Annotated in this window: 52 protein-coding genes and 1 pseudogene (2 of these 53 only partly in view); 26 read left to right on the top strand and 27 right to left on the bottom strand. The window is 62.1% G+C overall.

Going from position 1 to position 56,855, the window contains the following annotated elements; genetic code table 11:
• On the top strand, positions 1-328 hold the end of the coding sequence (gene lipA / locus Q1A91_RS09080; RefSeq protein WP_299875884.1) for a lipoyl synthase. Its footprint begins 623 nt before the window's first position; the window shows 328 of its 951 coding nt (coding positions 624-951); the start codon falls outside the window, past its left edge; its stop codon occupies positions 326-328.
• 149 nt (positions 329-477) lie between these two features.
• Here the strand turns inward: lipA and Q1A91_RS09075 are convergent, their stop codons facing one another.
• From Q1A91_RS09075 to hpt, 4 genes are all read right to left on the bottom strand, one after another.
• Positions 478-1,287, bottom strand: a complete 810-nt coding sequence (locus Q1A91_RS09075; protein WP_299875882.1) for a cytochrome c — start codon at positions 1,285-1,287, stop codon at positions 478-480.
• 66 nt (positions 1,288-1,353) lie between these two features.
• Positions 1,354-1,830 (bottom strand): cytochrome c, encoded by a 477-nt coding sequence (locus Q1A91_RS09070; RefSeq protein ID WP_299875880.1) that lies wholly within the window; start codon positions 1,828-1,830, stop codon positions 1,354-1,356.
• A gap of 106 nt (positions 1,831-1,936) precedes the next feature.
• On the bottom strand, positions 1,937-2,113 hold the full coding sequence (locus tag Q1A91_RS09065; RefSeq protein ID WP_299875878.1) for a hypothetical protein: 177 nt from the start codon (positions 2,111-2,113) through the stop codon (positions 1,937-1,939).
• 7 nt (positions 2,114-2,120) lie between these two features.
• Positions 2,121-2,657, bottom strand: coding sequence for a hypoxanthine phosphoribosyltransferase (hpt, locus tag Q1A91_RS09060; RefSeq protein ID WP_299875876.1), 537 nt, complete (start codon positions 2,655-2,657; stop codon positions 2,121-2,123).
• Between the two features lie 67 nt (positions 2,658-2,724).
• Between hpt and Q1A91_RS09055 the strand changes: the two genes are divergently transcribed.
• Together Q1A91_RS09055 and Q1A91_RS09050 are read left to right on the top strand one after the other, a co-directional pair.
• Positions 2,725-3,174 carry a type II toxin-antitoxin system RatA family toxin gene (locus Q1A91_RS09055; RefSeq protein WP_299875874.1) on the top strand — a complete coding sequence of 150 codons (450 nt, stop codon included), beginning with the start codon at positions 2,725-2,727 and terminating at the stop codon, positions 3,172-3,174.
• On the top strand, positions 3,167-4,450 hold the full coding sequence (locus Q1A91_RS09050; protein WP_299875872.1) for an MmgE/PrpD family protein: 1,284 nt from the start codon (positions 3,167-3,169) through the stop codon (positions 4,448-4,450). Before Q1A91_RS09055 ends, Q1A91_RS09050 begins: the two co-directional genes overlap by 8 nt.
• Here Q1A91_RS09050 and Q1A91_RS09045 read toward each other — a convergent pair.
• The 3 genes and pseudogenes from Q1A91_RS09045 to ispF all read right to left on the bottom strand — a co-directional run.
• On the bottom strand, positions 4,447-4,920 hold the full coding sequence (locus Q1A91_RS09045; RefSeq protein ID WP_299875870.1) for a CinA family protein: 474 nt from the start codon (positions 4,918-4,920) through the stop codon (positions 4,447-4,449). The two genes, Q1A91_RS09050 and Q1A91_RS09045, sit on opposite strands and share 4 nt — an antisense overlap.
• Complete coding sequence (locus Q1A91_RS09040; protein WP_299875868.1) at positions 4,917-5,411, bottom strand: phosphatidylglycerophosphatase A; 495 nt, start codon at positions 5,409-5,411, stop codon at positions 4,917-4,919. The genes Q1A91_RS09045 and Q1A91_RS09040 overlap by 4 nt, the downstream gene beginning before the upstream one ends.
• A pseudogene (ispF, locus tag Q1A91_RS09035) lies at positions 5,408-5,893 on the bottom strand (2-C-methyl-D-erythritol 2,4-cyclodiphosphate synthase); the annotation flags it as partial. The gene Q1A91_RS09040 and the pseudogene ispF, both read right to left, overlap by 4 nt.
• Positions 5,894-6,088: 195 nt before the next feature.
• Here ispF and dusB point away from each other — a divergent pair.
• The 5 genes from dusB (at position 6,089) to Q1A91_RS09010 (ending at position 13,275) form a co-directional block, all read left to right on the top strand.
• Positions 6,089-7,075, top strand: a complete 987-nt coding sequence (dusB, locus tag Q1A91_RS09030; RefSeq protein WP_299875866.1) for a tRNA dihydrouridine synthase DusB — start codon at positions 6,089-6,091, stop codon at positions 7,073-7,075.
• Entirely contained in the window at positions 7,072-8,145 is a 1,074-nt protein-coding gene (locus Q1A91_RS09025; protein ID WP_299875864.1) for an ATP-binding protein, read from the top strand. The genes dusB and Q1A91_RS09025 overlap by 4 nt, the downstream gene beginning before the upstream one ends.
• 3 nt (positions 8,146-8,148) lie before the next feature.
• On the top strand, positions 8,149-9,519 hold the full coding sequence (locus Q1A91_RS09020) for a response regulator (protein WP_299875862.1): 1,371 nt from the start codon (positions 8,149-8,151) through the stop codon (positions 9,517-9,519).
• 101 nt (positions 9,520-9,620) lie between these two features.
• Positions 9,621-11,870: a PAS domain-containing sensor histidine kinase gene (locus Q1A91_RS09015; RefSeq protein ID WP_299875860.1), complete on the top strand. Its 2,250-nt coding sequence runs from the start codon at positions 9,621-9,623 to the stop codon at positions 11,868-11,870.
• Positions 11,863-13,275 carry a sigma-54 dependent transcriptional regulator gene (locus Q1A91_RS09010; protein ID WP_299875858.1) on the top strand — a complete coding sequence of 471 codons (1,413 nt, stop codon included), beginning with the start codon at positions 11,863-11,865 and terminating at the stop codon, positions 13,273-13,275. The genes Q1A91_RS09015 and Q1A91_RS09010 overlap by 8 nt, the downstream gene beginning before the upstream one ends.
• Positions 13,276-13,620: 345 nt before the next feature.
• On the opposite strand, the gene Q1A91_RS09005 is transcribed toward Q1A91_RS09010, so the two are convergent.
• Together Q1A91_RS09005 and Q1A91_RS09000 are read right to left on the bottom strand one after the other, a co-directional pair.
• Entirely contained in the window at positions 13,621-14,139 is a 519-nt protein-coding gene (locus tag Q1A91_RS09005) for a hypothetical protein (RefSeq protein ID WP_299875856.1), read from the bottom strand.
• Positions 14,140-14,207: 68 nt separating this feature from the next.
• Positions 14,208-15,200 carry a nuclear transport factor 2 family protein gene (locus Q1A91_RS09000; RefSeq protein ID WP_299875854.1) on the bottom strand — a complete coding sequence of 331 codons (993 nt, stop codon included), beginning with the start codon at positions 15,198-15,200 and terminating at the stop codon, positions 14,208-14,210.
• Positions 15,201-15,400: 200 nt separating this feature from the next.
• Between Q1A91_RS09000 and trkA the strand changes: the two genes are divergently transcribed.
• The 5 genes from trkA to Q1A91_RS08975 all read left to right on the top strand — a co-directional run bounded on the left by trkA (position 15,401) and on the right by Q1A91_RS08975 (position 20,527).
• Positions 15,401-16,777 (top strand): Trk system potassium transporter TrkA, encoded by a 1,377-nt coding sequence (trkA, locus tag Q1A91_RS08995; protein ID WP_299875852.1) that lies wholly within the window; start codon positions 15,401-15,403, stop codon positions 16,775-16,777.
• A 48-nt stretch (positions 16,778-16,825) separates the two neighbouring features.
• On the top strand, positions 16,826-18,331 hold the full coding sequence (locus Q1A91_RS08990) for a TrkH family potassium uptake protein (RefSeq protein ID WP_299876178.1): 1,506 nt from the start codon (positions 16,826-16,828) through the stop codon (positions 18,329-18,331).
• Between the two features lie 153 nt (positions 18,332-18,484).
• Complete coding sequence (gene hfq, locus Q1A91_RS08985) at positions 18,485-18,724, top strand: RNA chaperone Hfq (RefSeq protein ID WP_007119530.1); 240 nt, start codon at positions 18,485-18,487, stop codon at positions 18,722-18,724.
• Complete coding sequence (hflX, locus tag Q1A91_RS08980) at positions 18,721-20,019, top strand: GTPase HflX (RefSeq protein WP_299875850.1); 1,299 nt, start codon at positions 18,721-18,723, stop codon at positions 20,017-20,019. Before hfq ends, hflX begins: the two co-directional genes overlap by 4 nt.
• A 94-nt stretch (positions 20,020-20,113) precedes the next feature.
• Positions 20,114-20,527, top strand: a complete 414-nt coding sequence (locus Q1A91_RS08975) for a DUF2177 family protein (RefSeq protein WP_299875849.1) — start codon at positions 20,114-20,116, stop codon at positions 20,525-20,527.
• Positions 20,528-20,704: 177 nt separating this feature from the next.
• On the opposite strand, the gene Q1A91_RS08970 is transcribed toward Q1A91_RS08975, so the two are convergent.
• On the bottom strand, positions 20,705-21,268 hold the full coding sequence (locus Q1A91_RS08970; protein WP_299875847.1) for a pseudouridine synthase: 564 nt from the start codon (positions 21,266-21,268) through the stop codon (positions 20,705-20,707).
• Positions 21,268-23,733: a penicillin acylase family protein gene (locus tag Q1A91_RS08965; protein WP_299875845.1), complete on the bottom strand. Its 2,466-nt coding sequence runs from the start codon at positions 23,731-23,733 to the stop codon at positions 21,268-21,270. Before Q1A91_RS08965 ends, Q1A91_RS08970 begins: the two co-directional genes overlap by 1 nt.
• Before the next feature lie 107 nt (positions 23,734-23,840).
• Here Q1A91_RS08965 and Q1A91_RS08960 point away from each other — a divergent pair, with 107 nt between their 5' ends.
• Positions 23,841-24,713 carry an NAD(P)-dependent oxidoreductase gene (locus tag Q1A91_RS08960; protein WP_299875844.1) on the top strand — a complete coding sequence of 291 codons (873 nt, stop codon included), beginning with the start codon at positions 23,841-23,843 and terminating at the stop codon, positions 24,711-24,713.
• Between the two features lie 112 nt (positions 24,714-24,825).
• Here the strand turns inward: Q1A91_RS08960 and Q1A91_RS08955 are convergent, their stop codons facing one another.
• The 4 genes from Q1A91_RS08955 to hemB all read right to left on the bottom strand — a co-directional run bounded on the left by Q1A91_RS08955 (position 24,826) and on the right by hemB (position 29,229).
• Complete coding sequence (locus Q1A91_RS08955) at positions 24,826-25,392, bottom strand: YSC84-related protein (RefSeq protein ID WP_299875843.1); 567 nt, start codon at positions 25,390-25,392, stop codon at positions 24,826-24,828.
• Positions 25,393-25,731: 339 nt separating this feature from the next.
• Positions 25,732-26,028, bottom strand: coding sequence for a BLUF domain-containing protein (locus tag Q1A91_RS08950; RefSeq protein ID WP_299875842.1), 297 nt, complete (start codon positions 26,026-26,028; stop codon positions 25,732-25,734).
• Positions 26,029-26,178: 150 nt separating this feature from the next.
• Positions 26,179-28,026 (bottom strand): PAS domain S-box protein, encoded by a 1,848-nt coding sequence (locus Q1A91_RS08945; protein WP_299875841.1) that lies wholly within the window; start codon positions 28,024-28,026, stop codon positions 26,179-26,181.
• Positions 28,027-28,224: 198 nt separating this feature from the next.
• A complete protein-coding gene (hemB, locus tag Q1A91_RS08940) occupies positions 28,225-29,229 on the bottom strand; it encodes a porphobilinogen synthase (protein WP_299875840.1) in 1,005 nt (334 codons plus the stop codon).
• Between the two features lie 118 nt (positions 29,230-29,347).
• Between hemB and Q1A91_RS08935 the strand changes: the two genes are divergently transcribed.
• On the top strand, positions 29,348-29,875 hold the full coding sequence (locus Q1A91_RS08935) for a component of SufBCD complex (RefSeq protein ID WP_299875838.1): 528 nt from the start codon (positions 29,348-29,350) through the stop codon (positions 29,873-29,875).
• Between the two features lie 34 nt (positions 29,876-29,909).
• Entirely contained in the window at positions 29,910-33,413 is a 3,504-nt protein-coding gene (mfd, locus tag Q1A91_RS08930) for a transcription-repair coupling factor (RefSeq protein WP_299875836.1), read from the top strand.
• A gap of 7 nt (positions 33,414-33,420) precedes the next feature.
• Here mfd and Q1A91_RS08925 read toward each other — a convergent pair whose 3' ends face one another.
• The 4 genes from Q1A91_RS08925 to Q1A91_RS08910 form a co-directional block, all read right to left on the bottom strand.
• The gene (locus tag Q1A91_RS08925) at positions 33,421-34,626 is read right to left on the bottom strand and encodes an MFS transporter (RefSeq protein WP_299876176.1); all 1,206 of its coding nucleotides are present in this window, start codon (positions 34,624-34,626) and stop codon (positions 33,421-33,423) included.
• A gap of 122 nt (positions 34,627-34,748) precedes the next feature.
• Positions 34,749-35,174: an adenylyltransferase/cytidyltransferase family protein gene (locus Q1A91_RS08920; protein ID WP_299875834.1), complete on the bottom strand. Its 426-nt coding sequence runs from the start codon at positions 35,172-35,174 to the stop codon at positions 34,749-34,751.
• 312 nt (positions 35,175-35,486) lie between these two features.
• The gene (locus Q1A91_RS08915) at positions 35,487-36,128 is read right to left on the bottom strand and encodes a DsbA family oxidoreductase (protein WP_299875832.1); all 642 of its coding nucleotides are present in this window, start codon (positions 36,126-36,128) and stop codon (positions 35,487-35,489) included.
• A gap of 2 nt (positions 36,129-36,130) precedes the next feature.
• Positions 36,131-37,633 (bottom strand): class I adenylate-forming enzyme family protein, encoded by a 1,503-nt coding sequence (locus Q1A91_RS08910; RefSeq protein ID WP_299875830.1) that lies wholly within the window; start codon positions 37,631-37,633, stop codon positions 36,131-36,133.
• A 65-nt stretch (positions 37,634-37,698) separates the two neighbouring features.
• Here Q1A91_RS08910 and Q1A91_RS08905 point away from each other — a divergent pair, with 65 nt between their 5' ends.
• Positions 37,699-38,322, top strand: coding sequence for a helix-turn-helix domain-containing protein (locus tag Q1A91_RS08905; RefSeq protein WP_299875828.1), 624 nt, complete (start codon positions 37,699-37,701; stop codon positions 38,320-38,322).
• Positions 38,323-38,467: 145 nt separating this feature from the next.
• Here Q1A91_RS08905 and Q1A91_RS08900 read toward each other — a convergent pair whose 3' ends face one another.
• Positions 38,468-40,186, bottom strand: coding sequence for an extracellular solute-binding protein (locus Q1A91_RS08900; protein WP_299875826.1), 1,719 nt, complete (start codon positions 40,184-40,186; stop codon positions 38,468-38,470).
• A gap of 431 nt (positions 40,187-40,617) precedes the next feature.
• Here Q1A91_RS08900 and Q1A91_RS08895 point away from each other — a divergent pair, with 431 nt between their 5' ends.
• Positions 40,618-41,403, top strand: a complete 786-nt coding sequence (locus Q1A91_RS08895; protein ID WP_299875824.1) for a 3-hydroxybutyrate dehydrogenase — start codon at positions 40,618-40,620, stop codon at positions 41,401-41,403.
• A complete protein-coding gene (locus tag Q1A91_RS08890; RefSeq protein WP_299875822.1) occupies positions 41,400-42,452 on the top strand; it encodes a patatin-like phospholipase family protein in 1,053 nt (350 codons plus the stop codon). Before Q1A91_RS08895 ends, Q1A91_RS08890 begins: the two co-directional genes overlap by 4 nt.
• Before the next feature lie 23 nt (positions 42,453-42,475).
• Here Q1A91_RS08890 and Q1A91_RS08885 read toward each other — a convergent pair whose 3' ends face one another.
• The 4 genes from Q1A91_RS08885 to Q1A91_RS08870 form a co-directional block, all read right to left on the bottom strand.
• Positions 42,476-43,222 (bottom strand): DUF502 domain-containing protein, encoded by a 747-nt coding sequence (locus tag Q1A91_RS08885; RefSeq protein ID WP_299875820.1) that lies wholly within the window; start codon positions 43,220-43,222, stop codon positions 42,476-42,478.
• 144 nt (positions 43,223-43,366) lie between these two features.
• Positions 43,367-44,278 (bottom strand): pseudouridine-5'-phosphate glycosidase, encoded by a 912-nt coding sequence (locus Q1A91_RS08880; protein ID WP_299875818.1) that lies wholly within the window; start codon positions 44,276-44,278, stop codon positions 43,367-43,369.
• Positions 44,275-45,159: a PfkB family carbohydrate kinase gene (locus tag Q1A91_RS08875; RefSeq protein ID WP_299875816.1), complete on the bottom strand. Its 885-nt coding sequence runs from the start codon at positions 45,157-45,159 to the stop codon at positions 44,275-44,277. The genes Q1A91_RS08880 and Q1A91_RS08875 overlap by 4 nt, the downstream gene beginning before the upstream one ends.
• A gap of 38 nt (positions 45,160-45,197) precedes the next feature.
• Complete coding sequence (locus Q1A91_RS08870; RefSeq protein WP_299875814.1) at positions 45,198-46,013, bottom strand: DUF4198 domain-containing protein; 816 nt, start codon at positions 46,011-46,013, stop codon at positions 45,198-45,200.
• Here Q1A91_RS08870 and Q1A91_RS08865 point away from each other — a divergent pair.
• The gene (locus Q1A91_RS08865) at positions 46,012-47,196 is read left to right on the top strand and encodes a HupE/UreJ family protein (protein ID WP_299875812.1); all 1,185 of its coding nucleotides are present in this window, start codon (positions 46,012-46,014) and stop codon (positions 47,194-47,196) included. The two genes, Q1A91_RS08870 and Q1A91_RS08865, sit on opposite strands and share 2 nt — an antisense overlap.
• Here the strand turns inward: Q1A91_RS08865 and Q1A91_RS08860 are convergent.
• Positions 47,193-47,813, bottom strand: coding sequence for a thiamine phosphate synthase (locus Q1A91_RS08860; RefSeq protein WP_299875810.1), 621 nt, complete (start codon positions 47,811-47,813; stop codon positions 47,193-47,195). The two genes, Q1A91_RS08865 and Q1A91_RS08860, sit on opposite strands and share 4 nt — an antisense overlap.
• Positions 47,814-47,958: 145 nt before the next feature.
• Here Q1A91_RS08860 and Q1A91_RS08855 point away from each other — a divergent pair, with 145 nt between their 5' ends.
• From Q1A91_RS08855 to Q1A91_RS08840, 4 genes are all read left to right on the top strand, one after another.
• Entirely contained in the window at positions 47,959-48,711 is a 753-nt protein-coding gene (locus tag Q1A91_RS08855; RefSeq protein WP_299875808.1) for an RNA methyltransferase, read from the top strand.
• An 87-nt stretch (positions 48,712-48,798) separates the two neighbouring features.
• Positions 48,799-49,950 (top strand): heme A synthase, encoded by a 1,152-nt coding sequence (ctaA, locus tag Q1A91_RS08850; protein ID WP_299875806.1) that lies wholly within the window; start codon positions 48,799-48,801, stop codon positions 49,948-49,950.
• A 2-nt stretch (positions 49,951-49,952) separates the two neighbouring features.
• The gene (locus Q1A91_RS08845) at positions 49,953-51,434 is read left to right on the top strand and encodes a carboxypeptidase M32 (protein ID WP_299875804.1); all 1,482 of its coding nucleotides are present in this window, start codon (positions 49,953-49,955) and stop codon (positions 51,432-51,434) included.
• A 149-nt stretch (positions 51,435-51,583) separates the two neighbouring features.
• A complete protein-coding gene (locus Q1A91_RS08840) occupies positions 51,584-51,904 on the top strand; it encodes a hypothetical protein (RefSeq protein WP_299875802.1) in 321 nt (106 codons plus the stop codon).
• Positions 51,905-52,122: 218 nt separating this feature from the next.
• On the opposite strand, the gene gyrA is transcribed toward Q1A91_RS08840, so the two are convergent.
• Positions 52,123-54,879 (bottom strand): DNA gyrase subunit A, encoded by a 2,757-nt coding sequence (gyrA, locus tag Q1A91_RS08835; protein ID WP_299875800.1) that lies wholly within the window; start codon positions 54,877-54,879, stop codon positions 52,123-52,125.
• A 190-nt stretch (positions 54,880-55,069) separates the two neighbouring features.
• Here gyrA and Q1A91_RS08830 point away from each other — a divergent pair, with 190 nt between their 5' ends.
• Together Q1A91_RS08830 and Q1A91_RS08825 are read left to right on the top strand one after the other, a co-directional pair.
• Entirely contained in the window at positions 55,070-55,339 is a 270-nt protein-coding gene (locus Q1A91_RS08830; protein ID WP_299875798.1) for an usg protein, read from the top strand.
• 68 nt (positions 55,340-55,407) lie between these two features.
• A complete protein-coding gene (locus Q1A91_RS08825; protein WP_299875796.1) occupies positions 55,408-56,481 on the top strand; it encodes a DUF2855 family protein in 1,074 nt (357 codons plus the stop codon).
• Here the strand turns inward: Q1A91_RS08825 and Q1A91_RS08820 are convergent.
• Positions 56,478-56,855: the final stretch of a radical SAM protein gene (locus tag Q1A91_RS08820; RefSeq protein ID WP_299875794.1), read on the bottom strand. Its footprint extends 570 nt past the window's final position; only the last 378 of its 948 coding nucleotides appear in the window; its start codon lies off the right edge, out of view; the stop codon is at positions 56,478-56,480. The genes Q1A91_RS08825 and Q1A91_RS08820 overlap by 4 nt on opposite strands.

Genomic DNA, 56,855 nt, shown 5'->3' with positions numbered 1-56,855 from the left:
GGTGAAGGAGCTGGATCCCGGCATGTTCACCAAATCCGGCATCATGGTGGGGCTGGGGGAAGACCGGCAATCCGTCATTCAGGTGATGGAAGACATGCGCGCGGCGGACATTGATTTCCTGACCATCGGGCAATACCTGCAACCGACGCCGAAACACCATGCCGTGGACCGTTTCGTGCACCCTGATGAATTTGCGTCCTATGAAAAGGCGGCTTACGGCAAGGGTTTCCTCATGGTTTCCGCCACGCCACTGACGCGGTCGTCCTACCATGCGGGGGATGATTTCGCGCGGCTGCGGGATGCGCGGATGAAGAAGCTGGGGGCGTAGGTGCCCCATCCCTGACAAGCGTTTTTGTTGGATCCGTTGCGCCGGGATATTTTTGGCCAAAAAGAGGGGCCAGCGCGGTGGCTGGGTTGCCAATGGAGCGGGGGTGGAACCGTTGCGGGCATCCGGCTGATAAGGGGTGAGACCCCGCGTTACGGCAGTGCTTTGAGATAGGCTGCAATCGCCTGCCGGTCTTCCACTGGCAGTTTGGACAGGTTTTCGACCACTGCCACCATGGAACCGCCTGCGCTGTCGTACTCCGGCGTGAAGCCGGAGGTGAAATATTCCACCAGATCACCCTCGGACCAGTCCAGATGCGCCGGCGTGATCCCCGGTATCTCGCCCTTGCCTGACGGGTTTGGCGCTCCTGTCAGCCACTGATCGCGCATCAGGCCTCCCAATCCATCGCGCGGTGTGTGGCATTCGCCGCAATGGGCCAGCGCCTCCACCAGATAGCGGCCGCGCATCAGCACCGGATCGGCGCTTTCTGCCATCACATCGCTGCGGTCCATATAGAGCACTTTCCACAGGCCCAACCCGCGCCGGATGTTGAACGGAAATCCCACGTCATGGGGTTGGCTCACCCTGTCGCTGGCGGGCAGGGTCTGCATATACGCAAACAGGTCCGCCACATCGGCGTCCGTCATTCTGACATAAGACCCATAGGGAAACGCCGGATAATAATGGGCCCCCTCGGGGGAGACACCTTCCCGCACGGCGCGGGCGAATTGCGGCAGGTCCCAGCCGCCGATGCCCGCAGTGCTAGGTGAGATGTTGGGCGCATAGAAGGTGCCGAAGTCACTGGCAAACGCCATACCGCCTGCCAGCATCGTCTTGTCTTCTGCCTTGGGCGCGGTGTGGCAGGACGCACAGCCCGCCGCGGCGAAGAGCAGCGCGCCGCGTGCCGCATCCGCCTCATGGCCTGCGGCGATATCCTGAACCAAGGGTGCCGGGCGGGTCATCACCCAGCCCCCGCCGGCCAATGCGATGGCCAGCGCAGCTGCTATCCTCAGCGCGTTTCGCAAGGATCAGTTCTTGGGGCCGCGGTACTTCTCATGACAGGCCTTGCACGCCCCGCCGAGCGCGCCCATGCCTGCGCCAACGGCACCTGCATCCGCCGCATCAATCAGCGCGGTGGCGGCATCGTCCATCTGTTTGAACGTGGCGGCAAAGCCGTCCGGGTCGCTCCAGATCTCTGCTTTCGCGCGGGAGCCGTCAACAGCGCCCTGTTCGGTGCCTGCGATCCACAGGCTCGCCTTGTCCATCCGGGCCAGCGCCTGAAGGTTCTTTGCGGCCGATGAAACCATCTCCGCTGAATAGTCCATCTCTCCCTTGGCGACGGCACCCAGCAGGCCAATGCTGTAACTGACCATCTGCATCTGCGCGTGCCGCGCATTCACCGCGGCGTTGCTGGATTTGCTCTCGTGGCTTGCCGCGAACGAGGCCGTTGACACCGCACCAACGGTCAAAAGGACAGTGAGTGACTTGATATTGGCGAACTTCATGGAAATCTCCTTGCTGATAAGCTGGGCTTGCATCCGTTGGCTCAGGCGAGGGTTACATGTTTCGCGGGGCAGGTCAAAACCCATTGTCGTGATCGGCGGGCCGGGGTCACGGCAGGCGGGGGATGCGCTCCGCTGTTGCCCAGTCCGGCCACAGGCCCAGCCATTCGATGCCGCCGATGGCCAAGGCGATGGCGATGAAGCTGAACACCATGATCACCCGCTTCATCGATGGGGGATTGCGCACCCACAGGGCTGCGCGAAACAGATGGCGCGGGTTCAGCACGCCCGCCTCACGGGAAGCGCACCTTGCCGATGTAGGGCAGGTTGCGGTTGCGCTGCGCGTAATCAATGCCGTAGCCCACAACAAATTCGTCCGGGATCTCGAACCCGGTCCAGTTGGCTTTCATGTCAACTTCCCGGCGGCTGGGTTTGTCCAGGAGCGCAATCGTACGCAACCGCGCGGGGTTGCGGCTTTGCAGCAGGTTCGTGACATGGTGCAGGGTGTGGCCGGTGTCCACGATGTCTTCGACCAGCAGCACATCGCGCCCTTCAATGGCGCCGCGCAAGTCTTTGAGAATACGCACTTCCCGGCTGCTCTCCATGCCGTCGCCATAGGAGGAGGCCTCCAGAAAATCGACCTCGATCGGCAGGTCGAGCTCGCGCACCAGATCGGCGATGAACACAAAACTGCCGCGCAGCAGCCCCACGACCACCAGCTTGTCGGTGTCTTTGAATTCGGTCTGGATTTCCCGGCACAAAGCCTCGATTCGCGCCGCGATCTCCTTGGCGGAGATCATTTCATCAATCACATAGCGACGATCTGTCATGTTCTGGCCCTTGTATTCACGGACCAAAGCCGTGAGATAGGGCGCAGTTGACCAGACCCGGACGCCAATGCCAACCCATTCCGAGACCCGACCGCTGCCTTACACCGCGCAACAGATGTACGATCTGGTGGCTGATGTGGGCAGTTACCCGCAGTTCCTGCCCTGGACCGCCGCCGCGCGCATTCGCCGTGATGAGCCGCAAGGCGATCACCGCCTGATGGAGGCGGATCTGGTGATCAGCTTCAAGGTCTTCCGCGAACGGTTCACCAGTCAGGTCAAACTGTGGGAAGAGACGCGCAGGATCGACACCGAATATCTGGACGGCCCGTTCAAGCACATGAAATCCAACTGGAAATTCGAAGAACGCGACGGCGGCTGCACGGTGCATTTCGACGTCGATTTCGAATTCCGCAACGCAATCCTGCAAGGCATCATCGGCGTTGTGTTCAATGAGGCGATGCAACGGGTGGTGCGCGCCTTTGAAACGCGGGCAGAGGCGCTTTACGGCAATGGCTGACACCGCGCCGACCGTCACCGACCAGCTTTTGAAATTCGCCCGCGCCACCCCTCCGGCAGAGGCGCAGGCGATGATGCGGCTGTCGCTGCTGGATTGGGCCGCCTGCGGCATCGCCGGCGCGCGGGAAGAGGACTTCAGCGATTTTATCCGCGCGGGCCGGGGGCAGGGGGCCTGCACCGTTCTGGGCGGGCACAGCGCAGGCCCCGCGGCGGCAGCGCTGATCAACGGCACGCTTGCCCATGCGCTGGATTTTGACGACACGCATTTTGCCCATATCGGCCATCCGTCGGTTGCGGTGGTGCCTGCGGTGCTGGCACTGGCGCAGGACGTGGGCGCATCGCTGGATGATGTGGTGGAGGCGGCAACGCTTGGGGTTGAGGCTTCGATTCTTGTAGGTCTCTGGCTGGGGCGGGATCACTACCAGATCGGCTATCACCAGACCGCGACAGCGGGTGCATTCGGGGCCACGCTGGCCACCGCGCGTCTGCTGGGTCTGGACAAGGCGCAGATGCGGCATGCGCTTGGGCTCTGTGCCTCCATGGCGTCGGGGGTCAAGGCGCAGTTCGGCACCATGGCGAAACCCCTGAACGCGGGACTTGCTGCCCGCACCGGGGTGGAGGCAACGCTTTGGGCGCAGGCGGGCATGACGGCGGCGGACGATGGCCTTGCTGGCCCGCTGGGGTTTGGCGAGACGCATCACGGGGCCGCAGTCGCGGTAACCCCAGGCAAAGCGCCCTGGCACATCGGGTCGATCAGTCACAAGTTCCACGCCTGTTGCCACGGTCTGCATGCGATGCTGGAGGCGTTGCGCGACGCCGATCTGGATCTGTCGCGGGTGGAGACGATCCGCATCCGCACCCATCCGCGCTGGATGTCCGTGTGCAACATTGAAGCGCCCACAACCGGGCTGGAAGCCAAGTTCAGCTACGCCCAGACCGCCGCCATGGCGCTGTTGGGCCATGACACAGGCGCCATCGCCAGTTTCACCGACGAGATCACCCAAGACCCCGAGGTTGTCGCCCTGCGCGCCAAGATCCGCATCAACGACGACCCGCGCCTGTCGGAAACGCAGGCGGAGGTCTTTGTCAGCATGGAAGGCCGCGAAATGCGCCGCTTTCGCCATGACCTGATGGCCCCCATGACGATGGAAGCGCGGGCAGAGAAGCTGCGGAGCAAGGCACGTGGTTTGCTGGGCGAGGTCCGTGCGGAGGACCTGCACAAGGCAGTGCAAGGCGATAGCCTGAGCGCGTTTGCTGCAATACTGTCAGAGCCTTAGGGCAGGCTCTTCATCCGGTGCATGAGCATGGTTAACGCATGATCACGCGCCGCCACACGCACCGCATCGCGCCCCAATGCGCCAAATTCAACCGTCTCGACCTGCACCTGATCTTTGGATGCCAGCCCGAAACACACCCGCCCTTCGGGTTTGAACTCTGACCCGCCGGGGCCGGCAATCCCGGTGATCGACACGGCCAATTGCGCCTCGGACCGCGCAAGCGCGCCCCGCGCCATCTGCTCTGCGACCTGTTCGGACACCGCGCCATGGGCATCCAGCGTGGATTGCGACACGCCCAGCATCTCGACCTTGGCGGCGTTCGTGTAAGTCACAAACCCCCGGTCCATCATGGCAGAGGATCCCGGCACATCCGTCAGGGCCGCCGCGACCATGCCCCCCGTGCAGCTTTCCGCACAGGTGATCATCAGACCTTTCTCAATCGCCAGTGCCAGCAGATCCGCAACCATCATCCGACCCCGTGGTACAATCCGGCCAACACCAGCACGCCAATCGCCGCAAACACACCCGCAATCACATCATCCAGCATTACGCCCAAGGCGTCGCCGCGCCGGTCCGCCCAGCCCACAGGGCCGGGTTTCCAGATGTCGAACAGCCGGAACAACGCGAAGGCCGCGATCCATCCCGGCCACATCACCAGAATGCTCATCTCCATCGACCAGGCTGCGTAGGATAAGGGCAAAAGCGCAATCCACTGGCCGACAACTTCATCCACCACAATCTCTGACGGATCATGGTCCGTCTGGCCTTTGGTCATCTCTCCCGTGGCCCACCAGCCTTTGACAAAGGCGGCAATCACCGCGATCAGCAGCAGCGGCAGCCCGCCAATCACATGGATCACCCAGGCCATGGGCAGCGCCACCAGTGATCCCCAAGTGCCCGGTGCGGGTTTGAGGTATCCGGTGCCCAGCACCGTGCCGATCATCCTTGCCAGACCGCTCATGTCGCCACCAGCGTGGCCGTCGCGATGCAGGCGATGCCTTCGCCCCGGCCCGTGAACCCCAGCCGTTCGGAGGTGGTGGCTTTCACCGACACACGGCCCACTTCAATCCCCAGCAATGCCGCCATCTGGCTGCGCATGGCGCGGGCATGGGGGCCAATCTTGGGGTGTTCGCAGATCAGCGTGCAATCCACATGGGTCAGGGTGAAGCCCCGCTGGGTGGCAAGACCAACCGCATGGCGCAGGAAAACCTCGCTCGCGGCCCCTTTCCACTGGGGATCAGAGGGGGGGAAATGCTGGCCAATGTCGCCTTCGGCCAAGGCACCATAGATCGCATCGGTGACCGTGTGCATCCCCACATCCGCATCCGAATGGCCCACAAGCGCCTGATCGTGGGGGATTTTCACACCGCACAGGGTCACGTGATCACCGGGACCGAAGGCATGCACGTCAAAACCGTTGCCTGTGCGAATGTCCATTTCTGCCTCCTGCGGTACGCTGTGCTTGGTTATCCGCCGCAGCGGCCGGGATGGCAACCGGATATGACGGGCCGTCACCATCGGCCAAAGCGCCTAATTTTTAAGCAAACAACACCGACAGCCCCCGAATATGACCTCAGTTTTGTTGTGATGGGCCAAGGGAATGGCTAAACCAAGGGGAGATGCTCAAGGATTAAGCACATGCCCGCGGCTGCCCTGCCACTTGACCTTTCCCCGCCTGTTTTTCTGGCCCCCATGGCCGGGATCACCGATTTGCCGACCCGCGCGCTGGTCGCGGGCTTTGGCGCGGGGCTGGTGGTGTCTGAAATGGTGGCTTCGCAGGAACTGCTGACCCAGCGCCCCGGCACGCGCGAAAAAGCGGAACTGGGCTTGGGTATTGAAGGCACCTCCGTCCAGATTGCCGGGCGCGAAGCGGCCCCCATGGCCGAAGCTGCACGGATCATTGCCGGGCAGGGCGCGCGGATCATCGACATTAACATGGGCTGTCCGGCCAAGAAGGTCACGCAAGGGGCCTCCGGTTCCGCGCTGATGAAAACACCCGATCACGCCCTGCGCCTGATCGAAGCGGTGGTAGAAGCTGTCGATGTGCCCGTCACATTGAAAACCCGTCTGGGCTGGGATGATGCGATGATGAACGCCGCTGACATCGCCAAACGCGCGCAGGACGTGGGCATCCGTATGGTCACCATCCATGGCCGTACGCGGTGTCAGTTCTACAAAGGCAGCGCCGATTGGACCGCCATTGGGCCGGTGAAAGCCGCGCTCGACATTCCCGTGATCGCCAATGGTGACATCATGGATGCCGCCACCGCGCAACAGGCGCTGAAACGCTCAAACGCAGACGGCGTGATGATCGGCCGCGCGGCACGGGGCAAGCCGTGGCTGCTGGCCGAAGTGGCCCATCACCTCTACGGCACCCCCGCGCCCCACATCCCCCAAGGCACTGATTTCGCGGATCTTGTCGCGCGCCACTATGAGGCGCTGCTCAGCTTCTATGGCCTGCCGCTGGGGGCCCGCGTGGCGCGCAAACATCTGGGCTGGTACATGGATCACTGCGCGACGCCAGCCCCCCTGCGCAATCAGGTGCTCACCGCCGCCAGTCCGGAGAGCACATTGACCCTCATCCGCAGCGCCATGATCCCGCAGCCGCGGGCGGCGGCGGCATGAATTCCGACCGCAGCATATGGGCCTCCCTGCCGGTGCCGACGCTGTTAATCGACGGCGAAGACCGGATCGTCGACGTCAATCCAGCCGCCGAAGGGTTCTTCAACGCCTCTGCCAAATCCATTCAGGGCCAACCCCTGTGGGATATGCTGGCGGTGGATCACCCGCTGGTGCCCGCGTTTGAGCGTGCCCGCGCCAGCTCCACACCCCTGTTTGTCAACGACGTGGATGTGGGCACCGGCCAACGCGCGCCGCTGCAATGCGCGCTGCAAATCGCGCCGCTCGCAAACACCGCGGATCACATGCTGATGATGATCTCCCCCCGTGAACTGGCCGGGCGCATGACGCAAAGCCATTCGGTGAAATCCGCTGCCAAATCCGCCATCGGCATGGCCGAAATGCTCGCCCATGAGATCAAGAACCCACTTGCCGGTATCACCGGCGCTGCGCAACTGCTGTCGATGAACCTGCCCGCAGAGGAGCTGGAACTGACCGACCTGATCGTCGCCGAAAGCCGCCGCATCGTGAAACTGCTGGGGCAAGTGGAGCAGTTCGGCAACCTGTCTGAACCGCAACGCAAACCCGTCAACCTGCATGATGTCCTCGACCGCGCCCGCCGCTCTGCCTTGCTGGGGTTCGGCGCGCAGATGCGCATCAAGGAAGACTACGACCCCTCGCTGCCGCCCTCATGGGGCGACAAGGACCAACTGCTGCAAGTGGTGCTGAACCTTTTGCGCAATGCGTCAGAGGCTGCGGGAGAGGGGGGTGGCACCATCCGCCTGCACACCTATTACGAACATTCCTTCCGCATGCGCCGCGCCGATGGGTCTGGCCAATCTCTGCCCTTGCAGATCGAGATTATCGACGACGGCCCGGGCCTGCCGGAGAACATCAAGGGCGACATCTTTGATCCCTTCGTCTCTGGCCGTGAAAACGGCACGGGGCTGGGGCTTGCGTTGGTCAGCAAGATCATCTCGGAACATGACGGCTGGATTTCCGTCAACTCGGTCCCCGGCCACACGACATTTCGCATTTCACTGCCCCGCGTTCCCGACACATCCAAGGAGAGTTAAGACATGGACGGCACCATTCTGGTCGCAGACGATGACCGCACGATCCGCACGGTTTTGACACAGGCGCTGACCCGTGCCGGCTGCAAGGTTCATGCCACCTCCAGCCTGACCACGCTGATGCGCTGGGTGGGCGAAGGGCGCGGCGATGTGGTGATCACGGATGTCGCAATGCCCGATGGCAACGGTCTGGAAATGCTGCCGAAAATTCAGGACGACCGCCCCGATCTGCCAGTCATCGTGATCTCTGCCCAGAACACCATCATGACCGCGATCAAGGCGGAAGAAGCGGACGCCTTTGACTACCTGCCCAAGCCTTTCGATCTGCCTGATCTGATGAAACGCACCGCCCGCGCGCTGGACCGCAGCGGGCCGGGGCGCAAGGTGCCTGCCGCCAGCAGCAGCGATCCCGACCGCGATGATCTGCCTTTGGTCGGACGCACCCCGGTGATGCAGCAGCTTTACCGATTGGTGGCGCGGGTGATGAACACCGACCTGCCGGTGCTGATCTGGGGCGAAAGCGGGACCGGCAAATCCCTGATCGGCCGCGCAATCCACGATTTTTCAGACCGGCGCAGCCTGCCGTTTGTCACCGTCACGGGCGGCGATCTGCAAGACATCGAAGGGCCTGCACGCATCCTTGCCCGCGTGCGCGGCGGGACGCTCCTGATTGATGAGATTGCCGACATCCCCGCGGACATTCAGGCCCGTATCGTGCGCATGATGGACGCACCGGGCGAATACACCCCGCGTTTTCTGGCCACCAGCCAGTCCGATCTGGCCGCCGCGATGAAAGAGGACAAACTGCGCCGCGATCTCTATTACCGTCTGTCGGGGGCGACGCTCCATGTGCCCGCCCTGCGCGACCGGGTTGAGGATATCGACCTGCTCGCCGCGCATTTCCTCAGCCGCGGTGATGGCGGCGCGCCGGCACTGCGGCAACTCTCTGCCGGGGCCGCGAAGGTCTTTGCCACCTACCCATGGCCCGGCAACGTGCGCCAGCTTGAACACGCCATGCGCCAACTTGCCCTGACCAGCCGCGCCACGGAGATCACCCAGACCGAAGCCGAACAGGTCCTGGGCGCGCAACCCACCGCAGAGCCGTTGCAGACCGAAGCGAACACCGAACGGCTGGGCCAAAGCGTGGAACGCCACCTGCGGCGCTACTTCGATCAGCATGGGAGTATGTTGCCGCCACCGGGCCTCTATGCCCGGATCCTGCGCGAAATCGAGGCACCGCTCATCCAGATCGCGCTGTCGGCTACGGCAGGCAATCAGGCAAAATGTGCGGATTTACTGGGCATTAACCGAAATACCCTGCGCAAGAAGATCAATGATCTCGATATTAAGGTGACACGGGGTCGAAAGATGATGTAAAAGAGCCACATAACCGTGGCCATTGGGGGACTCTCCCGATCAGGACCACATAATATGGCGGTAGGTGCAGCAATGCACCACATCATCGGTGAGGGCAGCGGGTGGCATCCCGGGCACGCAGGATCACACTGGAACGTCTTGGACGTTTGCGGCGCATCAAGCGTTTGCGCAACTGGGCAACCCTTGGGCTGGTGGTGCTGGGGCCTGTGCTGGCGGCTGTTACCTATCTGGTGCTGGGCCCGCTGGGCCAGCGCGCCGATGCGCCGGGCCTGCGGCTGATCCTTCTCACTGACCTTGTCTATGTGCTTGTGGTCGCGGCTCTGGTCCTCAGCCAGGTGGCGCGCCTGATTGCCGCGCGGCGCGCGAAATCAGCGGGCTCGCGTCTGCACCTGCGCCTGACAGGGGTGTTTGCGGCCATGGCGCTGATCCCGACGGTCACCGTGGCCGTCTTTGCCGGCCTCACCGTGAATGTCGGGCTTGAGGGGTGGTTCTCTGACCGGGTGCGCGGGGTGGTGGGCAATTCCCTTGCCGCCGCGCAGGCCTATGAAAGCGAACAACGCGAGGATCTGACCGCAGATGCCGTAGCGCTGGCACGCAGCATCGACAACGCCCGCCGTCAGGGCGTGCCGCGCGGGGACGCAGAACTGCTGGGCGAGGGGCAGCGGCTGATCCAGCGGGGCCTGCGCGAAGCCTACCTGATTGACGGCACCTCCCAGATCCGTGCGCGCGGGGATCGCTCCTACCTTTTCGACTACGAAGCGCCCTCCGCCACCCAATTGACACAGGCCCGCGATGAGGGGCTGCTGGTCATTCAGGACTGGGACAACAACGAATTCCGCGCGCTGGTCCCGATGGAGACCTTCGCGGATCGGTTCCTCTATGTCAGCCGCGATGTGGACGGGGACATCCTGTCCCTGCTGGATGAAACCAAGGAAACCGTGCGCCTCTACCAACAGCTCGAATCCGAACGGGGGCGGCTGCTGTTCAACTTCGGACTGCTCTATGTCGCCTTTGCAGTGATCCTGATCCTTGCGGCTGTCTGGCTGGGCCTGTGGTTTGCCGAACGCCTTTCTGGACCTGTGGGGCGGCTGACCGGTGCCGCGCAGCAAGTTGGGGCCGGCAATCTGGATGTGCGGGTACGCGAAGAAGACGGCGATGACGAAATCGCCATGCTCAGCCGCTATTTCAACCAGATGACCAAACAATTGCGCGGGCAGCGCGAAACGCTGCTGGACAACACCCGGCAGATTGAGCGCCGCCGCCGCTTGTTCGATTCTGTGCTGTCCTCGGTCACCTCCGGTGTGGTGGGCCTTGATCCCGAAGGCCGGGTGACCTTCGTCAACAAATCCTCCATGCGGCTGCTGGATTGGTCCGAGAACCAGCAATCGCTGGACCTGACCCTTGCGGTCCCGGAATTTGGCCCGCTGTTCAAAGCCTTGCGCGATGGCCCCAGCGAAGTGGCGCAGGGCGAAGTGAAAGTCTCCCGCCAAGGCGCGCAGGAAAACCTGCTGGTGCGGATGGCGACCCGGCGCGCGGATGACGGGCGGCTCGAAGGCTATGTGGTGGCTTTTGATGACGTCACCGATCTGGTCAGCGCGCAGCGGATGGCGGCATGGGGCGACGTGGCCCGCCGCATCGCGCATGAGATCAAGAACCCGCTCACCCCGATCCAGCTGTCTGCCGAACGCATCAAACGCAAATTCGGCCGCACGCTGGAAGGGGAGGACGCCGAAAAGCTCGACCAGATGACCGGCGTCATCATCCGCCAGACCGGCGATTTGCGTCGCATTGTCGATGAGTTTTCCAAATTCGCCCGCATGCCGGAGCCGCAGACCGCGCGCGAAAACCTTGCCGATCTGGTGCGCGACGCGGTGCTGTTGCAACAGACCGGCCAACCCGATGTGCGCATCACCGCCGAACTGCCAGAGACCCCGGCCAGCGTCGATGTGGATGCCACGATGATCTCTCAGGCGCTGACAAACCTGATCAAGAACGCAGGCGAAGCCATTGAAAGCCTGAAGGAAAAGAAACCGCCCGAGAATCTGGACCCGCAGATCATGGTGCGCATGACACTCACCGAGGATGCCGTGCAACTGACCATCGCGGACAATGGCATCGGCCTGCCCGAAGACCGCGCGCGGCTGTTTGAACCCTACGTGACCACCCGCAGCGAAGGGACCGGCCTTGGCCTGCCCATCGTGAAGAAGATTATCGAAGAGCACGGCGGCAGCCTCACGCTCGACAATGCGCCCGTGTTCGACGGGCAAGACCATTACGGCGCCATGGCGGTGATTACCCTGCCGCTGGCCCATTCCCCCCAACCGCTGACCTTGGAGACGACTGATGAGTGACATCCTGATTGTGGACGATGAACGTGATATCCGTGAGCTGATCTCGGACATTCTGGAAGACGAGGGATATGCCACCCGGCTGGCCGGCAATTCCGATGACGCGATGGCCGCCATCAACTCTGAACCGCCCGCGCTGATGATCCTCGACATCTGGCTCAAGGACAGCAAGATGGACGGCATCGACATCCTCAAGGTTGCCAAACGCGACAATCCGGATGTGCCCGTGGTCATCATCTCCGGTCATGGCAACATCGAGATCGCCGTCGCCGCGATCAAACAGGGGGCCTATGATTTCATCGAAAAGCCCTTCAACATCGACCAGTTGCTGGTGGTGATCCGCCGCGCGATGGAAACCTCGCGCCTGCGCCGCGAAAACATCTCGCTCAAGCGCCGCGATGTGACCTCGGCTGAGATGCTGGGAACCTCCGCCGCGTATCGCGCGCTTGTGGGGCAACTCGACAAGGTCACCAAATCCAACGGCCGGGTGATGCTGACCGGCCCTGCGGGATCGGGCAAGGAGGTGGCCGCGCGCTATATCCACGCCAATTCCAACCGCGCCTCCGCGCCCTTCGTCACCGTCAATTGCGCAGGTGTGGAGCCCGACCGCATGGAAGAAGTGCTCTTTGGTCGCGAAACCGCCGAACGCGGGGTGGAGCCGGGGCTGCTGGAACAGGCCCACGGCGGGGTGGTGTACTTTGACGAGGTCGCCGACATGCCGCTGGGCACGCAGTCCAAGATCCTGCGGGTGCTGGTGGACCAGCAATTCACGCGGGTGGGCGGCAATGACAAGGTCCGGGTCGATCTGCGGGTGATCTCGTCGACCAACAAGGACCTCGAACAGGCGATTGAAGCCGAAACCTTCCGGCAGGAACTCTATCATCGTCTCAACGTGGTGCCGATTGCCGTGCCCTCGCTTGAGGACCGCCGCGAGGACATCCCGCTGCTGGCGGAGCATTTCATCAAGGAATGCAACACCTCCCAGGGCCTGCCGCTGCGGGAGCTGTCCGAGGATGCCGTGGCGCTGATGCAAACCATGGTCTGGCCCGGCAACGTGCGGCAGTTGAAAAACCTGGTGGAGCGGGTGCTGATCCTCGGCGACGGCACCGGCCCGATCGAGGCCCGCGAACTGCCCGGCGAGGAAGACAGCGGCGAAGACGAAGGCCGCGTGGTGCTCTCGGGTGCTTTGGCCACCTTGCCCCTGCGCGAGGCCCGTGAAGCGTTTGAGCGGGAGTATTTGCTGACCCAGATCAACCGTTTCGGCGGGAACATCTCCCGCACGGCGAATTTCGTCGGGATGGAACGGAGTGCCTTGCACCGCAAGCTGAAGTCGCTGGGGGTGGTGACGTCCGCCAAGGCCGGCGTGCGTGTGGCGCATGTGGATGAGGAAGCGGAGGTTGCGGGGTAGGGCGCGCATTTATTGCGCACCTTGCAACATCTCGGCCCCCGGTGCGGTGCGCAATAAATGCGCACCCTACGAAACAACAAGGCATTGCGCGGGCGCCTGAACACGCACCGCGCGCCGGGCCATCGGCTGCCCCGGAAAGGCGATCTGACACGCGTTCTCTGCCACTATATGGTGCGGCTAGTGTGTTCTTTCTCGATGACCCAGCCAGCCTAACCAAATCGCCTGCCCAAGCGGGGGGCAGGCGATTGCCCGGCGGCTACGCCTTGTTCCGGGCTGGGTGTTAGCCTGGGAGGGTTGTTTTGAGGCCAAAGAAATGAATGCTGCGCTGTGAATGATTGGCGGCACCTAATCCATCACCTCAGAAATTGCTTCAACTTGGCAGCCCCAGGTTTTGCGTCCCTCTCGACGCCCATTTAGACTTCCGTACGGACGCCTGACATCGCATACCATTGATTCATTTGCCCAAATCCGAACGTTGTCTTCTCTCATTCGACGAAATAGCTTATCAATCTCTTTGAGCGCCTCGTCTCTACTTTGAACGTAGATTGCCCGTTCGAAGTTCCCACTTTGTCGGAATACTGTGATTTCAAAGATTTGGCCGGACTCAAGCTCATCGAGAAGCAGTCTATTCGCGAGTTCCCCAAGTTCGAATACACCAGTCGGCCCAGCGTCTCTAGATAAAGACTTTGGACCAACAAGCATGGACAGTAGCCCAAGCAGCAATCCGGCTCCGATGGCATAAAGCATATCTTCAAAGGTTATCCTCGATCGGAAACCAAAAAAAGCACAAAGGTTGGTAAAACGACGAGGTGCTAATGGTTTCTGCCGAAGTCCATTAAAATGGTGGAAATCACCGGCGATCAACGACCTCGCAATCCCAATGCAGCTACTAATGCAACCGCAGCGAACTTTCACTTTGTCCGCAAACCCACTCACCCCCCCAAAACATCCACCCCCTGCGTCTTCAGCCAATGCAGTGTGTCAAAGAAAATCCAGTTCTCCGACAGCTTCTCACCCTCGCGCCGGTACACATCCACCACCCGCAAATCACCTCGCACGTCCGATCCCTCAACACCCATGAACGCGCCCGCATTGGTCAGGGTCAGGTTGGGCCAGCCAAAGAACGCGCCATACTGCCCTTCGGCCATCCGGCACAGGTGGCCGTTAAAAGTCCGGTCAGAGATGTGGTGACGGAACGGACCCTGATGCTGCTCGATATAGCGATCAATCGTATACGTCGCACCGATCCCTTCGGGGCCCCACCAGGTCATGTCCTCGGTCCAGTCTTCCAGCAATTCCTCACGTGGGGTGCGGGCTTCGGGCGTGGCATTGGCCGCATCAATCGACCCGATCATGTTCTCGATCCGCGCCAGCGTTTTCACGCCCTCCGCCGGGTCTTGCGCATCCAGCAACCGCCCGTCGCCGGTGAACGGCCCCGGCTGCACCAGATGTTGCGCGGTTTGTGTGGGCAGTACAACGATCCCCGCCTGCCGCATCAGATGCAGGATGTCGCAGAAAAACGCCGTCTCCACGATCTGTCCGCCCTCAATGCGGTTGAATTCCGCATAGCGCAGCATCGCGATCTTGCGGGTGGGTGTGATCCCCAGCCAGGGTGCGTCGAACAACCCCTGCAAATGCCCCATCGAACAGGTCCAGACCGAAGACGGACCGCCCACCTCTGACACCCCGGCAAAGAAGATCTCCTCGCGCCGCTTCACATGGGTAAAGCTTGACAGATAGGGGGCCCAGAACGCCTTTGCCGCCGCCTCCGGCCCGGTGACCACGCCAAAGGGGTCAACGCCACGCCACAGCGCCTCCGCCGCCATCCGCCGGGCGAGGGTCTGGGGCACAGTATCAGGCGTGGCCTTCGCCAGCTCGGCATAATGGGCCTGAACAAGGGATTTGGCGTCTTGGAAATCGGTCATCTGGAAGCTCAATGTGGTGGTTTCTGAGACGCAGGCTAGGCATTTGCACACGTGTGCACCAGTGAAAAACACAGATATCCCGGCAAAAATCCAACCTGCCGCTTGGCCCTTGCACAAGCGGGGCGCTTGGCGTCTATTCAGGCCCACGGCAGCCGCAACACCCCCGACCTTCGGGGCGGCGCAAGCAACAGGACAGAATCATGAAAGTGATCATTTGCGGCGCGGGGCAGGTGGGCTGGCAAATCGCCCGGCACCTCAGCGGGGAACGCAACGATGTGACTGTCGTCGACAGCAACGCCGATCTGGTGCGCCGCGCGACGGATTCGCTGGATGTGCAGGGGATCGCGGGCTTTGCCAGCTACCCCGACGTGCTGGACCGGGCAGGGGCGCGGGACGCGGAGATGATCATCGCCGCGACGCATTCCGATGAGGTCAACATGGTCACCTGTCAGGTGGCCCATTCGGTCTTTGGCATCAACCGCAAGATCGCACGCCTGCGCTCGCAATCCTACCTCGATGCGATCTATTCCGACCTCTACCGCCGTGACCACATGCCCATTGACGTGGTGATCTCCCCCGAAAAGGAAGTCGCTGCTGCCGCGCTGCAACGCCTCTCTGCGCCTGCGTCTTTTGATACGGAAACGTTCATGGACGGCAAGGCGCATCTGCTGGGCATCACCATTGACGCCGAATGCCCGGTGGTGAACACGCCGCTGCGCCAGCTGTCTGATCTCTTCTCCACCCTGCGCGCGGTGGTGGTGGGCGTGCGCCGGGACGGCACGCTCTTTGCGCCCGAACCCAAGGACCAGCTTTTTGTGGGGGATGATTGCTATGTCTTCACCCACCGCGATGACATCGCCCGCACGATGGAGATTTTCGGCAAGAAAGCCACCAAACAGGAGCGGGTTGTGCTGGTGGGCGGCGGCAACGTCGGCCTTGCGGTGGCCCAGGCGCTCGAAGGGGACATCCGCCGCATCCGCACCAAGGTGATTGAGAAGAACCGCCACTGCGCCGAACGCGCGGCCGAAGCGCTGGAACGCACGATTGTGCTCAATGGCGACGGTCTGGATGCCACGCTGCTGGCGGAAGCCGGGATTTCGCGGGCCGATGCGATGCTGGCGATCACCGATGACGACAAGACCAACATGCTGGCCTGCGTGCGCGCCAAGGCCGAAGGCTGCCCCTATGTCATCGCGCTGGTCAACGACCCCACGCTGGTGCCGCTGATGACGCCACTGGGGATCGACGCCTATATCAATCCCCGCGCCACCACTGTGTCCTCCATCCTGCGGCACATCCGCCATGGCCGGGTGCGCGCCGTCTATTCCATCGGTGACGCAGAGGCGGAGGTGATCGAGGCCGAAGTCCTCTCCACCTCTCCCATCACCGGCAAGACCATATCCGAGATCGACTTTCCCGAAGGTGTGCTGGTCGGCATGATCCGCAAGGGCGACAAGATCATCCGCCCCCTTGGCAGCACCCGTATCGACGAAGGCGACACCATCGCGGTCTTTGCGCTCTCCAAGGACGTCGAACAGGTTGAGCAGTTGATGCAAGTCTCCATCGACTTTTTCTGAAGCGGAGGAGAGCCTTTGCCCCGCGAGCCCTACATCCGCGCCAGCCTGATGCAATTGCCGCTGTTCCTGCTGATGTTCGGTGTGGTGTCGGCCTCCATGATGGTGCCGGCGCTGCATGCGCTGGTGCGGGATAATGAGACCACGGCGCGGGCGTTCTTCTATGCCGGGCTCTTGGGCATGATCGCCTTTGTGCTGATCGCGGTGGCCCATGCGGGGCGCAAACCGCGGCACGGCGCGCTGGGGCCGCTGATGTCGCTGTTCAGCGCTTTTGTGATCCTGCCCGCGATGCTGGCCGTGCCTTTTCTGGAGGCGCTACCGACCACCCGTTTCGTCAATGTGTATTTCGAGATGGTCAGCGCCCTGACCACCACCGGGGCCACGATGTTCGATGATCCCGCCCGGCTGAATGACACGCTGCACCTGTGGCGCGCGCAGGTGGGCTGGATGGGCGGGTTGCTGATGTGGGTTGCGGCTTCTGCCATTCTGGCACCATTGCACCTTGGCGGGTTTGAGGTCACGGCACAGGCCGAACCGGGCCGCCGCGAAGCCGCGTTCAGCAACCGGGTGGGCAAGATCGACCACCGCGCGCGCCTGATGCGCATCTGCCGGGCGCTGGTGCCGGTCTATGCCGGGCTGACGCTGCTGTTGTGGCTGCTCTTGATGGCGGGGGGCGACCGGCCGCTGGTGGCGATCTGTCATGCGATGTCGGTGATGGCGACCTCGGGCATCTCTCCGGTTGGCGGGGTGCCGGAGGCGGACATCGGGATCACTGGCGAAGGGGTGATGCTGCTCTTCATGCTGTTTGCCCTGTCGCGGCTGACGTTTTCGCAGGACACGATCACCGCCACCCAGGGGGGCCTGCGCAGCGATCCCGAATTCCGCATCGGCATCTTCATCGTTGTGGCCGTGCCGCTGCTCTTGTTCCTGCGCCACTTCATCGGCGCGTTTGACATTGCGGAGGAAGCCAACCTTGTCAGCGGGCTCTACGCGCTTTGGGGGTCGGTGTTCACGGTGATGTCCTTTCTGACCACCACCGGCTTTGTGTCGGAACACTGGGGGGCGGCGCAAAGCTGGTCGGGGCTGGCGACGCCGGGGCTGATCCTGATGGGGCTGGCGCTGATCGGGGGCGGCGTGGCGACCACGGCGGGCGGGGTGAAACTGCTGCGGGTCTTCGCGCTCTATCACAACGGCGCGCGGGAGATGGAGCGGCTGGTGCATCCCAGTTCAGTCAGCGGGGCAGGGACCGCGGGCCGACGGTTGCAAAGCAACGGGGCCTTCATCGCATGGATCTTCTTCATGCTCTTCGCCCTGTCGCTGGCCGGGATCACCCTGTTGCTCACCCTCGCAGGCACTTCGTTCGAGGACGCGCTGGTGCTGTCCATTGCCAGCCTGTCCACCACCGGGCCGCTGGTGGAATACGCCACCGAAACCCCTGTCCGCCTGATCGAGCTGAGCGTGACCGCCAAGGCGATCCTGGCAGGCGCGATGGTGCTGGGGCGGCTCGAAACCCTCGCCATTATCGCGCTTTTGACACCAGACCTGTGGCGCGCCTGAAAGTGTCACATAACTGACATAAATTGCCCCTGCGTCAATTCTGCCACGGCTCAGAAATAGGGGCTGGAAACTCCCCTGATGTAACGACATACTTACACCGGTGGGGGGGCCCGGTACGCGGGTGCCAGCAAGAAAAATAAGTGAGATAAGACTATGGCGTCTGACAGACAGAATCTTCAGGATGCGTTCCTGAACCATGTACGCAAGACCAAGGTACCGGTCACCATTTTCCTGATCAATGGGGTCAAACTGCAAGGTGTCATCACCTGGTTTGACAATTTCTGTGTGTTGCTGCGCCGCGACGGCCAATCTCAGCTTGTCTACAAGCACGCCATCTCGACCATCATGCCCAGCCAGCCGATCAGCCTGTATGAGGGCGAAGACGCTTCTTGAGCAAAGCGCAATTTCAAATCGATGAGTCCGACGGACCCCGCGTGACACGCGCGTGGGTGCTGCATCCTGACATCCGCACAAATGCCGACCGCCGTGATCCGGGGCCAGCGCTGGAAGAAGCTGTGTCTTTGGCCCGTGCACTGCCCGCGTTGGAGGTAGTGGGGTCAGAGATCGTGCAATTGCGCAGCGTGGATGCCGGCAAATTGTTCGGCAAAGGCAAGATCCAGGACCTGCACGACCGGATGGAAGACAACGAGGTTGAACTGGTCCTCGTTGACGGCCCCGTCACGCCCGTTCAGCAACGCAATCTGGAAAAGGCCTGGGGGGTGAAGCTCCTCGACCGTACTGGCCTGATTCTAGAGATTTTTTCCGACCGCGCCGCCACCCGTGAAGGGGTGTTGCAAGTGGAGATGGCCGCTTTGAATTACCAACGCACCCGGCTGGTGCGTGCCTGGACCCACTTGGAGCGGCAGCGGGGCGGTTTGGGTTTCGTCGGCGGCCCCGGTGAGACCCAGATCGAAGCCGACCGCCGTGCGATTGACGATCAACTCGTGCGCCTGCGCCGGCAGTTGGAGAAAGTCACCAAGACCCGCGCGCTGCACCGCGCCGCGCGGGCGAAAGTGCCCTATCCGATTGTCGCCCTCGTGGGCTATACCAACGCCGGAAAGTCCACGCTTTTCAACCGCTTGACCGGGGCGGAGGTGATGGCCAAGGACATGCTTTTTGCCACGCTCGACCCCACCATGCGCAGCCTGACGCTGCCCGATGGGCCGGAGATCATCATGTCCGACACGGTTGGGTTCATCTCGGATTTGCCCACCGAACTCGTCGCTGCCTTCCGCGCCACGCTGGAAGAAGTGCTGGCCGCCGACATCATCCTGCATGTGCGCGATATTTCCCATGCGGAGACGGAAGAGCAATCGGCGGATGTGCAGGAGATCATGACCTCTCTGGGTGTGGCCTCCGACACGCCCACATTCGAGGTCTGGAACAAGATCGACCTGCTGCCGCCCGAGCGCGCAGATGCCATCCGCGCCCGTGCGGAGCGCGACGATCAGGTGCTGGCCATTTCCGCCATCACCGGCGAGGGGCTGGAGACACTGCAATCGGTTGTTGCCGAGGCCTTGCAAGGTGCTGTGCGCGAAGCGGATCTGACGCTGAGCTTTGCTGAGGGACGCAAACGCGCGTGGCTCTTTGATCAGGACATCGTGGTGTCTGAGGATCAGACGGAGGAGGGCTTCACCCTCACCGTGCGCTGGTCCGCCAAACAGGAAGCGCAGTTCCAGCAGTTGTGAGCGGGCAGAATTTTCGAAAATTCTGTGCCGGAAAATTCGAATTTTCCGGATACCGCCACATCTGGTGGTCCAAGCCGCAGCCATGAGTACCCCAATGACCGTCGTTATTCTCTACCTCATCACCTTCGCGATCTTCCTCGGGATCGACTTCCTCGGCCTCGGCACGGTCGTCAAACCTGTCTTTGACCGCACCATTGGCCATCTGATGCTGGAGACCTTCCGCATTCTGCCGGCGTTTTTCTTCTACGCTTTCTTTGTCGCGGTGTTGCTGTGGTTCGTCTCTGTCCCGGCCATGGCTGAGGGCCACAGCCTGTGGTGGGTGCTGGGGAATGCCGCACTGATCGGGGCGGTGGCCTATGGGACCTATGAGTTCACCAATCTGGCGTTGCTCAAGGACTGGACATGGGAAATGGTGATCATCGATCTGATCTGGGGGACCAGCCTGACGGCGGTTTCTGCCGTTGGCGGGGTTTGGGTGACACGGATGGTGATGGGGATGATTGGATGAGTGTGGTGGGGTGCCCCCACCCTACGGCGCTTCACCGGCATGGGAGTGATGGGGGAGAGGGTGCGCAGGGATATTTTTGGCCAAAAAGAGGGGGCAGGACGGTGCCTGGATCGGGGCCGTTGCGCGGAGTGTGACGGGGCAGGCACCGGTAGAGAAGGCGGGGGGAACTTCGCAGGCTCAGGCGCCTGTTTCAGACGCCCACCGCCAGGCGCCGGGGCGCAGGTCGTTGAGGTGCCAATCGCCCACGCCGATGCGGATCAGCCGCAAGGTGGGCAGGCCCACATGGGCGGTCATGCGGCGGACCTGCCGGTTGCGGCCTTCGCGGATGGCGATTTCCAACCAGCCATCGGGCACGGTTTTTCGGAAGCGGACCGGCGGGTCCCGCTCCCAAAGCGTGGCGGGGGGATCGACGCGCGTCACTTCTGCCGGTTTGGTGCGCCCGTCCTTGAGGTCCACCCCCTTGCGCAGGGCCATCAGCGCGCCTTCGGTGATCACCCCTTCGACCTGCACCAGATAGGTCTTGGACCGTTTGTATCTGGGATGGGCAATCCGGGCCTGCAAGGCGCCATTGTCGGTCAGCACCATCAGCCCTTCACTGTCCTTGTCGAGCCTGCCTGCCGGATAGAACCCCGGCTGGTCGATGAAGCCGGACAGGGTGGGGCGTGTTGATCCTTCGGTCCCCTTGTCGGTGAATTGCGACAGCACCCCGAAGGGTTTGTTGAACAGGATCACCCGGTTCATCAGCGCTGCGGCTCCAGCACGGTGACACCCACGGAGGCGGCCCGTGCCAGCCCTTCATCCAGCGACATCGGGATGTATTCACCCCGCCGCCACAACTGCGCCAGATCGTCATAATGGCGCGACAGGAAATGCCCCGATTGCCCGGTGGAAATCACAAAGACCGAACTGTCAGGATCGGCAAAGTCATAGACCCCGCGATAGCCCGCCCCATGCACGTTATTGAAGGGCTCCGGCCCGGTGCCCTTGGTCTTGCCCCGCTGCAAGGTGTTGTCGCCGCCGGAGGTGGATTGGCGGATGTTCACGAAATAGCGCAGCACGGGGATTTCGCCCAGCACCGGGTGGTCATGGGTGGCCTGATGCGCGTCGCCCCAGCGCAGGCTCTCCAGATTGTCGCCCCATGTCTCATTGATCCAGATCAGCGCATCATCCAGCGCCAGCCGCGCCATGTCGGGGCAGGTCTCCACCGGGGCGGATTGGCGCACGTCGCACCAGATGGCCGCCCCATCCACATCACGAAAGGCGCGTTCGATGAACACCGGTTCCACCTGAATGAATTCCTCAGCCAGCGGGCCCAGATCGTCCTGGATCATCCGCGCCTGCAAGCTGCGCAACCAGGCCGCATAGATCAGTGGCTCCGGCAGGTGTTCGTTCATCTCCCCCGACCAGCCGGCCAGCAGCGTGAGCGCGCGCTGGCGCTGGCGTTCGGGCGTGCCGTCGGGGGCGGCCTCCCCCGTGAACCACAGCTCCGCACCGATGAGCGGCAGCAGCGAGCGGGCGGTGAAGCTGACCGTGTCCAGTTGCGCTTCGATGAAGCTGTCGCGGGTGTGCACGGCGCGGGTCTGCATCAGGCGTTGCCAGCGTTGCACCCGCTGCGTGTCGCCCCAGAGGAAGGACACATGGTTGGGAAAAGGCCGGTCGACCATCTTGTTGTTGGTGTTGCCAAGGATCCCGCCCGCAGGGGCCACGAATTCCGGATTGCCCGCATAGGGCAGGCGGCCTTCCCAGCGGTTTTCCTTGACCCAGCCGGGGGTCGGCAGCCGGCCCTGGCTTTGATGGGCCGCGTCCCGGCGGGGCAGCGCGCCGATGGTTTTCATCGCAATCGTTTCGCGGTCCACCAGCGTGAGGTTCTGAGCAGGCGCGATGTAGCGCTCTCCGGCGGCGATGCCTTCGGCCACGGTCTGGGCCCGCATCAAGGCCATTGCGGCCGACATCGTCGTGTCCCGCGCCGACAGCAGCGTCCAGTTGACGGACGCCACATGGCCGGGCGGGGTGACGCTGGCCAGATTGTAGTGGGTACCGGGCAGGACGGGGCCGTTTTCGGTCCACAACAGGTTGAGCGTGACCGGATCGGCGTCCTTGATCGTGATGATGGAGGCGCGGGTGGCGAATTCCTTGAAGCCGCGTACCGTGCGGTATTCGTTCTTGTTTTCCGGGTTCAGCTCTTCGATATATACGTCCTGATCATCCACATAGGCGCTGGTCAGGCCCCAGCCCAAGGCCGCAGAGCGCCCGGTGAGGATCACCGGCACGCCGGGGATGGTGCCGCCGATCACACCGCCGGTGGAAAGCTCCATCCGGGCCAGATACCAGATCGCGGGGGCGGTGAAGCCCAGATGCGGGTCATTGGCCAGCAGCGTGCCGCCAGAGGCGGAGCGGGAGGGGGCGGCGGCCCAGGCGTTGGAGGCTCCGGCCAGTTCCAGTGGTTTGAACGGCGACAGCGGATGCGGGTCCAGCGGGATGTTGGCGGCAAAGCGCGGCGCGCCGGGGACAAGCTGCGCGTATTCGGGCAGGGCCGCGACGCCCGACCCCGGCGCATCGGGCAGCAGGTCGCGCAAGCGGTCCGCGTCTTCCAGCGCCAGTGAGGCGCGGGCGCGTTTGACCTCTGCCGACAGATGGCCGGACAATTGCAGGCCCATCAGCTTGATGATCGCCAGTGAATCCGCCGGGCGCCACGGGGCCACGGGCGCGTTGAACATCATCATCTCCGGTGCGCCGCGGCCCAGTGCTTCGGAATTGATCTGGTCGAGCCGCGCATTGACGCCGGCCGCATAGGCGTCCAGCGCGTCTTGCGTTTCGGGATCAAGGGCGGCAACCGATTCCACCGCCAGCGTATAGATATCAAACCGCCGCAGCAGCTTGTCCACGTTCAGCGTCGGTGTGCCGAAGACCTCACTCAGCCGCCCTTGCGCGGTGCGGCGCAGGGTGATCATCTGCCACAGGCGGTCCTGCGCATGGGCAAAGCCAAGGCCATAGAACACATCGCCATCCGATTGCGCAAAGATATGCGGCACATTGGCGTTGTCGCGCACGATCTCAATCGGGGTCTGGATGCCGGGCACCTGAACCGTGTCGTCGTAGTCAGGCAGGGAGCGGGATGCCAGCCAATAGACCAGCGTGACCGAAGCCACGCCCAGCACAATCAGTGCAGCAGCAAGTCGTACCAGCCAGCGAAAAACGAGCGCCATGGATGCTCCGGATGGGACCGCGCAGATTGACCAACCGGCGCAGGGTGTTAGGTGTAGCCTTCGCAATAGCGCAACTGATTGACATAGAAAAGGCGATGGGAACAGGCATGGCGAAGCTGGCATTTTTGGGACTGGGTGTGATGGGCGGCCCGATGGCGGGGCATCTGCAAAAGGCGGGGCATGATGTGACGGTCTACAACCGCACCACCGCCAAGGCGGAAGCCTGGGTTGAGACCTATGGCGGCGCCATGGGGACAACGCCGCGCGCGGCGGCTGACGGGGCGGAGTTTGTCATGGCCTGCGTGGGCAATGACGACGATCTGCGCTCGGTCTGTCTGGGGGAAGATGGCGCCTTTGCGGGCATGGCACCGGGCTGTGTCTTTGTGGATCACACCACCGTGTCGGCGGCTGTGACGTCCGAGCTTTACGCCGAGGCGGATGCCTTGCAGATCAGTTTCGTGGATGCGCCTGTGTCCGGCGGGCAGGCGGGGGCGGAGAATGGCCAACTCTCGATCATGTGCGGTGGCGAAGTCGGGTCGTTTGACCGGGCGCTCCCGATCATGGAGGTCTATTCCAAGATTTGCCGCCGTCTTGGCGCATCAGGGGCCGGGCAGATGACCAAGATGTGCAACCAGATCGCGATTGCGGGCCTTGTTCAGGGGCTCTCAGAAGCGCTGCATTTCGCGCAGAAGGCCGGGCTTGACGGGGCGGCGGTCACGGAGGTGATCAGCCAGGGGGCCGCAGGGTCATGGCAGATGGTCAACCGCTATGAGACGATGCTGGCCGATGAGTTCGAGCATGGATTTGCCGTGGACTGGATGCGCAAGGATCTGGGCATCTGCCTGTCGACAGGCGATGAGATCGGGGCGAGCCTGCCGGTGACGGCGCTGGTCGATCAGTTCTACAAGGACGTGCAAAAGCTGGGTGGCGGGCGGTGGGATACCTCCAGCCTGATCAAGCGTTTGAATGCTGTTGGGTAGAAGATGCAGGGCGCCTGTCCCCGCGGGGACAGGCGTTAACCATCTGTTACTGACACAAAAACAAGGGACTACGTGTCACTCTTGAAGTAAAATTAACCTAAGGCAGGGCGCTTCAGGGGATGATGCGCGTGTATTTGGTACCTTCCAGCGTCGCGCCGATGCGCAGGCCTGCGCGGCCAAAGACCGCCGCCAGCACTGGCGACAGGACGGTCGTGGTATCCGCGTTGACGCTGTCGCCCTTGTCAGAAATAACATATTCGAGATCCGCACCAGCGGCCCAGCCGGGGGAACGTCGGAATTCGGTCAGCGCATCCTGGGTCATGAAGAACAGCACATGCGCATATTGCTGCGCGCCGATCTGCAAGCCACCAGAGCCTTTGACGACGGAATAGTAATCAACCGAGACGCCATCGATCCGCAAGGCGCCGCGTCCATATGCGCCGCCAAAGCCAAAGCCCGCTTCGGTGACCAACGGCATGACCAGCATGCCCGTTGCTTTCTGCGCAAGGGACTGGGTGTTGGGATACTGGCGGTACATCTCTTCGAGGGTTGTATCAACGCGCGCGTCGATCAATTGGGACCCGCGGCTGCCGATGCCGTTGCCGCATGCCGCCGTTACCCCAACGGTGGCCAGCGCGCCCATGGTAAAGACCCGCCGTGAAAAATTCGGATTGCTCATTGTTTTGCCTGTGATTTATGTGCCGGTTTAAAGTGCTCGTGCCGGTTTGCCCGACTTGAGCGCCACCATAGGCGGTTTTCTGCGCCTTGTCATGCGGTTTGCTGAACTGGGCGAAATGGTGCTTCTGGACCGCACCACGGTGGGATGCTTTTTGCGGTGTCGTCGCGCTTGCATGCCGGGGCCGGGCGGACATTCAGGCAAACATCACTCCTCAGAAACCTCCAATAGATCGGACTTTCCGGCATGGGCGGCGACGGCTTGAAGCAAAGGCACCGGGTTGACCGGGGTGGATGAGGCAAACCACGATTGGTTTTCCTCTGCTCCATCAAAAACCCAGCTCTAATCTGCTATTTGTCCCATTTCCCAATCCGGAAACAGCCGCTCCTCCACCTCGCCCTCCGCAAGGATGAGAAAGTCGGTATGTCGGCGATCTTTTTGAATGCGCGCTACTTTTCGCATCAACGGCCCTTGGGGGCCTTCCAAGTATTGCAGAAACTGATCATCATAGGTGTGCAGAAAGCCGGTCAGCCCCTCTTCCCTATTGTTCCTGATGCTTTTCGCCAGAATATCGACAATGGTTTCCGTCTGAATTTTCTTGCGTGCTTTGCTGCGATACAAAAGAAAATGTGTGTTCATGAACGTTGCCTTTTTCACCGTCAGAAAAGGCTCTAGCGCCCAAAGCTTAACGCAAGAATAACCTCAGCGCAGTGGCGTGACGTACCCGTTGGGAAAGGCGCGGTCAGGTCCGGACAGGCAGGTGAAAACAGGGCGCTTGGGTGCCTTTGCTCAGCAGGCCAGTGCAATCGGCGTGACACCGGTATCGGTCTTGGCCAGCGGCAGGGTGAACCAGAAATCGGTCTGGCCGCCGGGTTCGCTGTCAAACCCGATCTGGCCGCCCAGATGTTCGACTATCTGTTTGGAAATGCTCAACCCCAGCCCGGTGCCCCCGACCGCGCGCGTCATGGCGGATGCTGCCTGAGAGAAGGGTTTGAAGATCTTGTCGTGGAAACTTGGCGGGATGCCGTCGCCCTGATTGCTGATGCAGGTCCGCACCATGCCGTCGACGACCTTCACCTGCACCTCGACCTTGCCACCGGCATAGGAGAACTTGGCGGCATTCGACAGCAGGTTGGTGATCACCTGCGTCAGCCGGGCGGGGTCCACGTCGCAGACCGTGGGCACCAGCGGCAGATCGGTAACGATATCAACGTTGTGGCTTTCGGCGTAGGGGCCGTTTTGCAGGGCGGATTTGGCGACAAGGCTGGCGACATTCTGCGGCTTGATGTCAAAGCGCAGCTTGCCCACGGAGAATTTCTCGAAATCGAGGATGTCATTGACCAGCTGGCTCAACCGTTCGCTGTTTTGCACCGAAATGCCCACCAGCTTTCTGGCGGGATCGGACAGGCTGTCCTGCTGGGTGGCAGACAGCAGCTTGAGCGCACCAAGGATCGAGGTGACGGGCGTGCGCAGCTCATGGCTGACACTGGCGATGAATTCGCTCTTGAGGTCCTGAAGGCGGCGGTGTTCGGTCAGATCGACGATCTGGGAGATGAAGTGCTTGGGGTCTCCGAAGGAATCGCGCACCAGCACCATGCTCAACTGCGCCCAGACGATCTTGCCCGAGGCGTGGATGTAGCGCTTTTCGGTCTGGTAGACGTCCTGTTCCCCTGCCAGCATCGCCTCGAAGGCCTCAAGGTCCTGTCCAAGGTCATCGGGATGAATCACGCTGCGCGGGTCCATGTTGACCAGATCGTCAAATCCCAGGATCGCGCAGAACGCGGCGTTCACTTCGGTCCAGCGGGCATCCAGGCCAAGGATCGCCTTGCCGATGGGGGCATTGTCAAAGGCGGAGCGGAACTGGTCCACACTTTCGCGCAGGGCGTGTTCAGCCTCCTTGCGTTCGGTGATGTCCTGCTGCGCGCCACACAGGCGGATGGCGTTGCCGTCCTTGTCCCGCTCAGCCACGGCGATGTCCGTCTTGATCCAACGCAGGGCGCTGCGGTCACGGGTATACATGCGGTATTCGCAACTGGCCCGGTCAAGGTTGTCTTCGAGACAGCTGACCACAGGGGCAAGGGCCGCCTCCAGGTCTTCGGGGTGCACGCGGCCACGCCATTCGGCCTGCACGTCGAGCGTCTCTCCCGGCGCGATCTCAAGCGCTTCGCGCCAGATGTCAGAGACAATCGCCTCATCCGCCAATACGTCGTATTCAAAGACCGCGATGTTGGCGCCCTGGATGGCGTTGCTGGCGCGGATGAGTTCGGCCTGGGTTGATCTTTCCACCGCGAGTTCAGCCTGCACATCGCGCAGGGCCAGACTGTAACAGGTATCCCCTTCCGGGGAGCGCCAGCTGGAGATGGTGGTGGCCACGGGGATGGTCGCCCCCATCAGGGTGGTTGCCGTCAGCCCGCGCGCCGGCGCTGAGCGCGGTTGCGCGGCCATGCGCGTTTTGATGTCATCAAGATCGGTAAAGGACAGGATCTGGAAGACCGGCAGCCCCAGAAACCCGGACTTTTCATAGCCAAAGAACGCGCAAGCCGAGGGGTTTGCCGTCAGGACATTCCCGTTTGCGTCAAGCGCGATCATGACAACGTCCGTTGTCTCAATCATCTGTTGATAGAAAGCTTCGTTCATTCCGCTCGATCTTTTTCGTCAAACCTACCTGTATACCGGCAGGCCGGACAACAATTACTTGTAGTTGTCCACTAAGATCAGGCACCCCTATGACGATCATGGGGTCAAATTGGACGCGTTTTCAGGAAATTAGCCGAAAACGGGGCAATTTACATTGTTTAACAGTGGGTTAACGCCAGGTTAACGTTTTGGGTAGATCTACTGATTTGCAGTGAGAAGGCGCGCCGCAGCCGGGGCGAAGTAGGTGAGAATCCCATCGCAGCCCGCGCGCTTGAACGCCATCAGGCTTTCCATCATCACCCGCTCTTCATCAATCCAGCCATTCTGGCCTGCGGCCTTGATCATGGAGAATTCGCCCGACACCTGATAGGCGAATGTCGGCGCGCCGAAGGTGTCTTTCACACGGCGGCAGATGTCGAGATAGGGCAGGCCGGGTTTGACCATGACCATATCCGCGCCTTCGGCAAGGTCGCGGGCCACGAGACGGAGCGCTTCGTCCGAATTGGCGGGATCCATCTGGTAGGTTTTCTTGTCGCCCGTCAGGGCGGCAGAGGCCCCCACCGCATCGCGGAACGGGCCATAGAAGGCGGAGGCGTATTTCGCGGCGTAGCTGAGGATCGTCACGTTCTGGTGGCCTGCGGCCTCAAGGGCAGCGCGGATCGCACCAATGCGGCCGTCCATCATGTCAGAGGGGCCGATGATGTCAGCACCGGCATCCGCCTGCGCGAGGGCCATTTTCACCAAAGCCTCCACCGTGCGGTCGTTGACGATGATGCCGTCTTCGACAAAGCCGTCGTGGCCGTTGATGTTGTAGGTATCCAGCGCCACGTCCGACATGATCGCCATGTCCGGAAACGCCGCACGGATGGCGGCAATCGCGCGGTTGGCGTGGTTTTGCGGATCCCACGCGCCTGCGCAATCTTCTGTCCGTTCCTCGGGGCCGGTGTAGGGAAAGATGCACATCGCGCGGATGCCGAGGGCATGTGCCTCTGCGGCGGCGTGCACCACCTTATCGGCAGAACGGCGCATCACACCGGGCATGGAGGGGATGGGTTCTTCGATCTCTTCGCCGGAGCGCACGAAGACGGGCCAGATCAGATCACCCACCTCCAGCGCGTTTTCCCGGACCAGACCGCGCAGGGCAGGCGTGGCGCGGGTGCGGCGCAGGCGTGTGGCGGGGAAGGGGGCGTGGATCGGCTGCATCAAAAATACCTCATCTGCGTGCCTGCTTGGCTTGCCATGAAAAATCTGACGCCTCAAGGGTATGAATTGCCAGAGCACTTGGGTATGACGCCCCCACTACCACCGCTAGAGGCTCCACTTGGACTGGTATCAGACCCTTTTCGAACTTATTGACATGCGATCCTTCTCGAACCTGTGGTTCTGGATTGTGCTGGCTGTACTGTGGTCCACCACCAGCCATTGGGTGCTGGGTGTGCCCTATGACATGGTGCTGCGCGCGCGGCGTCAGGGCGATCAGGCGATGGTCGATCTGGAAGATCTGGTGCGGATCAATGTGAACCGCTTGCTCTATATCGGGCAGATGTCGGGGCTGTGGTTGCTGGGTTTTGGCTGTTTTGGCCTGACGATGCTGGTGCTGCTGGGGTTCGTCTACAAGAACGAGTTTGCGCAGGCGGTGTTCCTGCTGGGCTTTCCGCTGTCGCTGGTGGGGTTGCTGAGCCTGTCGACCGCGCGGCTGATCACGCAGGAAGGCGCGCAGGGAGAGGTGTTGTGCAAGCGATTGACGCGGCACCGGCTCTATACGCAGATCATCGGGATGCTGTCGATCTTCGTCACGGCGATCTGGGGCATGTATCAGAACTTGACCTTGGGCCCATTGGGTGGTTGACGCAGGTTAGCCCCGCGCCAATTGAGTACCCATGATGACCGACAAGATAACCCTTTCCGGTGTGCCCGAAGGCTATGACGCCCGTGCGATCTTGGATGAAGTCGCGCGGCACGGCGCGGTGGTGCATGTGGCGCGCGATGACAAGCGCATGGCGGCGACGCAGGCCGCGTTGCGGTTTTTCGCGCCTGACATGCCGGTGGTGGTGTTTCCGGGTTGGGATTGTCTGCCCTATGACCGGGTGTCGCCCAATGCGGATGTCTGTGCGCAGCGCATGGCGACGCTGGCCGCGCTGGTGCACGGGATGCCGGAGCGGTTTGTCCTGCTGACCACGCTCAATGCCGCCACGCAGCGGGTGCCTGCGCGGTCGCTGTTGCGGGATGCGGCGTTTTCGGCGCGCGTCGGGAGCCGGATTGATGAAGGGGCGCTCAGGGCGTTTCTGGTGCGGATGGGCTTCGTGCAAAGCCCCACGGTGATGGAACCGGGCGATTATGCGATCCGGGGCGGGATCATTGATATTTATCCGCCCGGCGATCTGGGGCCGGTGCGGCTGGATCTGTTTGGCGACACGCTGGATGGGGCGCGGCGGTTTGATCCGGCGACGCAGCGCACAACGGAGAAGCTGGATCTGGTGGAACTGGCCCCTGTCAGCGAGTTGATACTGGACGAGGCCGCGGTGACGCGGTTCCGACAGAATTACCGCATCGAATTTGGCGCGGCGGGAACGGATGATCCGCTTTATGAGGCGATCTCTGCCGGGCGCAAGCATCAGGGGGCAGAGCATTGGCTGGCGTTTTTCCATGAGGAGATGGAGACGCTGTTTGACTATGTGCCGGGGGCCTCGGTCACGTTGGATGATCAGGTGACGCCATCGCGGCTGGCGCGGTGGGAGAGCATCGAGGATCAATACGAGACGCGGCGTCTGGCGATGGCGAACCGCAGCAAGATGGATACGGTCTATAAGCCGGCCCCGCCTGCGGGTCTGTATCTGGATGATGCGGCGTGGGAGACGGCAGTGACGGGGCACCGGGTGGTGCAGTTCACGCCACTGCCGCAGGCGACGGGGCCGGGGGTTCTGGATGCGGGTGCCCGGATCGGGCGGAACTTCGCACCGGAGCGGCAGCAGGAATCGGTGAGCCTTTTCGGGGCCTTGGCGGCGCATGTTCAGGCAAAGCTTGAAAAAGGGCCGGTGGTGATTGCCAGCTACTCCGAAGGGGCGCGGGAGCGGCTGACGGGGTTGATTGAGGACGAGGGGCTGGCGGAGGCCATTCCGATCACCAATGCCACGCGGGTCGGCAAACGCGGTTTGCATCTGGCGGTCTGGGCGTTGGAGCATGGGTTTGAGGGGCCGTTTGGGGGCGGCTCCGCCTCAAGTAGCGAAGCGGTAGGCCAGAAGAGCACCCTGACGGTGATCTCCGAGCAGGATGTGCTGGGCGACAGGCTCATCCGCGCGCCCAAGCGCAAGCGGCGGGCGGAGAACTTCCTGACGGAAACGCAGAGCCTCACCCCCGGTGATCTGGTCGTGCATGTGGACCACGGGATCGGTCGCTATCACGGCATGGAGGTGGTGACGGCAGCGGGTGCGGCGCATGAGTGTCTGGTGCTGGAATATGCCGAGAAAGCAAAGCTGTACCTGCCGGTTGAGAACATTGAACTGCTGAGCAAATACGGCCACGACGAAGGGCTGCTGGACCGTCTGGGTGGCGGTGCGTGGCAGTCGAAGAAAGCCAAGCTCAAGGAACGCATCCGGGAGATGGCGGACAAGCTCATTCGCATCGCGGCGGAGCGTGCCTTGCGCCGCGCGCCGGTGCTGGAGCCGCCGCCGGGGATGTGGGACGCGTTTTCAGCGCGCTTCCCCTATCAGGAAACGGATGATCAGCTGCGCGCGATTGGCGAGGTGATTGATGATCTGACCTCTGGCAATCCGATGGACCGGCTGGTGTGCGGCGACGTGGGCTTTGGCAAGACCGAAGTGGCGATGCGCGCAGCTTTTGTGGCGGCGATGTCCGGTGTGCAGGTGGCGGTGATTGCGCCGACGACGCTGCTGGCGCGGCAGCACTACAAGTCCTTTGCCGAGCGGTTCCGAGGCTTTCCGATCGAGGTGCGGCAGTTGTCGCGCTTTGTCAGTGCCAAGGATGCCAATGCCACACGCGACGGGATGGCGAAGGGGACGGTGGATATTGTCATCGGCACCCATGCGTTGCTGGCAAAAGGCATTAAATTCAACAACCTCGGGCTGTTGGTGATTGATGAAGAGCAGCACTTTGGCGTGACGCACAAGGAACGGCTGAAGGCGCTGCGCACCGACATTCACGTGCTGACGCTGACGGCGACGCCAATCCCCCGGACCTTGCAACTCTCCCTGACGGGGGTGCGCGATCTGAGCATCATCGGGACGCCTCCGGTAGACCGGCTGGCGATCCGCACCTATGTGAGCGAATTTGATACCGTGACCCTGCGCGAGGCGTTGCTGCGGGAGCATTATCGCGGCGGGCAGTCGTTTTACGTGGTGCCGCGGATTTCGGACCTGCCGGAGATTGAAGCCTTCCTGAAGGATCAACTGCCGGAGCTGACCTATGTCGTGGCGAACGGGCAGATGGCGGCGGGGGAACTCGATGACCGGATGAACGCCTTTTATGATGGCAAGTTCGACATTCTGCTGGCGACCACGATTGTGGAATCAGGTCTGGATATTCCCACGGCGAACACGATGGTCATCCACCGGGCGGATATGTTCGGGCTGGCGCAATTGTATCAGATCCGGGGACGGGTGGGGCGCTCCAAGACGCGGGCCTATGCCTATCTGACCACAAAACCGCGCGCCAAGCTGACGGCAACGGCGGAGAAGCGGCTGCGGGTGTTGGGGTCTCTGGATACGTTGGGGGCGGGGTTCACGCTGGCCTCGCAAGACCTCGACATTCGCGGGGCGGGCAACCTGCTGGGCGAGGAACAATCGGGCCAGATGCGCGATGTGGGGTTTGAGCTGTATCAATCCATGCTGGAAGAGGCGATTGCCAAGATCAAGGCGGGGGAGATGGAAGGCCTGTCGATGGCGGATGAGCAATGGGCGCCGCAGATCAATCTGGGCGTGCCGGTGCTGATCCCGGAGGCCTATGTGCCGGATCTGGATGTGCGTTTGGGGCTCTATCGGCGGTTGTCAGGTCTGAGCACCAAGGTGGAGCTTGAGGGCTTCGCGGCGGAGTTGATTGACCGATTTGGCAAACTGCCGCGTGAGGTGAACACGCTGATGCTGGTGGTGCGGATCAAGGCGATGTGCAAGCGCGCGGGCATTGCCAAGCTGGATGGCGGGCCGAAGGGGGCGACGGTGCAGTTCCACAATGACAAGTTCGCCTCTCCCGAAGGGTTGGTGCAGTTCATTCAGGACCAGCGCGGGCTGGCCAAGGTGCGCGACAACAAGATCGTCGTGCGGCGGGACTGGAAGAAGGATGCCGACAAGATCAAAGGGGCGTTTGCGATTGCCCGTGATCTGGCGGAACATGTGATTGCCAAGGAAAAGGCGGCCAAGAAGAAATCCGCCTGAGCGCGCGTTATTCTGCCGCTTCGGGCTGGGGTTCATCATCCCGGCCCATCACCATCATCAGGCCAAAACCGACCGTCGCCATGATCAGGACCGCCACCATCAGCGGCATGATTGTGCCGTTGAAGAACAGACCCACGGGCGAGGCGATGAGCGCCGCAAAGATGGTGGCCATGGAGCCGATGATGGAAGCCGCCATGCCCGCGATATGGCCCATCGGCTCCATCGCGATGGCGTTGAGGTTGCCGAGCGTCAGACCGGCCTGAAAGAACAGGCAGGTCTGCCAAACGATGAACGCGCCAAAGCCGTAGGGCCGCGCCAGATCACCCAGATTGAACACCAGCATGAGCGAGGTGATGAACACCTGCCAGCCCAACATGGAACTGACCATGTGCCGCATCCCGAACTTCACCACCAGACGGGCGTTCACGAGGCTGGAGGTGCCCGCGACCACGGCGACCGCGCCGAACCAGTATGGAAAACTGTCTGCCCGGTCATAGACGTGTTCATAGATCGGCTGCACCAGCATCAGCGTGGTAAAGAGCATTGCCATCGCCATGGTCTGCACCAGGATCGACAGCATCACGGTGCGGTTGGCGAACATCTCGGCCACAGCGGCGAACAACAGCGACCAGCGCAGCGGACGGCGGTCGGAGACGGCCAGCGTTTCGGGCAGGCGCACGGACATCCAGATCACGGTGATGGCGGAGAACAGCATGAAGGCCAGAAAGATGCTGCGCCAGCCGGTCATGTTGATGATCACCATCCCCATCAGTGGCGCAAAGGCCGGCACCAGCGTGAAGATCAGCATCACCAGCGACACGATCCGCGCCATTTCGCGCCCTGCAAACAGGTCGCGCACGATGGCCACGGCGACGATCCGGGGGCCGGAGGCACCCAGCCCCTGCAACACGCGGGCAACCAGCAGCACCTCCAGCGACCAGCTGACATAGGCCAGAGCCGCGGAGGCGATATAGAGGATCGCGCTGAAGAAGATGATCCGCCGCCGCCCGAAGGCATCCGACAAGGGGCCCGCGATAAAGGTGCCAATGCCCATGCCAAGCACAAAGGCTGTCAGGATCAGCGGTGCCTGATTGACCATGTCGGGGGACAGCTCTGCCGCGATATCGGGCAGGGCGGGCAGCATCGCGTCGAGCGAAAAGGCAATGGTGGCGAACATCATCGCGATCAAAGCGACAAACTCACCTCGCCCCATGCGGAAATTCGCTAACTTGTCGCTCACCCCAAACCCCCATTGCGGGTCACCTCGAGGTGACGCGCAAATAGCGTCTGGTTAACCTGTGGTAGAGTTCACAGCAACAGGCAATTTCGAGCAGATCAGTAAATTGCGACCTGAAGTGCCGGTGCGGCCCGTGTCAGCGGCATCGGGGGTTGGTCCGTATCAGACAGATACAGCAGTCTGACAATATCGCGCAAACCATCAAGGCGGCCCCGCCATTCCCGGCCCATCGCCAGCGCGGAGACATTATAGTTCACGATATCAGTATGTTGCTGGTCAAGCGTCTCAAAGGGGATCACCCGCGACACAAAGCGGCAATGCTCCAGCATGGCACGGCGGTCGGCGTAGGGCACGGCACAGGGTTCGGCCTGATCGATGCAATAGGCGTCTGTGGCGCAGCCGACGATCAGCTCTTCGCACATGCCGGACAAATCGCGCAAAAGGCGAACATGCTTTTGCGAGAACAGGTCAAAGCTGCCGTAGGTGAGTAGGACGCGGTGGCGCAGCGCGGAAGTGACGATCATGCGAAACACTCGTCATGTGGCGTCAGATAAAGGGTGCAATCCTGCATCCACAGCGGCGTTGCCTGCGGGCTGCGGCGGTCCTTGACCCGCATGTCACGCCGCGCATCTGCGCAGTGCAAAGCTGAAGGATTGGAAACAGAGGTGGGAGCACCCCCGTGAGGTGTGTGTGTATGTTCTGCCATGTGCCCGCTCAATTGGTTTGGAGTCTTTGCTCCGATTGCCGATGAGCCTAGGCCAGCGATTCGCTCTATGCAAAAGGAATGTCACACAACGGCGACGGAGTATGGCCGAAGTGCCACAGCGCTTGCCGCGTCAGCCGGCCCCTGCCAGTTCCTCGATCACCTGTGTCCAGAGCGCGGGCGATTGTGCCCCCGGCACCGCATGTTTGCCCGCCACGATGAAAGTCGGCACAGAGTTCACCCCCATCTGGCGGCTGTGTGCATCGCGTTTGCGGATGTCTTCGGCATCGACATCCGTGCTCAGCAGCCGGGTGACAACGGCCGCGTCCATCTCGATGCTGTCGGCGATATCGGCCAGCACTTCTGCATCGCCGATATCACGGGCATCGACGAAATAGGCATGAAACAGCGCGGCCACGGCGGCGGTCTGGCGCCCTTCGACCCCCGCCCAGTGGATCAGCCGGTGCGCGTTGAGCGTATTGGGCGTGCGCTGCATGGCTTCAAAATTGATGGTGAGGCCCGCTTTCTCCGCATGTTCGACGACCGGGGCGTAGGCACGCACGGCCCCTTCCTTGCCGCCGAATTTGCCCTCCAGATAGGCGCGCCGGTCCATCCCCTCGCGTGGCATGTCGGGGTTCAGCTGAAACGGATGCCATTCGATCACGAAGGGATGGTCGGGGTGGTTCTGCAAGGCCACATCCAGATGCGCCTTGCCGATATAGCACCAGGGGCAGATCGGGTCGGACATGATATCAAGTTTGATGGGGTCGGGCATGGTCAGGCCTTATAGAGAGGTGCCAGCGCGCGGCGCTGCACCTTGCCGTTGGCCCCGGTTGGCAGGGCAGGCAGATGGACATAAAGGCGCGGTTGTTTGTACCGCGCCAGCTTGGTTTCGGCATAGCGGTGCAGCCCCGCGTCGTCCAGCGGTTGGGCGGCGGTATAGAATGCCGCGATAACGCAGGCGCCGGGTTTCACCTCCACCTCCGCCGCACCGATACCAGTGAGGCCCGGAAAATCCGCCAGGGCGCTTTCCACCTCCAGCGGAGAGACCCGGAAGCCGCCTGCGTTCATCATATCATCGTTGCGGCCCAGATAGGTGATCTGACCGTCGCTGTCCTGCACGGCGATGTCGCCGGTCAGGAACCAGTCGCCCTCAAACCGCGCGGCGGTCTGGTCGGGATCACCCAGATAGCCCAGCATCAGGCCGGGATCGGAGCGGTGCACCGCAATGGTGCCCGGCGTGCCTGCGGGCACCTGCGCGCCGTGCGTCCGCAAGCTCACGCGCCGTCCCGGCTGGATGCACCCCAGTGCGCCGCTCTGCGCAGGCGCGTCTGGTGCGGCGGAGATGAAGGTGGAGCATTCGGACATGCCGTAAGCCTCGAAAATCGCCGTGCCCGTGGCCGCGCGCCAGCCTGCGCGCACCGGGTCGGCCAGCTTTTCGCCCGCGCTCAGCCCATGGCGCAGATGCGGCAGGTCAACCTGCGCGCGCCCTTTCAGCATCTGGCGGTAGACACCGGGGGCGGCTGCAAAGATCGTCGCTTCATGGGCCTTGAGCAGCGCTGGCAGATCCTGCGCTGCGGTGCCGGGGGCGGGGATGAGCGCGGTGGCACCACAGGTCCATGGGTCCATCAACCCGGTGCCCAGCGTATAGGTCCAGTTGAACGCACCTGCGTGCAGCACCCGGTCGTCGGCCCGCAACCCGTACCAGCCGTCAAACATCATCCCCCGTGCCCAGATCGCGCGATGCGCGTGCATCACCGCAGAGGGCGTGCCGGAGGTGCCGGAGGTATAGACGATATACCCTAGCCGCTCGGGATCGCCCATGTGCCAATCCGTGGGCGGCAGGGCGCGGAAGGCGCGCAGAGCCTCCAGCGGCAGGATGCGCGGATCCGCGGGGCAGGGCACATCCGGGTCTTGCAGGATCAGCGCCGGGTTCAGGCCGGGCAACAGCTTGGCCACCTCCGCCTCGGTCAACGCCGCAGCCGTGGGCACCGGCACCAGCCCCGCCGCAAGCGCGCCCAGATAGGCCAGTGGAAAATCAACCGTATTGCCAAGCCGCAGCAGCACCCGGTCACCGGGGGAAAGACCCGCGCTCAGCAACCCCGTTGCGGTGCCACGCACAGCAGCGGTCAGCGCGGCATAACTCCACCGCTCGGCCCGGTCAGGATAGAGCAGGCACAAGGCGGTCTTGTCAGGATCAGGAGCAGCGGCGGTCAGCACGTGGCGGGCCATGTTGAACGGCGCAGGGCAGGCGGGCCAGGAAGAGGTCGGCATGGTCATGCCCCGTCGCTAGCGCAGGGGGCCAGACGTTGCAAGCCGGGGGCGGCGCAGGCTATAGCACCCGCATGACCAAAGATGCTCCCGTTTCGCTGATCGAAATCGCCCGTGCGGATGGCGACGCCGCCACAGCCCCCCCCGTGGATCTGGGCGCGCGCGTCCGCGAATTGCGCAAGGGCCGCCAATGGACACTGGAACAGGCGGCCAAACAGGCAGGGCTGGCGCGCTCCACCCTCAGCAAGATCGAAAACGGGCAGATGTCGCCCACCTATGACGCGCTGAAAAAGCTCGCTGTGGGTCTGGAAATCTCGGTGCCGCAGCTTTTCACGCCGCCTGCCCAGGACAAGGTCAATGGCCGCATGGCCGTGACCAAATCGGGCGAAGGCACCGCCAAGGCCACCACCACCTATGAACACGAATTGCTCGGCGACACGCTGCGCAAGAAACAGATGCTGCCCTACCGCGCCCGCATCCGCGCCCGCCGGATGGAGGAATTCGACGGCTGGGTGCGCCACGACGGCGAAGAATTCCTCTATGTCCTCACCGGCGTGATCGAACTCTACACCGAATTCTACGAACCGGTGGAACTGCGCCGCGGCGACAGCGCATACTACGACGCGACCATGGGGCACAACGTCATCTCCACCTCCGCCGAAGACGCGACCATCCTCTGGGTCACCTCTCTCAGCTGATCGCCCCCCTCTTTTCTCTTCAAATATCCCGGGGTCTGGGGCTGGCCCCAGTTCCGCCCTCTCCACCGGGCCCCTTCCGCAGAAAATGCGCGCCGGACGCAGCCCCCAAGTACTGGCGACAGGGACATACTGGGGTTTTGCGCGTTCAGCCCGCCGCGTCCCACCACCACATCTGCGGCATGAAATAAGGCCCGTCGCCGTAGATCGGCAGCACCTGCGGCACTTTCATGCGCGCGTCATGGGCGATCAGCCCTTCGTTGAACTGCCAGAACGGGATCACGTAGCGCCCCGCTGTCAGCACCCGGTCGAGCGCGCGGGTGGCATCGGTGAAGTCTTGCGCACTGCGCGCAGCCAGCATCGCATCGATCAGCCCATCCACCACCGGCGAGGCGATCCCGATCAGATTGCCGGACCCTTCGGACGCGGCGGCCTCCGATCCCCAATAGAACCGTTGCTCATTGCCGGGGCTCAGCGACAGGGCGCGGCGGAAGGCGGTCATGTCATAGTCAAACGCAGCCGTGCGGGCCACGTATTGCGCATTGTCCACCGCTTCGATCTCTGCCGTGATCCCCAGCCGTTTGAGCGCCTGGATATAGAGGCTGGCGATCTTGTCGTGTTCGGTGTTGCCTTTGCTGAGCAGGATGCGGAAGGCCAGCGCTTTGCCATTGGCATCGCGCATGGTGCCGTCTTCGGCGGTGTAGCCTGCCTCGGCCAAACGCGCCATTGCCGCGCGAATGCCGGCGCGGTTGCGCGCAGAACCGTTGCCCACCGGCAGCCTGTAGCCTTCCAGCGTGCCGGGCAGCAGGTCTGCGGCATGGGGCGCCAGCAGGGCCGCCACACCGGCAGGCGCGGGGCCGGGCTGCATCGCAAGGGTGGAGTTGGAGAAATACGAGCTGATCCGGGGCAGGGCGCCGCCTGTGAGCGTTTCATTGATGTATTCAAAGTTGAACGCGGTGATCAGCGCATCCCGCACCCGCCAGTCGTCAAAAGGCGCGCGGCGGATGTTCATGGCGAAACCGGTCATCCCCGATGGTTTCTGGTGCGGGAAGGTGGATTTCACCACGCGGCCATCATCCACAGCGGGAAAGTCGTATTGGGTCTTCCAGGTCTCCGCGTTGAATTCGCGCACGGCAGAGATTTCGCCGGCCTTGAACGCCTCAAACAGCACCGAGGTGTCGCCGTAAAAGTCGATGCGGATCTCATCAAAGTTGTAGGTGCCGCGCCGGAAGGGCAGATCGGCACCCCAATAGTCGGGATTGCGGGTGAGGGTGACCTGACGGTTCGCTTCATACCCGGTGACGGTATAGGGACCGGTGCCAAGGGGGATCTCAGCCAGCGGGGCGGCGGCGAAATCCTTGCCCTCCCATTGTGCTCTGGACAGGATCGGGCGCATGCCTGCAAGCAGGGCCAGTTCGCGGTTTTCGGTGTTGAAGGTCATCCGCACGCTGCGCGGGCCAACCGCTTCGATGCTTTCAATCTGACGGTAAAGCCCATGATACCGCGGGTGCCCCTCGGTCCCCAGCACCTGATAGGAGAAGATCACGTCTTCTACCGTCACGGGAGACCCATCAGCGAATCGTGCCTCCGCCCGCAGGGTGAATTCCACCCACGCGCGATCTTCCGGCACCTCAATCGATTCGGCGAGCAACCCGTATAACGCGAAAGGCTCATCCCAGGAGCGCCCCATCAGGCTCTCGTGGGTGAAGAAGCGCAGCTGCCACGGCACGGTGCCTTTGCGCACAAACGGGTTGAGACTGTCGAAGCCGCCGGCGTTGCCAAGGGTGATCTTGCCCCCCTTGGGCGCTGCGGCATTTGCGTAGGGCAAGGACACAAAATCAGGGGGGAGTGCGGGCTCCCCATACATAGATATCCCGTGCCTGGGTTCTGCGGCTGCAAAGCCCGCGCAGAGAATCATCCACAGAATCACTGCAAAGCCCCGCACCATCTGGAAAAAATCCCTCACCATTTTCGCAACAATCCTCGACGCCCCTTTTTTTCTTAAGCCAATGCTTATCGGGGGTTTGAGGCCAGTTGCAACTTTTGACTTGGCGTAGGGCATTGAATTGCCTATAAAGGGGTCACTGCTCGATAGGTTTCTTGCCTGTATGAAACCTGCCTCAATAACTTAACGCCAGCTTCGTGCTGGCGTTTTTTTTTGGCAAGACGGGGGCGGGATGCCAGGCATTTGATCCGGCGTGCAGAATTTCTTGGCGCAGTTTTATGCACAAGCCGTTTTCTTTGCAGACGCGGCAAGGCATGATGCGCGCGCAGAATACGCTTCCCAAGGAGAACCCCATGGCTTTCACCGTCGATCTGTCCGGCAAAACCGCTGTCATCACCGGCTCCAACTCCGGCATCGGGTTGGGCATTGCACAGGAGTTGGCGAAGGCTGGTGCGCATGTCGTGCTGAACTCCTTCACCGATCGCGCGGAGGACCACGCGCTGGCTGAGGAAATCGCCAGGGAGACGGGGGTCAAGGCGCGCTACATTCAGGCAGACATGTCCAAAGGCGATGAATGCCGCAGGTTGATTGAAGAGGCAGGGGTTTGTGACATCCTGATCAACAATGCCGGTATCCAGCATGTCGCCGGCATCCCCGATTTCCCGGTTGAGAAGTGGGATGCGATCATTGCGATCAACCTCAGTTCCGCGTTTCACACCACCGCCGTTGCCCTGCCGATGATGCGCAAGGCGGGCTGGGGCCGGGTGGTGAACATCGCCTCGGCCCATGGGTTGACGGCCTCGCCCTACAAATCCGCCTATATCGCGGCCAAGCACGGGATTGTCGGTCTGACCAAGACCACAGCACTTGAGACGGCAGAAGAGCCGATCACCGCCAATACCATCTGTCCGGGATATGTGCTGACCCCGCTGGTGGAAAGCCAGATCCCCGACACGATGAAGGAATACGACATGAGCCGCGAGGAGGTGATCAAGAACGTCATGCTCAAGCGGCAGCCGTCCAAAGAATTCGCCACTGTTGAGCAGATGGGCGGCACCACGGCGTTCCTGTGCTCGGATGCGGCGGCACAGATCACCGGCACGGCGATCAGTGTCGATGGCGGATGGACAGCGCTTTGAGCAGGAAACCCAAGAAGACGCGCACCAAGCGCATCAATCTCGCCCTTCAGGGTGGCGGGGCGCATGGGGCGTTTACCTGGGGTGTGCTGGACCGGTTGTTGCAGGAGAATGAGGTCGAGATTGCCGGGATCTCCGGCACCTCAGCGGGGGCGTTGAATGGTGCCGCACTGAAGGCGGGTATGGTCAAAGGCGGCCGGGAAGGCGCGCGGGAGAACCTGGCATGGCTCTGGGAACAGGTGGCGGGCGTCAGTGATTTGCAGGTGGAGCGGTGGATGATGCCGCACGGCGTCGGCGCGCTGAGCCAGGCGATGGAGTATTCATGGCCGGTGATGATGGCCGATGCGGTGTCCAACATGACCTCGCCCTATGCGACGGGGCCGTTTTACCGCAATCCGCTTGAGGATATTGTGCGCAAGTTCGACTACGAAAAGGTCTGCAACAGCGTGGAACCGTTGTTCTTTGTCTGCGCCACACGGGTGCGCAACGGCAAGATCCGGGTGTTTTCGGGCGATGAGATCGGGCCGGAGGCGCTGATGGCTTCGGCCTGTTTGCCCACGCTTTTCCGCGCGGTTGAGATGTATGACGCGGAAACCAGGCAGACGGAGGCGTTCTGGGACGGGGGATACACCGGGAACCCCGCGCTTTTTCCGTTTTTCGGCAATGACTTGCCCGCCGATCTTGTGATCATCAACATCAACCCGCTGGAACGATCCGACCTGCCGGTGACGCCCAAGCAGATCCAGAACCGGATCAATGAGATCAGCTTCAACAGCAGCCTGTTGCGCGAATTGCGCGCGATTGATTTTGTGCAGCGGTTGATTGAGGAAGGCACAGTGGACAGCGACCGGATGAACCGGGTGCGGGTGCATATGATCGCGGATGATGTGTTGATGGAGAAGTTGTCCGTGGCGACCAAGACGATCCCGAACCCCACGGTGATCGCCACGCTGCGCGACGCGGGAGAAGCCGCAGCAGAGCAGTTTCTGGCGGATGATTTCAAGCTGGTCGGTGAGAAAAGCAGCGTCGATCTGCGCGCGATGTTTGGATGAGGATCAGCGCGTAGAATGCTGGTTTACTTGATCCTCTTGGTCTCGACCTGCGAGGTCATGTCGATCACCTCGCCGTTTTCACCATCGGACGGGTAGACAAGACCGGCCGAGATCACCAGCTTCGCCGCGTCTTCCACTGTCATGTCCAGCACCTTGACGTCATCACGCGGGAAAAACAGCAGAAAACCCGAGGTCGGGTTGGGTGTGGTGGGCAGAAACACACTGACCATGTCGCCGGAGGGATGGCCCTTTTCCGCGACTTCACCCTTGGTGTCGGTGGATATGAACCCAAGCGCCCAGATGCCTTTGCGGGGGTATTCGATCAGGCAGGCGGTTTCAAAACTGCGTTCTGATTGCGCGAAGATCGTCTCGGAGATTTGTTTGATGCCGGAATAGATCGTGCGCACGACGGGGGTGCGTTCCACCAGACTTTCGGCAAAGCGGATCAGCGAGCGGCCCAGCAGGCCCTTCGCCATCCAGCCCACGATGATGGTGAACATCAGGAAGATCACCACGCCCAGACCGCGCACGTTGATCTGAACGGCAGGGTCAAGGCCGAAGAAGTCCTGCAACATCCGGTCGGGGTGATAGTTGGCCGGGACCAGCGGCAGCACAAAGCCGTCGATCCATCCCACAACGGACCAGATCAGCCAGATTGTCAGACCCACGGGCGCAATGACCACCAGACCGGTCAGGAAGGAGGCACGCAGACGTGCCACCAGCGTCGGGCGTTTCGCCTCGGGCGTTTCGATGTCGAAAGGTGTGTTCATTCAGGCAGCAGCAACGATGGTTTTGTTAAGATATACGGCTTTTTCTTCAGAGTTACAGCTAGGGACTTTCTAAGACAGCTACAATGGCAAGTGCACGGTTTGACGGCATTTATGGGTGATCTGCCTTCAAAATGGGCGGCTGCCTCAGGTCGTATTCGTTAATGAGGTGGCAATTTGCGCCGCAAGGCGGGCGTTGTTGCGCACCAGTGCGATGTTTGCCGTCAGGGAGCGGCCTTCGGTCAGTTCGAAGATGCGCTGGAGGAGGAAGGGGGTCACGCCCTTGCCGCTGACACCTTGCGCGTCGGCTTCGGCCTGCGCCTGTGCGATGATCGGGGCGAGGGTGGCAGCGGGGATTTCATCCGCACGCGGGATCGGGTTGGTGATCAACTGGCCACCGGGCAGGCCCATCTGTTGCCGCGTCTGATGGGCGCGGGCGATGGTTGTCGCATCATCCATGCGCAAAGGCGCGATCAGGTCAGAGGTCGCGCTCCAGAAGGCGGGCAGGCTGTCTTGCCCATAGGCGATGACGGGAACGCCTTGGGTTTCAAGCACTTCCAGCGTTTTGGGAATGTCGAGGATGGCTTTGGCGCCGGCGGCCACGACGGTCACGGGGGTCTGGGCAAGCTCCATCAGGTCGGCTGAGATGTCAAAGCTGTCTTCGGCCCCTTTGTGCACGCCGCCGATGCCGCCGGTGGCGAAGACGTGGATGTCGGCGAGGTGGGCGGCGATCATGGTGGCGGCCACGGTCGTGGCCCCGGTGCCGCCTGTGGCAATGCAGGTGGCCATATCCGCGCGGCTGAGCTTGGCGACGTTTTGCGCCTGCGCCAGTGCTTCAAGCTGGGCGTCCTCCAGCCCGATGTGCAGCGCGCCGTCGATCACGGCAATGGTGGCGGGCGTGGCCCCGGCGGCACGCACGTCGGCTTCGACCTGGCGCGCGACCTCAAGGTTTTGGGGATAGGGCATGCCATGGGTGATGATGGTGCTTTCGAGCGCGACCAGCGGTGTGTTTGCGCTGCGTGCTGTGGTGACTTCGGAGGAAAAAGTGAGGGGGATCATATGGTTGTGGCTCCGGAAACATAGAGGGCGGCAGCTTCGAGCGCGTCTTCAAGGGCCGCCTGTGGGGGCTGGCCCTTGCGCTCTGCCGCGATATGGGCGGCCATGAAGGTGTCACCCGCGCCGGTGATGCGCGCGACATGCACGGGCGGTGGCGATTGGGTGTGTTGGCCCGCCGCATCGCCTGCGGTGGCGGGGTTGCCGCCATCGGTGACCACCGCGCGCACGGCCCCTTTGGCCAGCAGGGCCGTGACCGCTTCGGCGGACGTGGCGAAGGTTTCCTCACAGAGCAGCCCTGCCTCTTCGAGGTTCACATAGAGCGTGCCCCGGCGGGCTTGCAGGAACGGGCTGAGCCGCAGCGCCTTGCCGGGAGAGGCAGGCGCGATGCGCAGATCCGCCTGAGCCAGCGCGGGACTGCGGGCGATGTCGGACAAGAGGTCAATGGTGAGGTTTCCATCCAGCGCAATCGCCCCGGTGTAGGGGGCGGGCAGGGTGCCGTCGGACAGGGGACGCATGATCTTGTCACCCGCCGCTTCGAGCGAATGGGCATCCGCGATGGCGGCAATGAGGCCGTTGGCCCCTTCGACGGCCATATATACATCCGTCGGCAGATCGTCGGAGCGGTAGATGTGATCGGTGATCAACCCCCGGCGCGCGCAGGCCTGTATCAGTTCGTCCCCTTCCGCATCACGGCCCACAGCGGATAAAAGCGCAGGCGTCAGGCCGAACCGGGCCAGCGCCATGCCGATGTTCAGCGCCACGCCACCGGGCAGGCGGGTGATGCGCCCCGGCATGTCGGAGCCCTGGCGCATTTTCGCTTCGGACCGGCCGATCACGTCCCACAGGACGGAGCCGATGCACAGGATATCAGGGGTCTGGGTCATGGCGCGCTTCTAGCCGCAGGGCGCGGGCGGGCGCAAGGTCAGCGGGCGGGGACGTTGAAGGTGAGGGCTGCCCAAAGGGTCTCCCACAAAGGGTCGTCTGGATTGGAGTCCGGATTGTCCGCCTTGCGCAGCACGACCGCGTCAAAGAGGTATTCATGGCCCGGTGTCACGGGGATGGTCGCGATGCCTTCGGCGTTGGTGCGGTGCAGGGTGATGGTGACCGCATCTTCAGGGCCGCGGTCGAAGACTTCAACCTGCGCATCCGGGCGGGGCTGGCCGTTGTAGGTGAGGGCGACTTTCATCTCACCTGTGAAGGTCGCCGCGTAAGGGTTTGTCAGCGCTGTGAATTCCGTGGCCATGCCGGCAGGTTGATCCGCACCTTCGCCAGCGCCCACCGCCATCAGCGCCTTGGCGTGTCGGGTGTAGCTTTCCTTGAACTTCTCCTGTGACCAGCCTGCGGCGATGTGATCGGCGGCGGCGTTTGGAAAATCCTTGTGGGCCGCGAATTTCAGAAACTTTTCCCAATCGCGGTACGTAAGGCTGGATGAGGTGGTTTCATGCACAACCACGACCAACCCGTCTTTGGTGCCGTCGGGCAGGGTGAAGGCGGGTTTGTCGCCTGCACGCGGGGTCAGTTGTGTGACAGTGCCACCCGCAATCATCTCGAACCGGAGAGAGCGTTGATCGAAATAGGACAGGCTGCGGCCCTCGAACCCCTCGCCGTTGCGGAAATGGGCTTGTAGGTTGCCTCCTGATTCGACTTGATATTTCTCCGGCGCGATCCAGAATTCATGGGACAGCGCAGGGCTGGCGACGGCCAGCGCGGCAACACAAAAGAAACGGGCAAGAGACATGAAACAGATTTCCCTTCTAGGTATCGCAAAGCTGGTGGGTTTGGCCGTGTTGTCAAGCCTGCTGGCGGTCACGATGGCGCGCGCCCATGAGGTGCAGCCGACAATCGGTGATCTGACGGTGGCGGAGGGTCAGGCGGAACTGGTGCTGGAACTGAACCTTGAAGCGTTTCTTGCGGGCATCAATCTGGACGGGTTGGAAGACACCGATGATGCGGCAAATGCGGTGGGCTATGACGCGCTGCGCGCCCTGCCGGATGCGGAGATCATGGGGCGTGCGCCGGATCTGCTGGATGCGTGGAACGCGCTGCCGCTGCTGACGGTGGATGGGCAGGCTGTGGCGCTGCGCGGCGCAGAGATTTCCGTGCCCGAGCAGGTGTCGGAAGATCTGCCGCGCGTCACCCGCTGGCAGTTGCTGGGCGACGTGCCTGCCGGCGCAGCACAGGTGCAGGTGACATGGCCTGCGGGTGGCGGTGCGATGGTGCTGCGCCAGCAGGGGGTCGAAGCGCCGTTTACGGGATATCTGGATGGGGGAGATACCTCTGACCCGATTGCCCTTGCAGGTGGAGATGCGCAGAGCGGTTGGGCCGCTTTTGCCAGCTATATTCCGGTTGGGTTCGATCACATTCTGCCAAAAGGTCTGGATCATATCCTGTTTGTGCTGGGGCTGTTTTTCCTGTCCACCAAGCTGGCGCCGCTGTTGTGGCAGGTGTCTGCCTTTACGCTGGCGCATACGGTGACGCTGGCGCTGGGGGCATTGGGGCTGGTGAAAGTGCCGGGCTCAATTGTGGAGCCGTTGATTGCGGCTTCGATCGTTTATGTGGCGGTTGAGAACATCTATCTGAGCCACCTCAGCCGGTGGCGGCCCTTTGTGATCTTTGGATTTGGGCTGTTGCACGGGCTTGGATTTGCGTCGGTGCTCGGGGACTTTGGTCTGCCGGAGGCGCAGTTCATTCCGGCGCTGATCGGCTTCAACGTCGGCGTTGAGCTGGGCCAGTTGACGGTGATCGCCATGGCCGCGGTGCTGATCTGGGCTGCGGTGCGTGCAGCGAGCGGTGCGCAATTGCAGCCCGCCGAGGCGCCGGTGCGCGATTATGCGGTGACCTTCCGCGCGGTGTCGCTGGTGGGGTCGCTGCTGATTGCGGTGATCGGGGTCTGGTGGGTGATCGAGCGGGTGTTTCTTTAACCCATTGCCGTGATGAGTTTTTTCAACTCGGCGGCGGGCTCTTCGCTTTTCCAAAGCTCATCGCCCAGACCGAAAAAGTCCGTGTGCGGGGCGAGGCGGGTGATCATCGCTTCGTCCAGCAAGCCTTCGGCCACCACGGGGACTTCGATCACTTCGGACCACCATCCAAAAAGCTCGGTTTCGGCAAAGCTGCCATCGTCCAGCGTGCCGGGGCGCACCGGCCCGAAGCTGACGTAATCGGCACCAGCTTCCCCTGCGGACATGCCATCATGGCGCGAGGGCCCGCAGAAGGCGCCGACGATGGCGTCGGGGCCGAGTTCCTTGCGGGCGTGGCGGACGGAGCGGGCCGCGTCCGAGAGGTGCACGCCATCAAGGCCGAGCCGTTCCACCATCAGCGTGTGATCGGCAATGACAAGCGCCACATCGCGGGCGTGGGTCACCTCGCGCAGGGCGTCGGCGGCACGGGCGATACGGTCTTCGTCGCGGGTGGCGAGGGCCAGACGGACGCAGGCGATGTCATGGGCATCGAGGATCCCGGCCAATGTGGCGGGGAAGGTGCTCAGTTCCACCTCGGGCGGGGTAATCAGGTAGATTTGCGGCTGCTCGGGGGTGTCCATGGGGGGCGTCCTTCGTCTTTGTGTTCCGGCTCTTAGCGGATGAAACTCCAAAAGGGAAATTTTAGACCTCCGGTGGGGTTTTTTTAACCATTTGGAAGGGGCGGTGAGGCTTGTGGGCCTACGGGGCGGCGCGTATGAGGCGGGCATGAGTGATATTGTGTCTTTGCCGGAGAGCCCGGCCTTTGTGCTGGTGCGGCCGCAGATGGGGGAGAACATCGGGGCGGCGGCAAGGGCGATGTGGAATTTCTCGCTTGACCGGATGGTTGTGGTGGCGCCGCGCGATGGCTGGCCCAACCCGGCGGCGGTGGCGATGGCTTCAGGGGCCGGACGGTTGCTGGATGAGGCGCGGCTGGTGGGGGATTTGCCGGAGGCGCTGGGGGACAGTGATTTCGTGTTTGCAACCACGGCGCGGGAAAGGGATCTGACCAAGCCGGTGTATGATCCGCGCGGCGCGATGGTGGCGGCGGCGGCGCGGATTGCGGCGGGGCAGCGGGTGTCAGTGCTTTTCGGGCCGGAACGTGCCGGGCTGGAGAACGACGATATTGCGCGGGCCAATGCGATCATTTCGGTGCCGGTCAATCCGGTGTTTGCCTCGCTCAATCTGGCGCAATGCGTGTTGTTGGTGGGGTATGAGTGGCAGCGGACGCAGATGGATGTGACCACGGAACGGGTTGAGATGGCAGGCACGGATTGGGCCTCCGGTGCGGAGGTGGAGCATCTGGCGCAGCATTATGAGGACCGGATGGCGGAGGCGGGGTTCTTTTTTCCCGAGCATAAGGCGGCCTCGATGAAGCTGAACCTGCGTAACATGTGGTCGCGGATGCCAATGACGCGGGCGGATGTGCAGATGCTGCACGGCATGATGCGGCAGATGGTGCGCTGGAAAGACCGCGGCTGATGTTTTGGGTTGGGCGCTGCGACGCTTTGGTGCTCTAGACCTTTGCGGCGCGCTGGCCTACCTCTGTTGCGAAAGATCGAGGCGGTTATGGCGAAGAAATCCAGAAACATCTTTGAAGAAGTCAGCAGTGAAGAGGCGGTGCGGCCTGTGGCCCAGACGGGCGTGATTGACCGGGGGCGCAGTGGTGCACGCGGGGCGATCCGGGTCTGGCTGATGATCCTGTTTGCGCTGGTGTTTGTGATGATCGCCGTGGGCGGCATGACGCGGCTGACGGACAGTGGATTGTCGATCACCGAATGGCGGCCTGTGACAGGGGCGATCCCGCCGCTGTCGGAAGCGGATTGGGCGTCAGAGTTTGAGAAATACAAGCAGATCGACGAGTACCAATTGCAGAATGCGGGCATGAGCATGGCCGAGTTCAAGGTCATATACTGGTGGGAGTGGGGCCACCGGCAACTGGGTCGGGTGATCGGGCTGGTGTGGTTTGTGGGTTTTGCGTGGTTCCTGCTGCGGCGGCAGATCCCTGCGGGCTGGACGCCACGATTGCTGCTGTTGGGCGCTTTGGGGGGCGCGCAGGGGGCGATTGGCTGGTGGATGGTGGCCTCTGGCGTGACGCGCGGAGAGGGGATGCTGGATGTGGCAAGTTATCGGTTGGCCACGCATCTGGGGCTGGCCTTTGTGATCCTGGGGTTCATCACGTGGTATGCGCTGTTGCTGGGCCGGGAAGAGCGCGATCTGATGCAGGCGCGGCGCGCGCGGGAAGGCAAACAATTCGGGCTGGCGACGGGGTTGTTGCATTTCTCCTTCCTGCAAATTCTGATCGGCGCGCTGGTCGCGGGCATTGATGCGGGGCGCTATTTCGTCGATTGGCCGCTGATGCAGGGGCAGGTGTTCCCCCCCGATGCTTTCAGCATTGACCCCGCCTGGCGGAATTTCTTTGAAAACCCCGGTCTGGTGCAGTTCATGCACCGGGTGACGGGCTATCTGCTGCTGGTGTTCGGCATCGTGGTCTGGCTGCGCGGCCGCACATCGGCCCATGCAGCCACACGTTTTGCCTTTAACGCGGTGATGGCCGCCCTTGCGTTGCAGATCGCCGTGGGCATCACCACCGTTCTTTATGCCGCCCCGGTGCACATTGCGCTGGTGCATCAGGCGCTGGCTGTCATCCTGTGGGTGTTGATCCTGCGCGCCCGTTTCCTGAGCCAATATCCCATTGCCACATCCCTGAGAGGAACCTGAGCATGAGTGCCTATGACGATCTGATGAGCTTTACCCGCGAGACACAGGCGCTGAGCCAGGTGGCCGGGCGTCTGGGTTGGGATCAGGAGACGATGATGCCGCGCGGTGCCGCGCCCCAGCGGGGCGAGGAAATGGCCGCAATGGAGAGCGTGCTGCACGCCCGCCGGGTTGATCCACGTGTGGGGGATTGGCTGGCGGCGATCAAGGACGACAGTCTGGACGCGGTGGGGCAGGCGAACCTGCGTCACATCCGCCGCAGCTTTGACCGGGCCAGCAAGGTGCCTGCGACACTCGCGGCGCGGATTGCGCGGGTCACCTCCGAAGCGCAGGGCATCTGGGCGGAGGCGCGGGAAGAGGATGATTTCGCGGCTTTCGTGCCGACACTGACAGAGGTGATCGCGCTGAAACGCGAGGAAGGGCAGGCGCTGGCGGCGGGCAGTGACATGGATGTCTATGACGCGATGCTGGCGGATTACGAGCCGGGCACCACCGGTGCGGAGCTGGAAGCGATGTTTGGTGCCTTGCGACCGGAACTGGCGGAGTTGCGGGCAGCGGTACGCGCGGCAGAGGCACCGCCGAAGCTGGAAGCGTCCTTCGACGAAGGTGCGCAGATGAAGCTGACGCGGCAGCTTGCCCGCGCCTTTGGCTATGACATGACCCATGGCCGGGTCGACAAGGCGGTGCATCCGTTCTCCTCCGGCTCAGGGCTGGATGTGCGGATCACCACGCGCACATCACAGAGCGATCCGTTCAACTGCTTTTATTCCACCATCCATGAGGTGGGGCATGCGGCGTATGAACAGGGGATCGACAGGGAGTATCTGCTCACCCCGCTGGGGCAGGGCGTGTCCATGGGGGTGCATGAAAGCCAGAGCCGGATCTATGAAAACCAGATCGGCCGCAGTCGGGCGTTTACGGGCTGGCTTTTTGGTCAGATGAAAGAGGCCTTCGGCGACTTCGGCGTGGCGGACGCAGAGACATTCTACAGAATCGTGAACCGGGTGTCGGATGGCTATATCCGGACAGAGGCGGATGAATTGCAGTACAACCTGCACGTCCTGCTGCGCTTTGATCTGGAACGGGCGCTGGTCAGCCATGATTTGCAGGTGGCGGATCTGGAGGCTGCGTGGAACGACAGGTTTGAAGCGGATTTCGGTTTTGCGGTGGACAAGGCCTCAAACGGGGTGTTGCAGGATGTGCATTGGTCGGTGGGGCTGCTGGGGTATTTCCCGACCTATTCGCTGGGCAATGTCTATGCCGGGTGCCTCAATGAGGCGATGCAGGCAGCGGTGCCGGATCTGGACGATCAGCTTGCGCAGGGTGATACCTCTGCGGCAACAGGTTGGCTGCGCGCGCATCTGCAAACACACGGCGGGCTTTACGAACCGCGCGACGTGATCGAACGCGCCGCAGGACAGGCCCCGTCAGAAAAGCCGCTTCTGGGCTATTTGCGGGCAAAATTCAGCGAGATTTATGGTCTCTAGGGCGGGTTTTGTGGCCGTCACAGGCACATCACGCGGTATCAGTGGCAAAATGCAGCCGGTAACAGAGTTTTAAGGCATTTCATGTTGATAGTTCAGGACCGTTATGGTTCTGTCGCCAAGAGTTTCGACTTCAACCCGGAGTATCTATTATGACACGTATCCTTATTGCCGCTTCTGCCCTTGCTTTGACCGCGGGCCTGGCGACTGCACAGACTCAACCAGCTGCCACAGGCGCCGCTGCAACTGCACCGACAGGCACAGGCGCTGCCGCAGCGACAACCACCACGACCACAACAGCGGCTGCTGCAACCACAACTGGTGCTGCTGCAACCACTACAGGTGGCCTGTTTACTGCGGGCGCAGGTATCTCGGCAGGTGCAGCCGCAGCAGCCGTTGTCGGCGTTGCTGCTGTTGCAGCTGCGGCATCAGGTGGCAGCGGCACGGCAACCACAACTGGTTCCGGCAGCTAAGCCAAAACGTTCCGTCCCATCGGGACCGAATGTTGGAGAAAAAACGCCCCTTGCTGATGTCAGCAAGGGGCTTTTTCTGTTTTAGCCAAGCGCCGGGAGTTCGGGGGCTCTCGGTCTGAAAGGACAAGCTTGACCACTTCCAACCCACCGGACAGCTCAACCAGCTTGAACGATCGGCTTCAAATCTGTGTCAGTTCCGGAGGAAACGAAAGTGAGCGCTATGCTTCCGCATCGTCACCACCCGCGTCACCCTCTTCCTCACCCTGATCGGCAATCCAGGCGACGCTGACCACTTCTTCGCCCTTGCCGGTGTTGAACACCCGCACGCCGCCCGCACTGCGCGACCGGAAGGAGATGCCGTCCACCGGGACGCGGATCGACTGCCCCTTGGACGTGGCGAGCATGATCTGATCGTCCATCTCCACCGGGAAGGAGGCCACGATCTGGCCGCCGCGCATGGCTTTGTCCATCGCCGTCACCCCCATGCCGCCGCGTCCGCGCAGCGGGTAGTCGTGGGAGGAGCTGAGCTTGCCCGCCCCCTGGGCCGTGATGGTCAGGATCAGGTTTTCGGCGGCCGACATTTCGGCATAACGCTCCTGCGCCAGTGGCATGTCAGCGTTGCCTTCTTCCTCGTCCCCTTCGGCGTCATCCGCCAGCCCGGCCATGGCACGGCGCATCTTGAGGTAGGCGGCGCGTTCGTCACTGTCGGCATTGAAGTGGCGGATGATGGACATCGACACGACTTCATCCTTGCCATTCAGCTTGATGCCCCGCACCCCGACAGAATTGCGCGAGTTGAACACGCGCACGTCGGTGGCCCGGAAGCGGATCGCCCGGCCGGAATTGGTGACCAGCATCACATCATCATCGTTGGAGGCAATGCGGGCGTTGATCAGCGTGGTGTTCTCATGCTCATCCTCGAATTTCATCGCAATCTTGCCGTTGGACTTCACATTGGTGAAATCCGACAGCTTGTTGCGGCGCACGGTGCCTGCGGAGGTGGCAAAGACCACCTGCAAGTCGTCCCATTCATCCTCATCCCGGTCCACCGGCATGATCGCGGCGATGGACACACCCGTGGGAATGGGCAGGATGTTCACGATGGCCTTGCCTTTTGACGTGCGCCCGCCTTGGGGCAAGCGCCAGGTCTTGAGCTTGTAGACCATGCCATCGGTGGTGAAGAACAAAAGCTGCGTATGGGTGTTGGCGACAAACAGAGTCGTCACCACGTCATCTTCTTTCAGCGCCCCGCCGGACAGCCCCTTGCCGCCACGGCGCTGGCTGCGGAAATCGGCCAGAGGCGTGCGTTTGATGTAGCCGCCGGAGGTGACGGTCACGACCATGTCTTCGCGCGCAATCAGGTCTTCGTCTTCCATGTCGCCGGACCAGTCGACGATCTCCGTGCGGCGCGGCACGGCGAATTGGTCGCGCACCTCGTGCAGTTCGGTTGTGATGATCGCCATGATCCGCTCACGGGAGCCGAGAATCTCAAGGTATTCCTTGATCTTGGAGGCCAGCTCTTCCAGTTCGTCCGTGACTTCTTTTACGCCGATCTGCGTGAGACGTTGCAGGCGCAGTTCCAGAATGGCGCGGGCTTGTGCCTCGGACAGGTTATAGGTGCCGTCGTCGTTTGCGGTATGGGTCGGATCATCAATCAGAGCGATATAGGGCAGGATGTCTGCCGCAGGCCAGCGGCGCGTCATCAACCGTTCGCGGGCTTCCGTTGCATCAGCAGAAGAGCGGATGGTCTGCACAACTTCGTCGATATTGGTGACCGCCACAGCCAGACCACACAGGATATGGCTGCGCTCGCGCGCCTTGCGCAGCAGGAAAGCGGTGCGGCGGGCGACAACCTCTTCGCGGAAATCGATGAATGCGGTCAGGAACCGGCGCAGTGTCAGCGTCTCAGGCCGGCCGCCGTTCAGCGCCAGCATGTTACAGCCGAAATAGGTCTGCATCGGCGTGAAGCGATAAAGCTGGTTCATCACCACTTCCGCCGTCGCGTCGCGCTTGAGTTCGATCACCACCCGCACGCCGTTGCGGTCGGATTCGTCCTGCACATGGGCGATGCCATCGATTTTCTTTTCACGCACCTGTTCTGCGATCTTCTCGATCATGGTGGATTTGTTCACCTGATAGGGAATTTCATCAATGATGATGGCCCAACGGTCTTTGCGGATTTCCTCAACCCGCGTTTTTGCCCGCACCACAACCGATCCGCGCCCTTCAAGGTAGGCTTTGCGCGCACCGGAACGGCCCAGCATGATGCCGCCCGTGGGGAAATCGGGGCCGGGGATATAGTCGATCAACTGTTCAGAGGTCAGATCCGGCTCTTCAATCAGCGCAAGCGTCGCGTTGATCACTTCCCCAAGGTTATGGGGCGGAATATTGGTGGCCATGCCGACAGCGATGCCGCCCGCGCCATTGACCAGCATATTGGGGAAACGGGCAGGGAGGACCGAAGGTTCCTTTTCCTTACCGTCATAGTTGTCAATGAAATCAACGGTATCCTTGTCCAGATCGCTGGTCATGAACGAGGCGACCTTGGCCAGACGCGATTCCGTATAGCGCATCGCAGCCGCAGAATCCCCGTCCATGGAGCCGAAATTGCCCTGACCGTCGATCAGCGGCAGCGACATGGAGAAATCCTGCGCCATACGCACCAGCGCGTCGTAGATCGCGCTGTCCCCATGGGGGTGATAGGAGCCCATCACATCGCCCACGGATTTGGCCGATTTGCGGTACGGCTTGTCGTGGGTGATGCCTTTTTCGTACATCGAATAGATGATGCGCCGGTGCACCGGCTTCAGCCCGTCGCGCAGATCAGGGATCGCGCGGCTGACGATCACGCTCATCGCGTAATCGAGGTAGCTTGTGCGCATCTCATCTTCGATGCTGACGGAGGGACCATCGTAGACGGGACGCTCGGGGGGCATTTCGTCTTCGTTTTCAGGGGTTTCTGGCGTATCGCTCAAGGTGTCTGCTCAGCTTCTTTGGGGCTCTATATATTGCGATTATCTATACCAGAGGCGGCATATAAGGTGCAATGCCTGTGGCGCAGATGCACTGGCATCACTGGAGGCAGAGTGCCAACATATTGTTTTTATTGAAAAGTAATTCTGGCGTGTCAGAGTGGGGGAACAGACATAAACCAAGAGGACACATATGGCTGAATCCGAGACCGAGTTGATGCTGAAAGGGTACGGGCTGACCACAGCGGAATTTTTCTATCACATGCCCGATTACACGCATGTCCTGAACAGCTACATCTGGCAGGAATACGACCTCGCCCCCGATCACCCCAAGCTTTTCGAGTTTGTGGAATTCTGGCAAAAGAAGATCGACGGGCCGCTGCATTCGGTGCGCTTTTCCCACCGCAAATTGATCGGACCGGGGGAATGGCACAACCAGGTGGGCGAGTTTACGCTGCACTGACGTGACGTTTCGCGTGCGTTCTGCATAAATCCCCGGCACCTTTTGCTCAAAATGGCCGAGGGACGGATATGCGAGAGCTTCACGTGGACCAAAAGACCATCGCGGATGTTGCGGTGGCGGAGGCAACACCACCTGCGCTGAACGACGGTGAGGCCCGGCTGCGCCTGCAATCCTGCGCGGTAACCGCAAACAATGTCACCTATGCAGCTGCCGGGTTTGACCTGAAATACTGGGCGTTCTTTCCCACACCTGCGGAGGGCAAGGGCTTGGTCCCGGTCTGGGGCGTGGCTGAAGTTGTCGAAAGCCGCTCTGATGTGCTGCGCGTCGGCGAACGTCTGTATGGATTTCTGCCCCTCGCGGAAGAACTGGTGATGCAGCCACAGGCCGCCGGAGAAAAAGGTGTGATCGACCGCGCACCGCACCGCGCCGAACTGCCGGGGGTCTACAACCACTACGCACGGGTCACCGGCAACGACGCCAAACGCGATCACCAGCGTGCCTTGTTGCAACCCTTGCTGGCGACCTCCTATGTGCTGAAGGACTGGTTGCAGGACAACGATTTTTTCGAGGCAGAACAGATCATTGTCGGCTCTGCCTCATCCAAGACAGGGCTGGGCCTTTGCAAGTTCCTGTCCGAAGGGGAAACGCGGCCAAAGCACATCGTGGGGCTCACCTCAGCGCGCAACAAGGCGTTTGTCGAAGCACTTGGCACCTGTGATCAGGTCCTGACCTATGACGCCGTCGACACGCTGGCGCAGGTGCCATCCGTTTACGTGGACATGTCCGGGAACGCGCAGGTCAAGGCAGCACTTCATGCACGGCTGGCGGATGTGTTGAGGCATTCATCTGCTGTCGGCATCAGCCATTGGGACCAGTTCAACCCGAGTGTGCCGCTGGCCGGGCCGAAGCCTGAGTTCTTCTTTGCCCCGTCCCAGATCGCGAAGCGGCAAAAGGAATGGGGTCCGGGCGTGATGGAGCGGAAGATCGGCGAAAGCTGGCAAAGCATGGTTGCGGATGCGGCAGACTGGCTGGAAGTGACGGTGCATGACGGATTGGCCGCCGCACCAGAGGTCTGGGCCGCGATGGCCGCAGGTCAGGCGGACCCGCGACAGGGACATATCATCTCATTTTCAGCAGCTTAAGCGGAACAGCTCGCCCCGCCCAGCACGCAGAATTTCGCGCAATGCGGATGGTTGAGCGCAACGTCGCGCTCAGCTTCGGCCAGCGTTGTGCCCAGCTCAAACTCCGGCGTATAGGGCAGCAGGGTGCAGGCCAGCACCGCAGGCGTGTCAGCGCCTTTGCGTTTCACCACCATGCGGGAGGAGGAACACATGACCGCATCGGGGGATTTGTTCAGAATGCCCCAGCAGGCAGTCGTGATCTCGGGCACTTCAACGCTTTCGTCCATTTCAGGGAAAAGCACAGTCATTCCAGGGTTTTGCGCGTCGATGTCAAAGTTGTGACGGGCATAGAAATCGGCATATCCCGCGCGGCTGTCCTCATCCGCGGCACCAAA

The sequence above is a fragment of the uncultured Sulfitobacter sp. genome (genome assembly GCF_947500075.1).
Taxonomy (GTDB): Bacteria; Pseudomonadota; Alphaproteobacteria; order Rhodobacterales; family Rhodobacteraceae; genus Sulfitobacter.
This window is presented reverse-complemented; position numbering and strand designations above follow the sequence as displayed.

Excerpts from the sequence above, each read along its gene's own strand:
- Q1A91_RS08885 (WP_299875820.1), bottom strand. The coding sequence starts at position 43,222 with ATGAACACACCTTTCGACATCGAAACGCCCGAGGCGAAACGCCCGACG.
- Q1A91_RS08965 (WP_299875845.1), bottom strand. The coding sequence starts at position 23,733 with ATGGCGCTCGTTTTTCGCTGGCTGGTACGACTTGCTGCTGCACTGATT.
- Q1A91_RS08855 (WP_299875808.1), top strand. The coding sequence starts at position 47,959 with ATGAGTGATATTGTGTCTTTGCCGGAGAGCCCGGCCTTTGTGCTGGTG.
- Q1A91_RS08830 (WP_299875798.1), top strand. The coding sequence starts at position 55,070 with ATGGCTGAATCCGAGACCGAGTTGATGCTGAAAGGGTACGGGCTGACC.
- Q1A91_RS08860 (WP_299875810.1), bottom strand. The coding sequence starts at position 47,813 with ATGGACACCCCCGAGCAGCCGCAAATCTACCTGATTACCCCGCCCGAG.
- Q1A91_RS08875 (WP_299875816.1), bottom strand. The coding sequence starts at position 45,159 with ATGACCCAGACCCCTGATATCCTGTGCATCGGCTCCGTCCTGTGGGAC.
- hfq (WP_007119530.1), top strand. The coding sequence starts at position 18,485 with ATGGCGTCTGACAGACAGAATCTTCAGGATGCGTTCCTGAACCATGTA.
- Q1A91_RS08925 (WP_299876176.1), bottom strand. The coding sequence starts at position 34,626 with ATGGGGCGAGGTGAGTTTGTCGCTTTGATCGCGATGATGTTCGCCACC.
- Q1A91_RS08955 (WP_299875843.1), bottom strand. The coding sequence starts at position 25,392 with ATGAGCAATCCGAATTTTTCACGGCGGGTCTTTACCATGGGCGCGCTG.
- Q1A91_RS08910 (WP_299875830.1), bottom strand. The coding sequence starts at position 37,633 with ATGACCATGCCGACCTCTTCCTGGCCCGCCTGCCCTGCGCCGTTCAAC.
- Q1A91_RS08840 (WP_299875802.1), top strand. The coding sequence starts at position 51,584 with ATGACACGTATCCTTATTGCCGCTTCTGCCCTTGCTTTGACCGCGGGC.
- Q1A91_RS09025 (WP_299875864.1), top strand. The coding sequence starts at position 7,072 with ATGAATTCCGACCGCAGCATATGGGCCTCCCTGCCGGTGCCGACGCTG.
- Q1A91_RS08915 (WP_299875832.1), bottom strand. The coding sequence starts at position 36,128 with ATGCCCGACCCCATCAAACTTGATATCATGTCCGACCCGATCTGCCCC.
- Q1A91_RS09020 (WP_299875862.1), top strand. The coding sequence starts at position 8,149 with ATGGACGGCACCATTCTGGTCGCAGACGATGACCGCACGATCCGCACG.
- Q1A91_RS08950 (WP_299875842.1), bottom strand. The coding sequence starts at position 26,028 with ATGAACACACATTTTCTTTTGTATCGCAGCAAAGCACGCAAGAAAATT.
- hpt (WP_299875876.1), bottom strand. The coding sequence starts at position 2,657 with ATGACAGATCGTCGCTATGTGATTGATGAAATGATCTCCGCCAAGGAG.
- Q1A91_RS08975 (WP_299875849.1), top strand. The coding sequence starts at position 20,114 with ATGACCGTCGTTATTCTCTACCTCATCACCTTCGCGATCTTCCTCGGG.
- trkA (WP_299875852.1), top strand. The coding sequence starts at position 15,401 with ATGAAAGTGATCATTTGCGGCGCGGGGCAGGTGGGCTGGCAAATCGCC.
- ctaA (WP_299875806.1), top strand. The coding sequence starts at position 48,799 with ATGGCGAAGAAATCCAGAAACATCTTTGAAGAAGTCAGCAGTGAAGAG.
- Q1A91_RS09000 (WP_299875854.1), bottom strand. The coding sequence starts at position 15,200 with ATGACCGATTTCCAAGACGCCAAATCCCTTGTTCAGGCCCATTATGCC.
- Q1A91_RS09075 (WP_299875882.1), bottom strand. The coding sequence starts at position 1,287 with ATGACCCGCCCGGCACCCTTGGTTCAGGATATCGCCGCAGGCCATGAG.
- Q1A91_RS08960 (WP_299875844.1), top strand. The coding sequence starts at position 23,841 with ATGGCGAAGCTGGCATTTTTGGGACTGGGTGTGATGGGCGGCCCGATG.
- Q1A91_RS08990 (WP_299876178.1), top strand. The coding sequence starts at position 16,826 with ATGCAATTGCCGCTGTTCCTGCTGATGTTCGGTGTGGTGTCGGCCTCC.
- Q1A91_RS08945 (WP_299875841.1), bottom strand. The coding sequence starts at position 28,026 with ATGAACGAAGCTTTCTATCAACAGATGATTGAGACAACGGACGTTGTC.
- Q1A91_RS09040 (WP_299875868.1), bottom strand. The coding sequence starts at position 5,411 with ATGAGCGGTCTGGCAAGGATGATCGGCACGGTGCTGGGCACCGGATAC.
- Q1A91_RS08865 (WP_299875812.1), top strand. The coding sequence starts at position 46,012 with ATGAAACAGATTTCCCTTCTAGGTATCGCAAAGCTGGTGGGTTTGGCC.
- Q1A91_RS09045 (WP_299875870.1), bottom strand. The coding sequence starts at position 4,920 with ATGATGGTTGCGGATCTGCTGGCACTGGCGATTGAGAAAGGTCTGATG.
- Q1A91_RS08900 (WP_299875826.1), bottom strand. The coding sequence starts at position 40,186 with ATGTATGGGGAGCCCGCACTCCCCCCTGATTTTGTGTCCTTGCCCTAC.
- Q1A91_RS08920 (WP_299875834.1), bottom strand. The coding sequence starts at position 35,174 with ATGATCGTCACTTCCGCGCTGCGCCACCGCGTCCTACTCACCTACGGC.
- mfd (WP_299875836.1), top strand. The coding sequence starts at position 29,910 with ATGACCGACAAGATAACCCTTTCCGGTGTGCCCGAAGGCTATGACGCC.
- Q1A91_RS09070 (WP_299875880.1), bottom strand. The coding sequence starts at position 1,830 with ATGAAGTTCGCCAATATCAAGTCACTCACTGTCCTTTTGACCGTTGGT.
- Q1A91_RS09055 (WP_299875874.1), top strand. The coding sequence starts at position 2,725 with ATGCCAACCCATTCCGAGACCCGACCGCTGCCTTACACCGCGCAACAG.
- Q1A91_RS08895 (WP_299875824.1), top strand. The coding sequence starts at position 40,618 with ATGGCTTTCACCGTCGATCTGTCCGGCAAAACCGCTGTCATCACCGGC.
- Q1A91_RS08825 (WP_299875796.1), top strand. The coding sequence starts at position 55,408 with ATGCGAGAGCTTCACGTGGACCAAAAGACCATCGCGGATGTTGCGGTG.
- Q1A91_RS09010 (WP_299875858.1), top strand. The coding sequence starts at position 11,863 with ATGAGTGACATCCTGATTGTGGACGATGAACGTGATATCCGTGAGCTG.
- Q1A91_RS08970 (WP_299875847.1), bottom strand. The coding sequence starts at position 21,268 with ATGAACCGGGTGATCCTGTTCAACAAACCCTTCGGGGTGCTGTCGCAA.
- Q1A91_RS08905 (WP_299875828.1), top strand. The coding sequence starts at position 37,699 with ATGACCAAAGATGCTCCCGTTTCGCTGATCGAAATCGCCCGTGCGGAT.
- Q1A91_RS08880 (WP_299875818.1), bottom strand. The coding sequence starts at position 44,278 with ATGATCCCCCTCACTTTTTCCTCCGAAGTCACCACAGCACGCAGCGCA.
- Q1A91_RS09050 (WP_299875872.1), top strand. The coding sequence starts at position 3,167 with ATGGCTGACACCGCGCCGACCGTCACCGACCAGCTTTTGAAATTCGCC.
- Q1A91_RS08870 (WP_299875814.1), bottom strand. The coding sequence starts at position 46,013 with ATGTCTCTTGCCCGTTTCTTTTGTGTTGCCGCGCTGGCCGTCGCCAGC.
- hemB (WP_299875840.1), bottom strand. The coding sequence starts at position 29,229 with ATGCAGCCGATCCACGCCCCCTTCCCCGCCACACGCCTGCGCCGCACC.
- dusB (WP_299875866.1), top strand. The coding sequence starts at position 6,089 with ATGCCCGCGGCTGCCCTGCCACTTGACCTTTCCCCGCCTGTTTTTCTG.
- Q1A91_RS08845 (WP_299875804.1), top strand. The coding sequence starts at position 49,953 with ATGAGTGCCTATGACGATCTGATGAGCTTTACCCGCGAGACACAGGCG.